General features: G+C 42.2%; 37 protein-coding genes and 1 tRNA gene. 11 read left to right on the forward strand and 27 right to left on the reverse strand.

The features are described from left to right. Positions 1–179: 179 nt before the first annotated feature. The 5 genes from HC733_RS09820 to HC733_RS09840 all read right to left on the reverse strand — a co-directional run bounded on the left by HC733_RS09820 (position 180) and on the right by HC733_RS09840 (position 12,986). Positions 180–815 (reverse strand): hypothetical protein, encoded by a 636-nt coding sequence (locus HC733_RS09820; protein WP_190364871.1) that lies wholly within the window; start codon positions 813–815, stop codon positions 180–182. Beyond that, positions 812–10,819 (reverse strand): tandem-95 repeat protein, encoded by a 10,008-nt coding sequence (locus HC733_RS09825; protein ID WP_190364872.1) that lies wholly within the window; start codon positions 10,817–10,819, stop codon positions 812–814. Before HC733_RS09825 ends, HC733_RS09820 begins: the two co-directional genes overlap by 4 nt. Before the next feature lie 27 nt (positions 10,820–10,846). Next, positions 10,847–11,569: a hypothetical protein gene (locus HC733_RS09830; RefSeq protein WP_190364873.1), complete on the reverse strand. Its 723-nt coding sequence runs from the start codon at positions 11,567–11,569 to the stop codon at positions 10,847–10,849. Between the two features lie 124 nt (positions 11,570–11,693). Then, on the reverse strand, positions 11,694–12,491 hold the full coding sequence (locus HC733_RS09835) for a hypothetical protein (RefSeq protein ID WP_190364874.1): 798 nt from the start codon (positions 12,489–12,491) through the stop codon (positions 11,694–11,696). A 162-nt stretch (positions 12,492–12,653) separates the two neighbouring features. Next, positions 12,654–12,986 carry a hypothetical protein gene (locus HC733_RS09840; protein WP_190364875.1) on the reverse strand — a complete coding sequence of 111 codons (333 nt, stop codon included), beginning with the start codon at positions 12,984–12,986 and terminating at the stop codon, positions 12,654–12,656. Between the two features lie 299 nt (positions 12,987–13,285). Between HC733_RS09840 and HC733_RS09845 the strand changes: the two genes are divergently transcribed. Further along, complete coding sequence (locus HC733_RS09845; RefSeq protein ID WP_190364927.1) at positions 13,286–13,582, forward strand: helix-turn-helix domain-containing protein; 297 nt, start codon at positions 13,286–13,288, stop codon at positions 13,580–13,582. Positions 13,583–13,632: 50 nt separating this feature from the next. Beyond that, positions 13,633–14,613 carry a permease gene (locus tag HC733_RS09850; protein WP_238937514.1) on the forward strand — a complete coding sequence of 327 codons (981 nt, stop codon included), beginning with the start codon at positions 13,633–13,635 and terminating at the stop codon, positions 14,611–14,613. A gap of 78 nt (positions 14,614–14,691) precedes the next feature. On the opposite strand, the gene HC733_RS09855 is transcribed toward HC733_RS09850, so the two are convergent. Further along, entirely contained in the window at positions 14,692–16,710 is a 2,019-nt protein-coding gene (locus HC733_RS09855; RefSeq protein WP_190364877.1) for a methyl-accepting chemotaxis protein, read from the reverse strand. A 184-nt stretch (positions 16,711–16,894) separates the two neighbouring features. On the opposite strand from HC733_RS09855, the gene HC733_RS09860 reads away from it, so the two are divergent. Further along, positions 16,895–17,095: a hypothetical protein gene (locus HC733_RS09860; protein WP_190364878.1), complete on the forward strand. Its 201-nt coding sequence runs from the start codon at positions 16,895–16,897 to the stop codon at positions 17,093–17,095. A gap of 382 nt (positions 17,096–17,477) precedes the next feature. Here HC733_RS09860 and HC733_RS09865 read toward each other — a convergent pair whose 3' ends face one another. After that, complete coding sequence (locus HC733_RS09865) at positions 17,478–18,953, reverse strand: flavin monoamine oxidase family protein (RefSeq protein ID WP_190364879.1); 1,476 nt, start codon at positions 18,951–18,953, stop codon at positions 17,478–17,480. A gap of 268 nt (positions 18,954–19,221) precedes the next feature. On the opposite strand from HC733_RS09865, the gene HC733_RS09870 reads away from it, so the two are divergent. After that, positions 19,222–20,550 (forward strand): dicarboxylate/amino acid:cation symporter, encoded by a 1,329-nt coding sequence (locus tag HC733_RS09870; protein ID WP_190364880.1) that lies wholly within the window; start codon positions 19,222–19,224, stop codon positions 20,548–20,550. A gap of 16 nt (positions 20,551–20,566) precedes the next feature. Here the strand turns inward: HC733_RS09870 and HC733_RS09875 are convergent, their stop codons facing one another. Together HC733_RS09875 and HC733_RS09880 are read right to left on the reverse strand one after the other, a co-directional pair. Continuing rightward, positions 20,567–21,679, reverse strand: a complete 1,113-nt coding sequence (locus HC733_RS09875; protein ID WP_190364881.1) for a hypothetical protein — start codon at positions 21,677–21,679, stop codon at positions 20,567–20,569. A gap of 269 nt (positions 21,680–21,948) precedes the next feature. Beyond that, positions 21,949–25,290: a LamG domain-containing protein gene (locus HC733_RS09880; protein ID WP_190364882.1), complete on the reverse strand. Its 3,342-nt coding sequence runs from the start codon at positions 25,288–25,290 to the stop codon at positions 21,949–21,951. A 363-nt stretch (positions 25,291–25,653) separates the two neighbouring features. Between HC733_RS09880 and HC733_RS09885 the strand changes: the two genes are divergently transcribed. Together HC733_RS09885 and HC733_RS09890 are read left to right on the forward strand one after the other, a co-directional pair. Next, the gene (locus tag HC733_RS09885) at positions 25,654–26,466 is read left to right on the forward strand and encodes an alpha/beta hydrolase (protein ID WP_190364883.1); all 813 of its coding nucleotides are present in this window, start codon (positions 25,654–25,656) and stop codon (positions 26,464–26,466) included. 151 nt (positions 26,467–26,617) lie between these two features. Then, positions 26,618–27,148 (forward strand): hypothetical protein, encoded by a 531-nt coding sequence (locus tag HC733_RS09890; RefSeq protein WP_190364884.1) that lies wholly within the window; start codon positions 26,618–26,620, stop codon positions 27,146–27,148. A 116-nt stretch (positions 27,149–27,264) separates the two neighbouring features. Here the strand turns inward: HC733_RS09890 and HC733_RS09895 are convergent, their stop codons facing one another. The 3 genes from HC733_RS09895 to HC733_RS09905 are packed head-to-tail and all read right to left on the reverse strand — an operon-like array spanning position 27,265 to position 30,886. Next, complete coding sequence (locus HC733_RS09895; protein WP_190364885.1) at positions 27,265–28,455, reverse strand: anhydro-N-acetylmuramic acid kinase; 1,191 nt, start codon at positions 28,453–28,455, stop codon at positions 27,265–27,267. 22 nt (positions 28,456–28,477) lie between these two features. Beyond that, positions 28,478–28,882 carry a hypothetical protein gene (locus HC733_RS09900; RefSeq protein ID WP_190364886.1) on the reverse strand — a complete coding sequence of 135 codons (405 nt, stop codon included), beginning with the start codon at positions 28,880–28,882 and terminating at the stop codon, positions 28,478–28,480. Between the two features lie 48 nt (positions 28,883–28,930). Continuing rightward, positions 28,931–30,886: a RecQ family ATP-dependent DNA helicase gene (locus HC733_RS09905; RefSeq protein ID WP_190364887.1), complete on the reverse strand. Its 1,956-nt coding sequence runs from the start codon at positions 30,884–30,886 to the stop codon at positions 28,931–28,933. Between the two features lie 124 nt (positions 30,887–31,010). Between HC733_RS09905 and HC733_RS09910 the strand changes: the two genes are divergently transcribed. Then, positions 31,011–32,528, forward strand: a complete 1,518-nt coding sequence (locus HC733_RS09910) for a phospholipase effector Tle1 domain-containing protein (RefSeq protein WP_190364888.1) — start codon at positions 31,011–31,013, stop codon at positions 32,526–32,528. Here HC733_RS09910 and HC733_RS09915 read toward each other — a convergent pair. From HC733_RS09915 to HC733_RS09950, 8 genes are all read right to left on the reverse strand, one after another. After that, complete coding sequence (locus tag HC733_RS09915) at positions 32,505–33,281, reverse strand: substrate-binding periplasmic protein (RefSeq protein WP_446727637.1); 777 nt, start codon at positions 33,279–33,281, stop codon at positions 32,505–32,507. The two genes, HC733_RS09910 and HC733_RS09915, sit on opposite strands and share 24 nt — an antisense overlap. 154 nt (positions 33,282–33,435) lie before the next feature. Beyond that, positions 33,436–33,654: a DUF2798 domain-containing protein gene (locus HC733_RS09920; protein WP_190364889.1), complete on the reverse strand. Its 219-nt coding sequence runs from the start codon at positions 33,652–33,654 to the stop codon at positions 33,436–33,438. Positions 33,655–33,844: 190 nt separating this feature from the next. Beyond that, complete coding sequence (locus tag HC733_RS09925) at positions 33,845–36,304, reverse strand: glycosyl hydrolase family 18 protein (RefSeq protein WP_190364890.1); 2,460 nt, start codon at positions 36,302–36,304, stop codon at positions 33,845–33,847. 118 nt (positions 36,305–36,422) lie between these two features. Continuing rightward, the gene (locus tag HC733_RS09930) at positions 36,423–37,859 is read right to left on the reverse strand and encodes a lytic polysaccharide monooxygenase (RefSeq protein WP_190364891.1); all 1,437 of its coding nucleotides are present in this window, start codon (positions 37,857–37,859) and stop codon (positions 36,423–36,425) included. Between the two features lie 43 nt (positions 37,860–37,902). After that, a complete protein-coding gene (locus HC733_RS09935) occupies positions 37,903–41,025 on the reverse strand; it encodes a glycosyl hydrolase family 18 protein (protein WP_190364892.1) in 3,123 nt (1,040 codons plus the stop codon). A gap of 555 nt (positions 41,026–41,580) precedes the next feature. Next, the gene (locus HC733_RS09940) at positions 41,581–42,540 is read right to left on the reverse strand and encodes a sensor histidine kinase (RefSeq protein ID WP_190364893.1); all 960 of its coding nucleotides are present in this window, start codon (positions 42,538–42,540) and stop codon (positions 41,581–41,583) included. Then, on the reverse strand, positions 42,541–43,086 hold the full coding sequence (locus HC733_RS09945; RefSeq protein ID WP_190364894.1) for a heme NO-binding domain-containing protein: 546 nt from the start codon (positions 43,084–43,086) through the stop codon (positions 42,541–42,543). Positions 43,087–43,103: 17 nt separating this feature from the next. After that, a complete protein-coding gene (locus tag HC733_RS09950) occupies positions 43,104–44,216 on the reverse strand; it encodes an HDOD domain-containing protein (RefSeq protein WP_190364895.1) in 1,113 nt (370 codons plus the stop codon). A gap of 87 nt (positions 44,217–44,303) precedes the next feature. Here HC733_RS09950 and HC733_RS09955 point away from each other — a divergent pair, with 87 nt between their 5' ends. Beyond that, positions 44,304–45,644, forward strand: a complete 1,341-nt coding sequence (locus HC733_RS09955; protein WP_190364896.1) for an HD domain-containing phosphohydrolase — start codon at positions 44,304–44,306, stop codon at positions 45,642–45,644. Here the strand turns inward: HC733_RS09955 and HC733_RS09960 are convergent. The 4 genes from HC733_RS09960 to HC733_RS09975 form a co-directional block, all read right to left on the reverse strand. Then, positions 45,607–48,759 carry an efflux RND transporter permease subunit gene (locus HC733_RS09960; RefSeq protein ID WP_190364897.1) on the reverse strand — a complete coding sequence of 1,051 codons (3,153 nt, stop codon included), beginning with the start codon at positions 48,757–48,759 and terminating at the stop codon, positions 45,607–45,609. The genes HC733_RS09955 and HC733_RS09960 overlap by 38 nt on opposite strands. Then, on the reverse strand, positions 48,756–50,093 hold the full coding sequence (locus tag HC733_RS09965; RefSeq protein WP_190364898.1) for an efflux RND transporter periplasmic adaptor subunit: 1,338 nt from the start codon (positions 50,091–50,093) through the stop codon (positions 48,756–48,758). The genes HC733_RS09960 and HC733_RS09965 overlap by 4 nt, the downstream gene beginning before the upstream one ends. A 1-nt stretch (position 50,094) precedes the next feature. Continuing rightward, positions 50,095–50,745, reverse strand: a complete 651-nt coding sequence (locus tag HC733_RS09970) for a TetR/AcrR family transcriptional regulator (protein ID WP_190364899.1) — start codon at positions 50,743–50,745, stop codon at positions 50,095–50,097. Positions 50,746–50,855: 110 nt separating this feature from the next. Further along, entirely contained in the window at positions 50,856–52,406 is a 1,551-nt protein-coding gene (locus HC733_RS09975; protein ID WP_190364900.1) for a methyl-accepting chemotaxis protein, read from the reverse strand. A gap of 350 nt (positions 52,407–52,756) precedes the next feature. Here HC733_RS09975 and hemH point away from each other — a divergent pair, with 350 nt between their 5' ends. Next, the gene (gene hemH / locus HC733_RS09980; RefSeq protein WP_190364901.1) at positions 52,757–53,779 is read left to right on the forward strand and encodes a ferrochelatase; all 1,023 of its coding nucleotides are present in this window, start codon (positions 52,757–52,759) and stop codon (positions 53,777–53,779) included. A 53-nt stretch (positions 53,780–53,832) separates the two neighbouring features. Here the strand turns inward: hemH and HC733_RS09985 are convergent, their stop codons facing one another. Beyond that, complete coding sequence (locus HC733_RS09985) at positions 53,833–54,573, reverse strand: hypothetical protein (protein ID WP_190364902.1); 741 nt, start codon at positions 54,571–54,573, stop codon at positions 53,833–53,835. Positions 54,574–54,767: 194 nt separating this feature from the next. On the opposite strand from HC733_RS09985, the gene HC733_RS23525 reads away from it, so the two are divergent. Beyond that, the gene (locus HC733_RS23525; protein ID WP_190364903.1) at positions 54,768–55,847 is read left to right on the forward strand and encodes a histidine kinase; all 1,080 of its coding nucleotides are present in this window, start codon (positions 54,768–54,770) and stop codon (positions 55,845–55,847) included. Next, positions 55,840–56,481: a response regulator gene (locus HC733_RS09995; RefSeq protein WP_190364904.1), complete on the forward strand. Its 642-nt coding sequence runs from the start codon at positions 55,840–55,842 to the stop codon at positions 56,479–56,481. The genes HC733_RS23525 and HC733_RS09995 overlap by 8 nt, the downstream gene beginning before the upstream one ends. A gap of 230 nt (positions 56,482–56,711) precedes the next feature. Here HC733_RS09995 and HC733_RS10000 read toward each other — a convergent pair whose 3' ends face one another. Then, positions 56,712–57,515, reverse strand: coding sequence for a hypothetical protein (locus HC733_RS10000; RefSeq protein ID WP_190364905.1), 804 nt, complete (start codon positions 57,513–57,515; stop codon positions 56,712–56,714). Between the two features lie 13 nt (positions 57,516–57,528). After that, positions 57,529–57,618: transfer RNA gene (locus HC733_RS10005), tRNA-OTHER, on the reverse strand. Positions 57,619–57,671: the final 53 nt, after the last annotated feature.

A 57,671-nucleotide genomic window follows, 5' to 3' on the forward strand; every position in this document is an offset into this window, starting at 1 on the left:
TCCATTTTGCAAGGTTTTGAGGGGTGAGAAAACAAACGTTGCAAAATGAGGATAGTAAGATCGTTTAGATCATCAAGAAGATCAATGCATTAAGTGATTTTCAGTGTCGACTAATTACTCCTTTTAATTCATTACTCTAAGTTTCAAGTTTGAGTGACTGTCCTTTTAATATTTTACTCTTAAAATTCAATCAAAGGCTTTATATCCTTTGATTCGTTTTTAAGACAATGCATAGGGTGCACTTTACTATCTGGTGTTATAGCTACAGCCCAATTAGGATAACCAGATATCACTTGATAAAACGAATAACCTTGCTCGTTCAGTGCTCTAGTTTTTGTATCTAAGAATGTATCAGTTGGCCGGCCATCTGTTTCAAAAATAGACTTTATTCCAGAGAAATCATTATTAACTACCGCAACTATCGTTTTGCCACTTTTAGAGTCTTCAGAAATTACATAGATTTGCTTACTAAAAGAAAATAATTTGACAAAGTCACCTTTTATTAAAGGGTTTTTATCATACTTTCCTGTAAATAAGCCCGATTTAACTAAATTGTGCGTCCTTGTAAAACCAACCCAATAGTACGAATCATCAACAAAGTGCTCTTCAAAAACAAAATATTCAGTGCCATCAACTGTGAAGTTATTTGAACTGGGTATATTGTCAGTTAGAACTATATGAAGTTTTCCGTTGAGTTCAAATTTTGTAGCGACTTCACCATTTGAAAAACGTACTGAACTGCCTAAACATTGGTATTCAGCGGCTACTATATTTGTGGAGATTAATATTAGCGAAAATAATGTTAAAAAAATCATTGCTTAAATATCCCATTAGATTTTATTCCATCAAGTCCATTGCGCTCTATACCCCAATATGTATCGGACCCATGTGTAGCCCTAATACCACCGAATTTAACTGACATGCCAAGATTAATCAAGCGCTGCCTTATAATTATATTTGTAGTTTTCATCGTAGCTCTTTCGTCAACAGTACCTCGAGCTGTTATGTGGCTCACTTCATGCGTAAACTCTCTAAAGCCATTCAAATCAATAAATGAGCCATCATGCCCTATACTGAAAGGCGTTCTACCTCTAGTAAGATTAATATAAGCCTTACCGCCAGATACCGCACTTTCAGATCCACCATTTTGTAATATTACCTCTAGCTTCCACTTTGTAGCGGATAAATGCTGATTCCCTTCATCTGTTAAAGCATAGTCTTCAGCATAAACAGTGTATTCTTCGAACACTTTGCTACATTCTTTGCTCGATAGACCTGTACATGAGAAATTAAACTTGGAGCGACCCAATGCCTTTCTTTCATTTATTTCATCTTGCGATAGCGTCGATTGAGTCACTTGATCCATATAACTATGATCGGTAATAATATCTTTGCCACCACTAATGTTAGCATCCTTCGCAATCCCTCCTTGCCCACCAAGGTCAGTTATCTGCGCATTACCAGTCGTATAGTTAACACTAAAGTTTTTCTGAGTACCATTCGCCATGTTTATGGTACCAGATGCGCTAAGCACTTGTTTTTGAGCAATCGCTGAACCTGTCGAAAAGCTCGACCTTGTTTTTTGAGATTTGATCTCTACACTCGCCACCCCCGAACTCGGGCTACAACCACTTCCATTCGGATCATCACAATCGCTGCCGTTGATTTTATACCCCGTCGGATCAGTCCCCGCCAGCGGGTTATTCATGATATACGAATACGGGTTAATACCTTGGCTATTGCCAACACCCTGAATTAGCGGATCAACACTCATAAACCGACCAAGGTTATAATCGTACACCCGACCGTTCATATGAATAAGCTCTAATTCATCCAGATGCTCATGATCGGTAAATCCACGATTAGTCTTGGTTAATGCTTTATCACCCAATTGCGCTGGTAGTTTTAAATCACCACTACTTTCTCTTGGCTTACCAAATGGGTCGAAGTTGCGCTCGGCAATCACTTTACCGTTATGGTCGGTAAATAGTCGAGCACTGCCTAGTCGGTCTCTATGGGTATAACGTATCGTGGCCACTTCCCCTGTACCTTGGCTAACAACCGCTATATCCCCAATGTAGGCGCGCCATGTGGTTTTGGTGCCTTCAACCTCTTCTTCATATGCGCCTGCGTAGTAAGTGGTGATATTGCCTTTTACTTGCTTAAAGCGCATATGGTCAGGACCATACACAAAGGTGCTGGTAATACCGTTTTTGGTAATCGATGTTGGTTTGTCCATGGCGTTGTAAATGGCGCTACTTAAGCCATCGCCTTCGGTCATGTTACCGCGTGCATCGTAGCTAAAGCCGACCCATGTGCCGTTTTTATTGGCCTTTTTAACCGCATTAGCGCCACCGCCTGAGTAGCCACTTAAGTGGTCTGCATAATTATACTCTGACGCATAGTCTGACTTTTTAGTTAAGTTACCAATGGCATCGTAGTCGTAACTGATGGTGGTAATACCATCAATTTTGTTGCTGGTTAAACGGTGTAAGCCATCATATTCATAGCTTTCGCTAAAACTGTGTTGATTATCAAAGCTCCCTGTAGTTACCCTCATGGCTTTTAAATTACCAAAGCCATCGTATTGGTTGTAATTCAGCGACATCAGTTGGCCACCGTGTTCCGTCGCAGTATGGCTGCCCGTCATTTGCCCCGACGCTAAAGAGTAAAACTGCTTTTGGGTTAAGCCATTACCCAGTTTACTTTCGATGATATTACCTAAGATATCCTGGGTGTTTACTGCTTGATATACATAGTCGTTTGCCGCGTTTTTAACTGACTCTTGGTAGCCTAAATCGTTATAGGTGTACTCTAACGTTAAATCATTCGGGTAGCGTACGCCTTTTACTCGGCCATAGTTGCCATCATAGAAGGTGGTGGTGGTGTAGCTTTTACCACTGCCTGTTACGGTATGGCTGCTTGGGCGACCGAGTGCGTCAAAGTTGTACGTGTGGCTTACACCATTACCGCTAGCGCTGGTCATTTGCCCGTAGCCGTTAGTACCATCGTAGCTGTAACTGAGCGTTTGCTCTCCTGTTGCGCTGCGCTGAGATACGCGACCTAATGCATCAGTCAAGTACTTGACCGTGGTGCCATTAGCACGCACTTCTTGTTGTAACTCACCAAAGCCGTTGTAAGCAAAGGTAGTCACACCTTGGTTCGGGTCATCCACCTTGGTTTTACGACCCAGTGCATTGTAAGTGGCTTTAATTTGATTGCCTGCAGCATCTTGTATGACTGCCGGTAAGCCTAGACTGTTATAGCCATAGTAAGTATCGCCATTGTGAGCATCTTGGGTGTGCACTAATTGCTTTAAGCTATTATAAGTGCGAGACATTTGACCAAGGGTGATGCCATAACAGCTCTCGCTCACGTTAATGGTGGTTTCTAAGCCACTGTAGCCATAGTTCACCGTCATCAATCCAGTGCCAGATTCACCACATTCTTGGTCAACCGCCTTAGACGAAGGTCGGTCTAGCTCATCAAACCCGCTGTAGGCTGTGCCGTATGATGCACCACCGGCTTTATAAGGCATTGACTCAAAAGTGGTGCGACCTAGCGCATCAAAGTTCACATCTTGATAAACCCAGCTCCCATCAAACGCTTGGCTGGCAGTACGAATGGTTCTGCCTAGTTTATCTTTATACACCCGCACTTCTGGCGTACCAGCACTTACCTGCTTAACCACCATCACCGCGTGTGCAGGTTTGTGCTCATCACCAGTCACTAACTGTTGTATGGCCGAGTACTGGATTAGCATGCCATCCACTTTTTGGCTAAATGGACGATAAAAATCGTCGTAGCCAAATTGCGCAGACACCCACGTATTTTTAGACACTTCCCGCTTTTGGATATTAGGTTGCCCTGTGGCTGGGTTGGTGTAGGTTTTTACAAAGTGGCCTTTCGCATTTTTAACCGTATATGGAAAGTAGCCGTCTTCAGTAGGCTCTGTATCGCCACCTGTGTTATAGGTTATGCTTGTTTCACGTGCACTATCTCCCCACTGACCATCGCTATTTAGTACCTGCGCAGTTTCAGTTATCGAAGATGGTAGGCCATAAAGATTATACAACGTTGTGGTGGTTTTCCCTTTACCTGAGGCATTTTCACCTACCTTACCAGATACCGTGACGGTTTTAGGTTTGCGGTTTGGTTGATACTCACTAAATTGAGTAACTACACTGACCGTGCTATCCAAATCCGTGTTACCTGTATCATTGACAGGGTCTTCACTGTGACGTTTGGTAATGCTTGATTTAGTCACCGTTGAACTTGTTACTTGGCTTGGCCACCATACTGCATCTGCATTGGCACACTGGGTTGTGACCACCTGCTCTTTAATCGTTGTATATTCACCCCACTCATCCTTGAGAGTGTGCGTGGCTTTGGTTACGTTACCGCATTCGTCGATGGTATCAACCTGCATGGTGCTTGTTGTAACACTGCTTTTAGTCAATAAATCGCGGGTGACACTGGTACTTTGTGATTGATAAATGTGACTAACACTCAGCACATCGTGTGCGGCGTTTTCATCCCAATTCAGCTCGGTATACTTAATCGCTTGAGTTTCACCATCGAGCGAATTGAGCGCTTCTTGTGTACGAGACGCGTAATCTGAGCTTAAAAAAGTCGCTTGACGATAAAGTTTGCCATGCTTAGGGAACACTTGCTCAAAATCAGATTGCGTAACGGTGCCTCTTGATACTTGCGCTTCAATAATGCGCTCAAAGCCCATAAAGCCGCGACCTTGGGTATTGTATACTGCCCCTCTGTAAGCATATTTATGTTCAAGTACCCCACCTGTGCCACTGTCTTGCGTAAAGTCAGTAACCACATACATGCTTGACGCAAAGTTTTGATAGCCTGCTAGGTAGTTTGTGCCTTTTTCATACAAGTTTTGCGCACCCGCAATCCCAGTTTGAATACTTGATGATAATGGACGATACTGCCAGCTGCTGCTAAAGCCAACACCATTGGTGACAGATTTCAGCATATCCACAGGTGCATAGTCTGCACCTGTTTGGCCAGAGCCCGAACCATAGTTACGGCTGATGTTAACACGATCCTTTTCAAACCCCGCAGGCCCGTTGCTGTTAAACGTACAATTTGAGGACGTACCATCATCACTCAATTCACATCCAAAGTTGAATACCATATCGAGTAGGCCATCACCTTGCGCATCAACAAGTTGTGAGTGTGTGCTGGCTCCATGCATGCCTGTTTCCACCCTAGCAAAACTACCATCACTGAGCAGCTTAATGGCTTTGTATTCATAGATGTTATGGTCGTGACGTTCTGGAATTGAATTTATTATCTTTACATTCTTGCTTCCAACCATGACCGACTCTTCTAATTCTCCGCCAAGGGCTTTACCACATATCGGTGTAGATGAACTTGAAATACTGACAGATACACACGCTTCAACAACAAGCTTTGCAGGATATAACACTTCTTCTTTGCCATCATTATCGATATCAGCTATGCGATAAGAATTCGCAGAATCATTCACATAGTAAATGCTGCCAGAAAGTTTCCCATCTTCCGTTCTATTGTAGTGTGAATAATAAATTCGACTCCCAGTAGATAGCCCCGTTGTTACGGGTGATGTAAAGCCATTACCTTTGTTATAGCGGATGAATAGATTAGTGTCATTAACTTTAGGGTTATACCAGCCTAACCAGTCTTTAAGACCATCACCATTGACATCAGCAAAGTAATAAAAGCGCGTCCAATCCGGCTCTGCTTCATTAGCTATCGAGTTAGTGTAATCCATGTCATCGCCGCTGTTAAAGTACACCGTGTCAAACACTTTCGTATCTTTTACCGTATGCGGACGGGTATAGTAGATAATTGAAATCTTCCCTTGACCGTATGTCAATCCACCATGCGCCGCCGAAAGGTCGGTAGAATAAAAGTCAGGTAAGCCATTACCATCTAGGTCGCCTGCATATAAAAAATCGTACTGTCTTGTAGTACCTTTTTTATAAATATCGAATATCACTTTGGAGTTTGACGCACTGTAAGGTGCAGCCATATTTTTTGTGTGGTAATAAACAGTAACCTCATCTGCTTCTTCACGATTGACGTTGCTTTCTACCAACACTACATCGGGATAAGAATCTCCGTTAATGTCACCAGCGAACAACAGCTCTGTCGAGAGTGGATAACTTACATCGCTGATTATATTCGCGGTGCTACCATCTTTATTGTTCAATTTAATTGCTAATTTTGCGAACGCTAGATTTGTGCCAGAACGGTAGATGTCATCTGTGTAACCATCAAGGTTAAAGTCTAAGGTATGACGGAAACAATTAATCGCATTACCGCTTGAACCAATATCTGTACAGGCTGTTTGAGGGTGCGTATTTACTTCCATACCCCCTTCTGCATTTATGTAGTAACCTGGCCAATCTCTCGCGCCGTCACCATTTCTATCGCCGTTTGGCGTTATGCTGTTTATGCTGGTCGTTGAGTTTAACTCTTCAATATATTCATTCTTAATCGTAATAGCAGCGTCTTGCCAATTAAACTGTGTTGCAGGCAAACAGGTGATACCTTGTGCATCAGCGCATTGCTGTATCGAATTTAATAGGTCTCTACCCGTTGCTGCACTCGTTTTGTAGTTAAGTAGCGTGTTACTAACTAAGGTGTTACCTGTATAGCTTAATACTTTGTGTAATCGTTTGGTCGACTCGTAATACCCACCGGCCATATAACCTGAGCGCTTGTCAGCTCTGTCTTGATATACAAACTGCACTCGCTGCATCCCCCGTAGCGCTTCACTGGTGCCCCCTCCTGTGTAATATATATCGCTGAGCAAACGTTCACCAGCACCATACTGTGTATAAACATAGTTGATATAGTTTTTAATGGTAGCATCATGCTGGTAACTGATCAGCCAAGCATTGGTTTCTGTCTTATTGCTGCTGTCAGTAACACTGATGTTGTGATGACTACGAGCACTGGCATCGTGTCCAAAGTAGGCAACGGTGCCATCGGCATACTCAGCCATAAATGAAACAAGGCCTAAATTGAGCTCCCCTGTTTGAGTAACGCGTACAAAGCTTTCTATTTCAGTGCGGTATATCGTGTTATCTTCGCCATAATTGCCCGATACAGCTATCAATCGCTGGCCGTCTAAACACAGGCGGTCGTTGTCGTTATATTGCGGGTTTTGAGTAAAGCCATCTTGCGCATAAGTGGCGCTGCAACGACTGATCTGCGACCCTGCCGATAGGTTAAAGCCAACACCGGCAATGCCATTACCCGAACGAGATGAATAACTCAGCGACACTTGAGGCTGCACGCCATTGCGACCCGGTGCAATTTGAATCGGTAAGCTATAACTTGCTGTACCACCGCTTACACCTGCTTGGCCGCCAAGGGTGCCGACGGCATCTGTGGTTGGGAGTAGGATATCTGAAAAATTAGCATCTTGAAGTACTTGAACGGATGTATCTGCATAACCAAACTTGGTTTGATCCCTGTCGACGCTAATCCAAAACGTACAAGTATCATCCGCAATACACACTTTAATGCGGTAAACCTTGCCTTCTGAGTTGCTCAAACCATAGCTGGTTTCACCATTTGTAAGTGTTTTCAACGGATCCCAATCAAGCGAGGCCATGTCACAGCGGCTTGCATCGGCACACGATGCGCTTTCAATGGTAACTTTGCTGCCAGAAGGTAAGCTTGGCCACGTCAGTTCATTGCCTTTATTCTCGGGCACAAACTCTTGGTTCACGACTTCTACACGCTGCTCTGTCTGCCAACGTTCACTGCATGCAACATTCGACGCATCCACCGCGCCACAGGCTTGGGCAAAGAATCGATAAGTACCGGCTTGCTCAAACTTGTACTCATAGGAGCCCGGTTGATTATTGGCACGAGAGCCAAGTTGGATCATGTTTAACTGATTTGGAGGCAGCACAAAAAGAGTCGATGTCAAATCCTGTTTTGGCGTGCTAACAAACGACCAAGTGATCTTCTCTGATTTGTTAATAAAGGTAAGTGTTGGCAGTGACACTGCCAACGCAGGTGTATCACTTGGTATGCTAATCGTTTCATACTTTGCTGTTTCTACTGACCAAGCAGAGCAAGTGGACAAACCAACTTCTCCAGTACAAGAGCGAATTTTGTATGAGCGAATACCACCGTCCATGTTGTTCCATGTCACGCTATTATTATCGGATATATCACCCGCAGCTACCGTGAACCTATCTGGTACTGTCCAATCGTTGTTATTAAACTTAATTGAGATATCATAATAGTCTGCACCTTTAACTGGGCCCCATGTCAAAGTGGTATTACTCCCCTCAACTTTCACCTCATGGATCCAAGTTGGTATTAATACAGTATTGGACTGTGCTGACCACTGAGTACAACGGCTTAAATCGCTATTACAGCCTCTTACTCTATAGGTTAGTTCTCCTGATGGAAGATTCGGGTGTGTTACCAACTTTTTGTCTTTGTTGTAAGTAAAGCGACTCGGAACAGTCCAATCGTTGTCGTTATATTTTATTTGTAGATCAAATACACTTTCTACTGCACCACCCAGACTCAACTCAATGCTATTCGTGCCAACCAAAGTCGCCTTAGGTGTGGTTACCAAGCTTTTTGAAGGTAATGAAAACTCCGAGAATTCTGAGCAGTCCACTTCGTTACACGCTTTAACTCGATATTTTGAGTATTCGTTTTCAACTTCTTGTGAGTTAAAGGTATGCTCGGTTACCCGATGCTCTGTCGATGACGAAGAAAAGTCTATTTTTTGCTTAAACTCTTCAACTACGTAATAGGTCGCAAAGTCAACTTCATTCCACGTAACCTGTATACTACTTCCATCAACTATTAAGTCAGGTCTATTTGGCACATCAGGCTTAGGTGGGCTTATCACAACCGTGCCCATTTTTGATTGAACACCCTGCTCATCTGTTACCCAAAATCCAAAAGTGTCTTTTTCAAATGGCATGTTGGGTATGTACTTAAACACCCCATGTGGTTTACCCGGTACTCTCACCAATTGGCCTCTGGCGGTTTTATTATCTTCACTGCCCTGTTGTGTCACAAATTGATACGTAAACTTATCTAACAAGTAAGAGGCATTGTTATTGGCTTCTGGGTCGCTCATCAGCGTACTTCTAAAATCAAGCTCGATTTCAGTAGCCTCTGATAGTGTTTTTTCAACATCATAAACAACAGGAGCTTCATTTACGGCAATAAGAGGCACTTTAACCCTAAACTTATTGGAGGTTGTCACGCCATCGGTTACTTGTACAAACACATTTAAGACGGCCTCTTCATAGAGGGGATCTATGGTGACGGTGCCTGATTTGTCATCATATGAATAATAACCAGGTTCATTATTCACTATGAGGCGTAACGCACCATTGTTACTGTCTGACCCTTTGTATCGAATGTATAAGTCACTCGTCGAGAGTGTAAAGGTTGAGTTTTCGTGCACTGGCCCTATGTTATTGTGCCTGACAATCACAGGGGAATCTTTTTGCTCTTTTACATCAATCGTAATATCACCACGTCCTGATGGTGCGCCTTGATCGTCGTACACAAAGAAAAATACATAATCTCGCCCCACAAATCCGCTTGGTGGAGTGTATTCAAATACATCATCTCGCGCTCCCGGCACATGTACAAAGCGACCACCTTTATCTGTCCAGCCACCATGGTCTTCACGAACCGCATTTTTTGAGAAGATATACTTAAACTCTTTCAATCTTGGATCATTCCTACCTAGGGGCCAAAAATCGAAATCAGGATCATGCATCATTCCGCGCATATAAATGGTAAATTTCTCATCCTTAACAGACTCCCAGATAATTTGCCCCGCTTGAGGGAAGTCATTCACTTCATTTACGATTAACTTCAAATCAAAAATTTCTGAACGATGCTTACCATCAAATAGCGTAATAGGCACGATTAACTCGCCATTAAAGTTGGCAATAGGCGTAATGGTAAGTCCGTCGACTGTGTAGTTCTGGCCTTGAGCGACTTCGAGCACAATGTCTGCAGGTAACGAGTCTCTATCAATATATGTGATGTGCTCAATATTAAGCGTCAATGCGGTGTCTTCGTCCATCACCAATGGTTGCTGCGCTGTGATCTCAGGGGCTGTTTTATTTTCCTTTAACACCGTGATGAACACTTTGGCACTTGCGGTTGCCCCTGCCGAGTCCTTAATTACGTAGTCGATCACATCGCTACCATCAAAATCAAAGTAAGGCTGGTACTCAATTGCGTTACTTTTCACAAGCACTTGACCATGTTTTGCGCTAACTTGCGTAATGATTAATGCATCGCCATCCACATCGCTGTCGTTCTCTAGGACCTTTACTAACGCTGTAGTATTTGCAATAAGCGTAACAGCATCATTTTGCGCAACAGGGGCGTCATTAATGGAGTGAACCGTAATATAAGCACGGCCCGCAACAGGGTTAGAGCGACCATCGTAGAGCATATAGGTGATTTCATCTTGCCCAGCAAAATTGGCGGGCGGAATATACTTTACTTGCCCGTTTGGTAACAGAATGACCTCACCCAATTTCGCACTGACAGAGACTATTTTAAGCGTGTCTTTATCTGCATCTATATCGTTGCCGAGCAAATCTAATAGCGAAGCTTGATCTTCACTCAAAGTAATATGGTCTTCGGTAACAGTGGGGGCGCTATTATCCTGTGCGTTTTCACGCAGGTTTTTAAGCATAAACTGTAAATGGGTGGGAAAATCGAACCCAGCCGACAGCGCAGGTTTAGCCATTGCACATAGCAATATAAGTGCAAAGCTTAAAATAACTCTACTCATGGTCATCCCTTAAAAGTCCTTTTATTGTTATTTAATCCAACAAGGGGTTTTGCCACACAAAGGGTGTTCGGTTTTTTCTAATTTTATAGCCCGATTTTCTTGGTAGGCCAGATAGCTTTCTTTTACGCACCCATTTGTACCACCCCATTGTTTATAAACTGGGGCATTACCATGATCTGATAAACGGTTGCCTTGTATGTTGGGATCCGAAAAATGGAAGTAAGACTTTACATTTTGATAAAAAACAGCCTCATTACGTGAATTATAAGTTTGATAAGGCTCACTTTTGCACTCTGCATCGAGAAAATAATGAGACTGAAAATCTTTACCAATTGACGGTTTGTATACATGATACTTTTGAGTGCCCTCAATAGGAGAGTAATAATATACATTCGGTTCAAATGAGATCACCTTGCCAACTTTGGTCACCCCATCCCCTTTATATAACCATGCACCACCAGAGCCAGCAGATTGTTTATTAACACTCAATGACAGACTTTGAACCTGTTCAACATCAACAACTGACTCACATCGCTGCGCTGATTGTACTGTTACCAACTGCTCTTTAGATACCGCCGTTACCAACAAGCTATACATGGCTTGTCCTTGTAGGGAATTTAAATTAATTGCCCATTTATTTTGATTGTCGCTGCTCACACAACTCGGGATGGTATGTGTTTTCGGCTCGGATAGGGTAAATGTAGCAGTATCACCCAGTACATTGAGTTCGGCTACGGTAGATGCTGCCATCACAGCGCTTGGAGTTAATAAAGTAAAAAGAGTAGCTTTAAGGTATCGCATAAAATAGAGTTCTTGTTATTGGTTAGTTGAGTAGTTATTTAATATGAGTGTTAATCTTTCTAAGTGACTTGCACTATTTGATAATGCAGGCACTTTCACCACATAAATAATGAGGGCTCGGCACTACTTTACTTGCCGTGATTGGGTACTCGGAGGCGACTTTTCCAGTGTCAGTACATTCATATTGATAGCCATCATTAACCCATGTACCTTTAAGCTCATATACCTTTGCTTGTCCGTGTATATTTAGCTTATTGTCATCAACTAAATAATTGGTCTGCCAAACAAATAAATCGATAGCTTGTGAATAAGCGGGAGGATTCCCTGGAAAATGACTATTAATATAGGGCTGGCCGCTGCATTGCGCATCAAGAAAAAAAAGGGGGTTATTAGCTGAACTTGCCAGATAATACTTTGGTATTTTCGCACCTTCGATAGGAACATAATAGTAATAATGGTGCGCTGGCGAGCCCACTATATTCCCTAATTTAGTCACCCCATCACTTTTATATAACGCGGGTATTTGCGACTTTTGTACTTGCTGATTTACACTCAGCGCCACATAAGCCGCCTGCTCGACATTGGGCAATGCTTCACAACGGTTTGCAGATGTTACATCTACTTCCATCCCTTTCGATACCGCCGTCACCAGCAAGCTATACATGGCTTGCCCTTGTAGGGAGTTTAAGTTAATCGCCCATTTGTTTTGGTTATCGTTACTGACACAGCTAGGTATAGTGTGGGTTTTAGGAGCTGATAGCGTAAAGGTGGCTGTTTCTCCTTGAACTTCTAATTGCTTGATTTGAGATGTAGCATTAGATAAAAAAGGGGAAAATAAAATAGTTAATAAAATAGTCTGACGATAGGTCATTACTTAAACTCTCAATAATTTAAATAAGGATAAATCAACTTAAGTTAATTTACTTTATGTTTTTATAATCTTTGGTAGCTGATGGTTTATGTGTAGTTTTTACTTACAACAAGGTGTATATAACTGTTAAAAAGTACACATCAATTTATTTTTATTAAAAAGCTAACCGTTAGAAATGGTTATTGTGTTAACTAACTCAATATTGGTATCAGCAAAACAACGGTTTGTGCCTTCAATTATCACAGGCGTGCCACTGTCGAATGCTCCTAACAGAATGCTGAATATATTTGCACTGCCCTTAGCATGTAAATCAACTAGCCACTGCTCTAGTTGCTCTGCACCAACACATGCAGCAGTGGCACCATCACGCTTTGGGTGTGTTTTAAATAGCACTGTGTCGTTTTTAATTTGTACATCGGTCACTATGTACTGCTGTTGCGCACTCAAGCATGCACAGCTCATTAGTGCGACCAATACGAGTAATAAATTTTTCATTTTTTTAATCGCTATTCAATGATAGTTTCAGTTACATGGGGTTGTTAGATAACACCACTTAGTTGAGAAAATGGATGAGTCAGCAGGTAATTTATTGTTTTATTTAAATAAACCAGCCTACCGTTTAACAACAGTAAAGCAAAAATAGAAACACTTGTGGGCAATGGTACCATTTTGGGTAAATTACACAACACTCGGTAAACGTTGCCTGCACATTGCCAAAGTTGCTACAGTTGCTACAGATATATTTAAAAACCCACTACATTTCCACAACTATAGAAATATCTTGCTTTTTTAAAATTCAGCCAAAAATTGAACAAGCAGCCACACAGTTGGCTAAGCTGGGGTATGTTACTCGGCTCGAAATATATCGTATTTTGGTTCGTGCAGGTCACAATGGCTTGGCGGTGTCGGCTATCCAGCAGCAACTGGATATTCCGGGCTCTACCCTGTCTCACCATATCTCACGCTTGGTTAAAGTGGGCTTAGTGAGTCAAACCCGCGAAGGCCGTGTGCTGCGTTGCCAAGCACAATATCAACAGCTTGAAGGGCTGATGGCCTTTTTGTCTGAAGAGTGCTGCGCTAATAGCTGCTAAAAAATTTAATCCACATTTCGATAATTCTAGAAATATAAAAACAGGAGAAGATGATGTTTACCTCAACACAATGGCAAAGTGCCATCGAATTTTTTATTGGTGCCTTTATCGAGCTGGGCATCCTATTTGTGCTGATCAGTTTTATTGTCAGTGTCGTTAATCATTACCTACCGATGAAAAAGGTACGTGCCATGCTTTCGGGTAACAAGGGCTATGGCATTGCTATGAGCTTGGGGGCCATTACCCCGTTTTGCAGTTGCTCAACTTTGCCGATGATGGTGGGGTTACTCAAAGCCAGAGCGGCATTTGGCCCAGTGATGGCGTTTTTGTTTACGTCACCACTGCTTAACCCATTTATTGTGGCGTTATTTTGGGCCACATTTGGGGCAAGCCTAACCTTCACCTATACGTTTTTTGTAATTTTAATGGCGTTCTCGTCGGGGTTTTTACTGCAATATTTAGGTTTTGAACGTTATATTCGCCCAGAGTTATTTGCCGAGCAGTCAAATACCAATACGCAGTGTGCCACAGGCTCATCTACACCTTCGTGCGCCGAGACGAGTTCAACATGCGCGCCTACTGTGTGCTGCGAGCAACCAAAACAGTCCAAGCTTTCACTGGGAGTTACGCTGTTTAAAGGGGCGCTTTCACAACTCAAAAGCATGCTGCCTTATATGGTGTTAGGCATTGCTATTGGTGCTGTGTTACATGGCTTTGTGCCGAGTGAGTTGTTTGCCTCCCTCAGTGGCGTGCACACGGTTTTTCTCATTCCACTTTGCGCACTGGTTGGTACCTTTTTATACGTCAGAGCGTCAACAATGATCCCCATTGCGGCCTCTTTGGTTGCTAAAGGTTTGAGTATGGGGGTGGTGATGTCTTTAACCATTGCAGGGGCTGGAGCAAGTTTGCCGGAAATGATCATGCTTAAAAAACTGTTCCACTGGCCACTTTTGCTCGCATTTATCGCGCTTATTTTTATCACCGCTTGCCTTACGGGTATCAGCATCGAACTACTTAATTTGCAACCTTAAGGGATGAGTTTCTATAACAAAGCGCACTTCCGCAATTAGAAGATAATTGATGTAGTGCGCTGTTGCTTTGTCTGTAAATTACTGCGTTTTAAAGTGTTGCAAACTTTGTAGTAGCGCTTCGCTTTCTTCTTGCAGTTGGCCACCGGCCGTATTGGCTGTTTGCATCAATTGTGAAGTGTTATGCGACAAGTCTTTGGTGGTCACGATGTTTTTTGATACCTCTTCAAGCACCGTTGATTGCTGATGTGTGGCGGTCGCAATTTCCACCGATTGCATTTGAATTCGCTCTACTTGGGCGGTTAACTCTGTCAGCTTTTGGTGGATTGCTTGCGCGTGCTGCACGCTCTCTTCTGCTTGTGAGCGGTTTACAACCATCGCCTCTAGCACACGCTTGGTGTTTTCACGCAGTGAGTCAATAATCGTTTGAATATTATGGGTTGATTGTTGTGTTTGCTTAGCTAAGGTTCTTACTTCGTCCGCTACAACCGCAAAACCTCGGCCATGCTCGCCTGCTCGCGCCGCCTCTATTGCAGCATTCAGCGCCAATAAGTTGGTTTGGTCGGCAATACTGCCGATTACATCAAGCACTTCACCAATTCTGTCACTACTTGCATGCAGTTCACTCACCAACGCTTCATTGTCTCTAAAGCTTGAGGCCATTTGGTTGATCTGCTGATCTGCGAGTGTCGCAAGGTTCATACCGTGCTCTACTTGTTTTTTAACTTCCACCGTTGCATCACTTGAGCTTTGCGAACTGCGGCTTATTTCACTGACGGCATGAGATAGCTCAGTGGTTGCGGTGGCCACCATGTCCAACTGAGCATCTTGCTCTTTAACAGCTTGTTCGGCTTTGACCATCATCTGCTGCATATTGGCACTCGATGCCGAAACAGAGTTTGATACCCGCAAACTGTTGCAAACAATGTCGTTAATGTTATCTACAAAGCCGTTAAATAAACTGGCCACTTTGCCAATTTCATCATCGCTTTTTATTTCCAAGCGCTGCGTCAAGTCACCATCTCCGTTAACTATACGCGCCATGGCACTGGTTACTTCTTGTAATGGCTTTAAGCCAAGTTTGATTGACCAAGTTAACACTATTGCAATCACTATCAGTAACACCAGTGTCATCAACACCAGCTGCCAAATGGCTTTATTAATTGGTTCGTCAATTTTTGCTTGTGGATAAAGTAGCACCAAACGCCAATTCATCATTGGCTCATCCATCGCCACTTTAACAACTGCGGCTAGATACGCATTGTTCTGCCACTGAACAGGCACATAGGATAAATCCTCTGACAAATCATTTAACGCCGCAAATCCTGAGTTACCCGCTAATGAGTCGAGCTTTATTAGATTACGGTTTTGTGGTTTTAAGTTTGTATCGGGTAATAAGGTGATCAAACGGCCATCATCTTGAAATAAAAATGCATGACCTACACCTTGATACTTGGTGTTATTAGCAATTTGCTTTTGAATGGCCTCAAGTTTTAAATCTATGCCTGCAATGGCAATTCTGCGTCCATGCTGATCAAACACAGGTTTAGAAATAGCCGCCGACACTACTTTCGTTCGGCTATCTTCAAAAGGCTCGTTAACCACACCCGTGCCATGAGATTCTGTAAGCTGCCACCAAGGAATATCGGTGATGGGTCGAGTCATCAATTTTTGCGGTATACGGCCGCTTTCATCCCAGTATTCACGACTGTGCTGGGGGCTGTAAAACACACTGATGATCTCAGGTTCACTATTAACTATACGAGTAAGAAACTGATTAACATTGGCATAATCAGGCTGCGCATCTAATGGTGCCCACGCTTGAGTGCGACTGCTCAACCAGTTTTGCATGATGGGTGAGTCAAATGCAGTTTGTAATACCTTATAACGGCTTAAAAATAACTCCTCAACATTACCAGCCTCGGTTTCTATCGCTCTGGCCAAACCTGACTTTACCCGAGAGGTACTTTCCTCGGTTATACGATTAACCGCGACAATAGACAATACAATAAAAATGGCTGAAACAATGGCGCACACACGCAGTACCAAACGCCATGTGAGAGAGAGTTTTTGCAACGGTTCTCGTTGAGAGTTTTTCATAAAAGTTACCTAATACTACGTAGATAGTTTGAGCGTTATTAACCTAAACACTGTATTTACGCTTTCGCCAGTTGGGTTTCGAAAAATACAGCGACAGGACATCAAAGTAACCAATAAAGGTACTTGATTGTTGCATTCAATTGTTTAAATAAAAAGAATTTTTGTGTAACAGCAGGTGTTTTTTATGATTATTACTAGTGCTGAATGTTCGGCAGTTTTGGCGCTACCGTTTTTATGTAACCTTGTATCTGAGCTTATGCAGCTAACGCACGTAATGACGCTCTACTTGGAGCATCGCTCTGCCTTGGTAGAGCTGTTATATCGACATACAGACGAAGCTCCACTCAAAAATGCGGCGCGAGTATATCAAGTGGCAAAATACTAGAGAAGGTACAAGAATAAATATTTACAACGCAATTAAAGAGAAAAGTTCAACAAACTGTTTTTAAATGAAAAATTAGACGCAAAGGCAACCTAACTGAATTTCCATGCAGGTTAACTGACCAAAACAGCACGCGTTATCAGAATGCATTGTAATCATAGACTTAAAACTATATGGTTAATCTTACCCTTCATATATGACGCAAAAAGTTAGACTAACTACCAAATTAAAGTCGTATTAAACTTTCAAGCTAAAGCAAAGCCCTAATCAGGTGGCAAAATTTATTGTGCCACTACACGCGTTAATTTACCCAACAATAAATACTGCATGCCTATACCAAAAAATTACTGCCTTTGACAAAATGCACCAAAGGCAGTTGTACTATCTATTTCTGCAAGCCAAGTTCTTTAATTTGCTGTGCTACACGGACACCACTTCTAACAGCACCTTCCATATAGCCAAGATACATTGTATCGGTGTGCTCTCCAGCAAAATAGATACGCCCAACCGGGTTGTAAAACAACTTCCAATACTCACTTACTTGCCCTGGACCATAAGCTAAATAGCCACCTTTAGTCCATTGATCGTTGAGCCAACTTTGTGCTTTGGCTTCAATAAAGTATTCGGAAGAACCTGGGTACATTTGCTCTATTTCATCCAGTCGAGCATTGATAATTTGCTGATCTGTCCAATGCTTTTGCATTTTACTAAAATCGCCCGAGGTATAGGCAATGAGGATCCCACCTTCACCGCCTTGTCGCTCTGTGGTTTCCCATGTCCAGCCCGTTGGTAAACTCGCAACAACGGTATCTCCGCCTAATTTTTTATCTAGCCAAAAACGTTTGCTGTAACGCAACAATACTTTAGAGTGTGTACCATAATTGATATTATCGGCGGCTTGCGTTAACGCCTCTGGCAATGCGGGTGAAAATGTAATTTTGCTTAATACTTTCAAAGGCACAGTAACGACTATAACGTCCGATTGGTAACTTTTATTTGTTACAGTTGTCACCGTTATTTTGTTTTCAACTTGCTGTATATTAGCAACGGCTTGATTAAGTATAATCTCACCATTGATATTATCTGCATACGCCTGTGTCATGGCCCGTCCGCCTTTTAAAAATCGCGTAGACTCAACATCGTCATCAGAGACGTTTTCATATACTTTGGCATATTGAGCTAAATGTAATAATGATAGAGTGCTTGGTTCATCAAACTCGCCACGAACAAATTGTTCGGCCATTTGTTTGGCGATTGGGTGTAACTGCAAGGTATCTAGCCAACTTTGTACTGTGACTTGATCGTATTCTTTAGCTTGGGGTAATTGCGCGGGGGTTTCTGGGTCTGGCACAGCGACAGCTAACTGTTTCATACTGTCTTTAAAACGGCGATAGTCATTTACAACGGCTTTATTGTAATTAGTATCAAACTCTTTATAGCTAACTAGCTGGCCGTCAATATAGTAGGCCCCTTCGTCGATATCACCGTCGTAGCCAACATCTGCTAGCTCAACATTAAATAATGTTGCATAGCGATGTAACTCTTTGTGGACTGTTGCACCATCAATAAGCTCTCCGCCAATTTCACCAGTTTGAGTGCCCATTTCTATCGTTGCAACTCGCCCACCACTCCTATCTCTTGCTTCGAGTATTACCACACTAAAACCTTGTTGCTCTAACTCGTATGCCGCTGTCAATCCGGCAAAACCAGCACCCACAACGATAGCGTCTTTGCTTGCAACAGCCGGCTTGTCTATCTGCTTTGACTGCGTTGTTTTATTGCTCCCACAAGCAGTCAATACCATAGAGAATATAACTGTCATTACAACATGACGGAAAATATCCTTTTTCCAAAAATTCATTTTATAAACCTCTCACACTTAAAATTAAATTAAAATCAATAATGCATTTATCGCTTTTAAAATCTCTCGCAAATAAAACCACAAAATGATATACAAGAAGTTAAAATAAATAAAACAAATAAAATATTATTTTTACTCGCCATTATAATCATCATTTATATTTTTTTTGCTTACACTATACGAGCAAATAAACTTGGCTTGATGCGTATCAAGCTATAACCGTACATACATTGCTAATGTTAAGTTTCAGTCTCAACAAGGAAAGAACATGACATCTCATTTCTCAATAGAGCATTTATTAAATCGCAAGCGTTTGTGGTTACAGATCATTATTGCACTGGTGCTTGGCGTAAGCCTTGGTTTGCTGCTTTCCCCAAAAGGTGCAGCCCTTGTGAGTGCCCCAGTTGCTGAGCAAATTGCCCAATGGGTTGCGCTGCCAGGTAAAGTGTTTTTGGCACTTATTCAAATGGTGGTGATCCCCTTGGTGCTCTCTTCGATAATACTGGGGGTAGCGGGTAATAAAGATACCAGCTTTTTAAAAAAGGTCGGGATCAGAATCTTCCCTTATTTTGTACTGACCACTTTTGTTGCTGTCCTTATTGGCTTAATGGTCGTGACGATTATGGAACCTGGTAATTATGTCGACAACCAGTTACTTACCAATATAAGCACTCAAACTGATAACGTTCAGATAAGTCAACTAGAGACTAAAACGCTGCCAGATAGAGTCGTTTCTATCATTCCAGAGAACATCACGCGTTCAACGCTAGATAGAGATATGTTCGCGGTAGTAATGTACGCTTGTTTTATTGGTATTGCTTTGACTACGTTATCGCTCAAACAAAAAACATTGCTACTTGAGATAACACAGGCTGCACAATCTCTGTCACTGCGAATTGTAAACTGGGCTATGTTTTTAGCCCCATTTGCAGTATTTGGTTTACTGTGTGACATTACAATTAGAATTGGCATTGACGCGCTCATTGGCGTATCGGCTTATGTTGGCACCGTGCTTGTTGGCCTACTGATATTGCTGCTCGCCTACCTTGTGATAGCAAAAGTGGTGGGCAGAATCTCACCGTTAAAATTTTTAAGTGCAATAAGAAGTGCTCAGCTGTTGGCATTTTCAACCTCAAGCTCTGCCGCGGTTATGCCTCTTTCTATGCGAACGGCCGAAATAGAACTGGGTGTTAAAAAACCCATCTCGCAATTTATTATACCTTTGGGCGCCACCATCAATATGGATGGGACAGCCTTATATCAAGTCGTTGCCGCGATTTTTCTAACCCAAGTATTTGGTGTTCAGTTGTCAGATAACCAAATTATCTTACTGATATTAACAACGGTTGGGGCTTCAATCGGCTCTCCCAGTACACCTGGGGTTGGTATTGTTATTTTAGCTTCTGTGCTAGCTAACTTTGGGATCCCAGCCGCTGGTATTGCGCTTATTCTGGGTGTAGACCGTATTTTGGATATGTGTAGGACTGTGCTCAATGTCACGGGCGACTTAACAGCCTGCGTTGTCATGAATCGCTTATTGGGTGAAGACATTGATATGCACGCTCACCCAGTTACACCCACATCAACACAAGCTTAAGGCCAAACTCAGATATTTAGGGGCTGTTAGCCTCTAAATATCTGATAAAACCAGGTGATTCAATATAATATTTGTCTGCGTATTGCGAGATAATTTCCATTCCTTTTAGCTTTTTTACGCTGGTTTGAATTGCTGAAGTCGTCACCTCCGTGGCCACTTTTGTAGACAGATACTCCACCATCTGAGCGCTATATAATGCCGTTTTTTCTTGTCTGATCAATCGCAGTATTTCGATATCTAAATCTCTTAAACGTTTTTTAAGTCCTTCGAAGTCGCCGTCTTGGATCATCAACGCTTTGATATAGTCTGTTCCCTCGGTTAAAGACGCTTTATGCGCCATTAAATAGGTCATCAGCTTCATCATCCAAAATGGCGATTTATCTATTTCTTCGTAAAACTCATTCACTGCAAGTGCGTCATAGTTTAAATCAAAATGCGTTCTTAACGTGTCACAACAATGCTTTACAAACTCTTCGCCCAAGCGAGGAAAGTCAATCATAAATGCAGAGTCATAAAAGGGCTTGTCTTTATCAGAAAACATGGCATTAACGCCCGAGCGACTAGAGCCCGCAAACACCACACAAATATCACTATAAGTATCAAGTGCGGTGCGCAGTGCATGCTGCACGCTTAAAAACTTATCTGAAGAAGCAAGGTGTTGAATTTCATCAATGATGATCAGCGCCTTATCGCCACATTTATTGAACAACGCTTCGACTAGTTGGCCTATTTTGAATAGCTCAGATTCACTGGGCTTATGGGCATTTTTGTCACTAAATTCAATGGTTGCTTTACCAAATACATTGTTACCCACCTCAAGCTTTTTGATCTCACTATTAGCAAGTTCGCTGAGCTTTCCTTTAACAGTCTCATTGAGTGCATTAAGGGTATTATGCAGAGCCTGAGTAATCGCAAGCGTTGGGCTATCGGGCTCTCCCCAAAGATTGATATAAACGGGGATAAAACCATTTTCCAAGGCAATTGGATATAGATCTTTAAGTAAAAACGTTGTTTTGCCTGTGCGCCTTACGTCTAATAGTGCAATGCGGCTCATCGCACCTTGATACACAGTTTGTAAATAAGACTCGGCTAAAGCTTTGCGCTGAAAATGCCAATTTACCTTTTTCATAATTTTTCACCCAGCTGGTTATGACTGTTTATGCACTATTATGGTTAGTATACATAACAAGACATAAATGAACATAAACGTAGGTGAACAATTTTATTCAAAAGTATGTTTAGTGAGTAGACATTACTACAACTCAATGAAATATATTGCTTTTATGAGATAAAATAGAAGGCTTTAATTTAAACGCAAGTCGCAAGCCCTATGACCAAGGGCTCGCGTGGCAGGTAAGAAAGACAAAGCCAGAGCAACTCCGGCTTTGTCTGTTTCGATTAGTTACCCGTGAAAAGCGCTTGAACTTCTTCGTTTGTTAGCGCCTTTTTATAAAAGCCGACATTGTCGATATCACCATCGAAGTGATTACTCGTGCTCTGATTATCACCATCGCGCCTTGCTCCAATCAAGATATCCATACCATTACTTGGCATCAAGCCTGATAACTTAGAGCCTAATTTTTGACCATCAAGATATAACGTAAACTCGTTCTTGGTGTGATCATTTACCAAAGCAGCAAAGTGCCATTGGCCATCATCAATGGTATCTTTATCGCTACGAATGGTTCGATAAGTATTTCCCTCAACGCCAACCCGGCTATACAGCGCTCCATTGCTTCCTGCAAAAAGATAAAACTGGATTTCTGAGGTAGAGTTTTTAACTTTAGAGATCAAGGCACCACTTGTTGTGGTTCTAAACCATAATGTAGCCGTAAAGCTATGCTGTGCAGGGTCTACATCCATCAGCTCATGGCTACCTAAGTTGACATAGTCATCACCATCAAAGTGTAAAGCGCCTTGTTGATAACCATCAGCAGTCCAAGTTGCTCCTTCGACTATGCCATTCACGCTAGTTAATGCACCGCTATTTACTGCTACATTACCCGCCATTTCATCCAGCTGTAATGACACCAAGTGCGCATAACTTTGGTCAAAACCAAAACGCGCTTCAATGACGTGATGCGCTGTTAAGTTATCAAAAGTATATTGCTGTACTGGCTCGACTGGTTCACCATCAACACTTAATGACACTACTTTGTGTAAAGGAGCTGGCACCATAGTAACCACTTGCTGTGCTCCACGAGCAACAGAGATTGGGCCATTTGGAGTAATATCACCATTTTCATCAGCAAAAGTACTGATCCTGACAAATTTAGGGGCAAAATTAGCAGTCACTATCTTATGTCCTGTGACTTCACAACGACCGTCGACAACCTGATCGCACCCATCCCAGCCCAAGAAGTCGTGATCGCTGTCTGCAATCGCAAATAAAGTGATCAATTGATCCTCAGCAAAAGCATGTCCACACGTTGTCGGACATTCAATACCATTAGGGTTACTTACGACACGCCCACCACTATTGGCTAACACCCTTAACGTTACATACTCAAGTGCACCGATATCATAGGCACCTTGTAGAGGTCTGGTAACATTAACCAAGTCTTTCGTAAGTCTAGTGCCGTCAATACCAAAATCATTGGCCATATCGGTGCCAGTATTTACAGCAGCTGTGCCACTGGCAAGGGCGTAAGGTAGGCTGGTACCTACTTCAAGTACAGTCGATGAAGTATTAAGGTTACTCACAACCACTACATCCCCCGCTACATACATTGGCGTATCAGCTGGGATAATTAAGTTATTAGCTATCGAGTGTGTTTCTCGGTACATTCTAAAATCAACACTCTCTTTAACGGCATCTATGATGGTGTTGTTGATCACATTATGAGATTTGCCCGCGTAAATCTGTTGCCATGGAATATGCTGATCGCGCTCATCATACATTTTATGATGGTCATCTTCAGTATTAAAACGCACTTGAATAGCCGCTTCTTTACCATATCGACCGCCTTTACCCGCGCCTTTGATAACATTGTTGGCAATAACACCGCCAATCGTTGGCGCATGTATTCCTAAGCCATATCCCCCCTCATCACCACCTTCGAGCGTATTGCGATAGACATCACAATAGGTGTTGGTTTGCAGGCTAATCGCGCCTATTTGGTCACGATCATAGTTTTTAGTAGAGAAATTAGTAACATGGTTGTCGAATATCTCACACGATACGGCACTCGATTTTACATTGATCGAATCCCAACCGGTTCTATCCACCTGATTACTGTATATTTTTACGCCAACCAACTGACCTGCCATTGGTTCGTTATAATCACCAAATGCAACTTGCTGTTGTTTATCAGGTGCTTGGTAATATTGGCAGATCCTTCTTTCATTATCTCCCATACCTGAACCCGGTAAATGAAAAGGGTCTGGGTGCTGTGTGGCTTTATACAATCGGTAGCTACCATTGGAGCCTATGTACATACCCTCAGTACCCGTATTATGAATATAATTGTGATGGATACTCGCATTGTAAAAAGCCATCTCATTGCGACCGCTTGCGTCAAGCTGATCTATCGCACCATCATTGTTGTAATCGTGCATATGCTCTTTTTGATATTGCTCAGGCGTATCGTGCAACACTAGCGGCTCATTGTACGCATCATAGAACTGCGGCGTTTCATTTTGTTCTGCATACCTTGCGGGGACAGAGCCATCAGAACAATTGCTAAAGGTTTTTAAATTAACGCCTGATTGGGTTGTATATCCAACCTCAAAATGATCCATTTCTATGTCGCTGCTGCGTTTATAATAACTCACGCCCTTGCGAACTGTGCCAACTCGGCCATCGACTGTAAAACCATATTGATAAGCCTGATTACCAGAGCCCGTGATCCGTAAATGCTGACTATTTAACACCTCAAGTGCGGTATCGATATAACCACTATTATCACGGTTTTTGAAAACAACCTGACCGCCCGTGTTGATAAGCGTAATTGGCGCATCGGCACTGCCAGCTACGTTTTCAATTCTTAACTCATTACTTGCACCACTAGGTGCACCTTTAACACACAAGACCGCACCAGGAGTCAGTAATTCTGACGGGTTAAGCTGCTCATTGCCTTTACCATTTACGCTGGCGAGGCGACCATCAACAGTAATTCTCTCACTATCGCTCAATGTCACAGTGTTCAACGCTGTACACAGTGGCTCTGTTTTTAAAGCTGTGAGCACCCCATCAATGCGTGTATTGTTTATCTCACTGCCAGGGACTGACTGATCAAATAAGCGCAAATAAAAGTTATGCGACAACCATTGCTCAAACGTCGGTTCAAGTAATGTACTGCCGACCGGATTGTTATTGGCTTCAAACTCCATATACAAATCATTTGCGCGCACAGAGAGCTGGTTATTCGCCGTAATATTATCGGGCATAATTAGATATGAGCCGGCATGCTCAGGTTCAATTACAACTCTAAGTGATGGACTGTGTTTATCCATGCTTAGACTCAAACCATCAACTGAGGCTTGATAACGAATACCAGCAGAAGTTGATTGCGCTGTGTAATTTGGATTTGCGCTCAAATCATGCATTTGGTCGTCATACCAATATTCACCTGAGATGACGCCACCTTGTTTAATCGTATTCGTAACGAGCTGATGTGGATCATTCACTTCGCTGACGTGACCGCTAAAAGTTACTCGGTACATCTGAGCGACACTTGTCAACGGCGCACAAACAAGGCCTGCTGCTAAAAATGCTAGTTGATATTTAGATAAAGCCATTTTCAATCCTTTTGTATTAAAGTTGCTTTATTGGTAAACAACTCATCATTTTTAGATTTTTTATTCCTTAAATTGTACTTATCTGAATAATCTTAACAAAGCGCGTGACATACACCTACATTTTATATGGATATAAATTGTAAGATAACATTAATAAAACCAAAGACAAGCGAAATAAATATGATTTTATTAATAACAACATTTAATTAGTAACTGTCAAAAAATACGCCAAATTATTGCCAATACAAAAATACGAAGTAAGGATGAGAAAACTAGTTTCACTGTTACTATACAAATCGGTACGCTTTTTTTATCATCATCAAGTGGAACAAAATTCAACCATTGCCTGCGCAAGGAGCAAACATGGTCAAAACAATAATTAAGCTTATAAGCCTCGTTATGGCTTTTTCTGTCACTGCAAATGACGACGTAATAATTAAGCCCTTTGAGTTTGCACACTCAATGGCATTTGAATCAAAGATGTTAAATCAATCTCGTTTAATCAACGTCTATTTACCGGATGGTTACGATGAGGATAAAAGTACAACATACCCAGTTATCTACTTACTTGATGGCTCTAAGGATGAAGACTTTATTCATATTGCCGGGTTAGTACAGTTTACCAATTTTCCCTGGTTAAATATTTTGCCCAAGAGTATTGTTGTGGGGATAAGTAACATAGATAGAAAACATGACTTCACTACCCCAAGTAATAATGCGCTAGATAAAAAAGAGCTGCCCACACATGGTGGTGCCAAAAACTTTATTCGATTCTTAGATGAAGAACTCCGTCCTTTAGTTAATAAACAATACCGCACCAATTCAACGTCTACCCTCATAGGGCAATCTTTAGGGGGATTGTTAGCGAGCGAGATTTTATTTAACCACACACAGATGTTTGATCATTATGTGATCATAAGCCCAAGTCTTTGGTGGGATGATGAGTCTTTACTTGCCAGCAAGTTTGAACCAAAGCACTTTCCGCAGTCAGTGTATATTGGTGTAGGTAAAGAGGGTGACGTTATGGAGCGTGTTGCAAAAGCGCTTTATCAAAAAATATCACCTAAGCTAAAAGATAAAACACAGCTCAAATTTAATCAGTTTTCACAGCTTAGTCATGGTGATACGTTACATTTGGCAGTGTACGACGCGTTTAACACTATCAATTATCAGTAGTCAATGTGCTCACAGCAAGCCGGTGTGAGCATTATGCTTAGAGTATAAACTCTATCAAGTCCCTATAAAATTAACAAGACAGTGAAAAATCGCTACATTTTTGTTTATTGTTGCAAACAAAGTCATAAAACTGTCATTTAATTGCGCAATAATGCGCCCCACTTTAAATCAACCATTATTTTTGACCATGACACAACCACCAGTACTGCTGAGTTTTTCTGCTCGTGCCTTAGATGAACATGCTGAAGATCAAGCGTGTCAGCATGCATTGCAGTACGATACGCTAAAGCTTGATTACCACTCCTTAGGATTGTCATTTTTATGTGAGCTACCTTTTGATGCTCAACTAGGAGATGTGATTGCCTTATATGCAACGCCTGTGCAAGCGCGTTATGCAAGCTTTAGCGCCGAATCCCCATTAACTAAACAAGCGCTCGAAACAGGTCACCAAAGTTTACTGCTTAAAGGTCATGGTGAGTCAGGCGAGTATATTGTGCAGCTAAGCTTGATCGGGCGTCATGGTATGGTAAAAAACTCGGTTGAATATAACGCATATATTAACAGCTCGGTGCAAAGTGATGAGTTACCTACGCACAAGGTACCGCTGATATCAAGCTCTATGGCTTCGGCATTAAAACGCCATACCAGCAATCTAATGGCGTCGTTACTTGCTATTTTTTAAGCACTCGTTAGTTAACTTAGACTTGGGATAAGTGACATTCTAGAGCACTGGCATAGCCTATTCTGGTAATGGATTGATATAATTTGCTGGTTCATTTGCATTATCCCAAGTTCAGGTTAATCTGCAAAGCTGACTTTACCCATTGTCACACTGGGTGTAGAAGTGAGTGGTCGTTTTGTTTGCTCTCCAGCTAAACATTCATTGGCGAGCATCGCAAACAACACTGCTTCCTTCGCATCTGGATGAATGCCTAAAACATCACTCCCTTTAAAGCTAATATGTGCGCCCAGTTGCTGTTGTATTTGGGTCATTAACCAAGGATTATGTACGCCCCCACCACTGCAATATACCGTTGTTTCTGTGCTCGCTAACTCATTAATATGCTGTGCAATTATATGTGCGGATAAAGCACTGAGTGTAGCCATGACGTCTTGATGAGACAGGTTTTGTGTTTGGCTTTGTGCTTGGGCTTGAGTTAATAAATCTAGGTTAAAAACTTCCGGACCCGTGGTTTTTGGCAAATCGAGTTTAAAAAATGCTTCACTTAATAGCTCATTAAGAAGCGGTTTATTTACTTTGCCTTGCAGTGCGACGGTTGCTTTATCATCAAAGGGCTTAGCAAAATGCATACGCATGTATGCGTCCATAAGCGTATTGCCAGGGCCTAAGTCACTGCATACAACATCATTAATCTGCGCAGCTTTTGGCAAGTAGGTTAGATTTGCTATGCCACCCATATTTAACAAAATACGATTTTCATCATCACTGGCAAAATAATAATAATCACCATATTGCGCAAGCGGCGCACCTTCTCCTCCTGCTGCAATGTGTTTTTGTCTAAAGTCTGAGACCGTTGTTATACCCGTTGTAACAGCAATATGATCAGCATCAGCTATTTGCAAGGTAGCATTACCAAACTCATGGTAACCATGTTGATGCTTTGGACAGTGAAATATCGTTTGTCCATGACTAGCTATCACATCTATGTCTTGAGGGTTCACTTGCCAATTTGCTAAACATTGATTGATAAGCTGACCATGATATTGTCCAAGCCAGGGATTTAACAAGGTGAGGTACTCAAGGCTTACCGTTTGTTTTGCAAACACACGGGTTATTTTGTCTTTCACGCTTTGTGGATAATCACAGGTTGTAAATGCCTCAACGGTCACATGGGTATGACGGCCATGGCCGCTGATACGGCATAAGGCCACATCCAACCCATCTAAAGACGTGCCGCTCATTAACCCTATGATCAAGCGTTCAGCTTTGCCGGCACTTTGATAAAGTTTTTTAATATGTGGATGCATGACTTGTTATTTACTCATGTTGTTAATCGTTTGAAGTGTACAGGCTCACAATGGGGTAATTGTGACGACCAAACTCTAATGTCAACGTTAAGGTTTCGTTACCACCTAGCGTGTATTTATCGGCATTCATTAGCGGTGTAATGCGCTGACCATCGGCCAATAGCGCCATTACATGGGTGTTTTCAAAAAAGCGTTTACCACTGCTGATATTTTTAATGGTGACTAAGGCCGCTCTGTCACCTTGTTCAGTGCTCATAGGAAAAAAAGCGTGCACCATAAAATCCCCCTCTTTAGGATATTTACGTGCCTCATTGCTAAATGCATTGCTGGGCAACTTTGCAACGCTATTATCAAACATATACACCGAGTCTTGCGCTTGTATCTGATAACTGATTAACAATAAAACGAATAATAGTATAGACTTCATAGTGTTCTCCAAAAACTCAATGATGATGAATGCTCCCTGAGCTAAATACTAATTTGTATCGTGGACCAGCGCTAACTGTGTAACCTTACTGGATATTTCTAAGAAACGTAGCCCTTCACAGCATGCAAAACCCGGCAATTGCTTAAGCTTGTATTGACTAATAAATGGCGTGGTCACCCCGGCTAAAAAGCGGATAATGGTGTCTTTACTAGCCACAATACCACCTTGGCGTAAATGTTTTTGCAGTGCAAACACATAGTTACGCAATACTTCATCAACAGGCAAGTTAATGACTTGGCTGCGCGTTAACGAAGCCACCCGCCCTTTACATACACTGCAGTGCCCACAATGAGTTGGCACATCGTGGTCATCAAAATAATACGCTAAATTGGCACTCAAACAGCGATCAAGTTCGAAAAAACGTAACATTGCCGCAATGCGTTTTAGTTCTGCTTGCTCTTTGTCTTTAAAGTAGGAATATAAAGTATCTACAAGATTGGGCTCGCTGAGTGTTTGTAGATTGACTTGATAAACCTGTACCATACGCTTGCTCTCAAGCTCAATTAGGCCTTGTTGATGTAGATAATCGAGGGCTGTGACTGCTCTTTGCCTATCAACACCTGAGCCAACAAGGGCCTGCATATCAACAGTTCCCCATACTTTTTTAAACTGCGTATGAGCAAAAATTTGTCGCAAAAATACCTGTCTTGCAGAATCAAATTTGGAGAGTAATTTTGCCTGATTGGTAATAAACTTGAATCTAAAATCTGCATAATAAGAATATTTAGCGTTGATAGCGCCCAATAGCTCCAGCTGAACCAACAAGGTTTTCAAAGCCAGTATACGGATGTTGCTGGCTTTAGAAAGCGGTAGTTCTTGTAGCTCCCATTTGCCGTTCACCTGCTCTTCTAAGCATCTTGAAATTACCGTTTCAATGCCACTTCGCTCTGGCGTGTCGCCATACACAAAGTTTTCAACCGTTGCTACTCCATCTAAATTGGCTAGCACCGTACAATATGCTTGTGCACCATCTCTACCAGCGCGACCAATTTCTTGGCTATAGTTTTCAATTGATTTGGGTAAGTCATGATGTATCACAAAACGGATGTCTGACTTATCCACGCCCATCCCAAAAGCAATTGTGGCAACAACAACTTGAATTTCATTGGCCATAAACTGCTGTTGCACGCTCATGCGCAGTTCATCCTTTAACCCAGCATGGTAAGGTGCCGCTTTCAAACCCGCGGCTTGCAGTTGCTTTGCAACCTGCTCTGCTTGTTGCTGCAATGTCACATACACAATGCCAGCACCTTGATAGCGTCGCACCAATTGCAATAAAGTTGGCAGCTTATCGCACTCTTTAACACTGAGCACCGATAAGTCTAAATTCGGTCGATAGAAGCCCGTCTGTACAATGTGCTCAGGCAAAATATCAAAGCGTTTAGCCATATCAAACTTAACTTTTTTGGTTGCTGTTGCCGTTAACAAAAGCACCAAGGGGATATTCAGTTCACGCCGATAATCTGGCAGCTTTAAATAGTCTGGCCTAAAGTTGTGTCCCCACTCTGAAATACAGTGGGCTTCATCCACCACCATCATTGATACTTTGATTTGTTTGATAAACTCACGAAAACGTTCATTTTTAAAACGCTCTACCGACACCATCAAAATTTTTATCTCTCCACAGCTAACTCCCTGCATAACCGCTTGGCTTTGCTCACTGGACTGGCTGGAGTCTAATGTTGCCGCGCTGATATTTTTGCTGTTCAAAAACATCACCTGATCGTGCATCAATGCTAGCAAAGGCGACACCACCAGCGTTAGGTGGGGCAAATGTAGGGCACTTAATTGATAACACAAAGACTTACCTGAACCCGTTGGAAAAATAGCAAGCGATGAGTGACCTGCTAATAACTGAGAAATAGTTTGCGATTGTCCTGGTCGAAAACTGGCAAAACCAAAATGTTGCGATAAGCTTTCTAGCAACTGCTGTCCGTGCTCCATGGGGAGGCCTCGATTGGTGTAATTACTTGACTTAAAAGTATCATATTTTGTGTTTAGCATTAACGCTAATGCGCCAATATTGTGCGATTTAGCAAATCATCACTGTGTATAAGAGGATAAAACCATGTCTAATCCTTCCACCCCTTCCCTATTGGTTTTCAGTTTTGACGGTACAGGTAGCGAGCCTCGTGATGCACAGCAGTATAGTGCGGAACAATTTAAAGAAGATTGTGAAATAAGTAATGTACTGAAATTACATTTATTACTTGGCGGGCGAATACATCCTGATGCACAAAGTCACTTTGCAAATCAAAAGTGCTTTTACTATAGCGGTGTAGGCAATCAAGGTAGCGCCGTTAAAAAAATATTAAATCAAATACTTGCACCACAAAGCAGTGACGTTGCCAGTATTTTATCTCAAGCAATGAAAGATTTTGAAAATCATTATGAAAATGGCGCTCAAGTTTTACTCATTGGTTTTAGTCGCGGAGCCGCATTGGCAAGGCGATTTGCTAAATGCCTTGAAAAACATATCAGCAGCAATGTATTCTTATGTGTTTTTGATACCATCGCATCCATTGGCTTTAGTAAAATCACCAAAGCGGCCTGTGGTACCGAGCATGTAATATTTACTGATCATGATGTCGCCAATAATGTCTCAGCAGCGCTGCATTGTGTAAGCCTGGACGACAAACGAAGGGCGTTTGAAGCGACCTTATTTAATCATGCGCCACACGTTCACGAACTTTGGTTTGCCGGTAGTCATTCAGACATCGGTGGTGGCTTTTACCGCAGTGGCCTTTCAGATATCTGCTTGCGATACACCCTTGAGTGGTTGCTCGTACAACCTCTCAAGGTCAATTTACTCACTCGAGAACAAGTTAACTACGCAGACTTATTACCACATGACGGAGAATTGCTAATTGATGCAGATGACTTAGCAATTAAGCCCGATGCCCTTGCGCCAAGCCATCAGCACGACTACTTCTGGGGTAATATAAACTTCAAAGCAACCAATAGACTGTGCGTTGTAATGCAAAATAACCAAGTCAGCGATATCCCGCCTATCATTCACCATAGCGTCGCAAAGCGTATTTACAGCAGCAGTAGCTATCGCCCTGAGTCACTCAAAGGGCTGCTACACCGTTTAGAATATGCCAATGGTGAACTACTAAAATGTAAGGGAATTAATCCACATATTGAACTTCCTAATCAGCAACTTAATATTCTGCAAGTCGGTGAGAAGATGCGTGTTAAAGTGTTTGCTTGTGAACCTTACAACCACACCGGACTTTGGTTAGAAAAAGGCGCAACATATCGTATTAACCCAATCGATGAGCAATTTTGGTTTGATAGAGATATGAAAGTTACGGCTAGCGGTTGGCAACGAGGCAACCGAACCGTCGGCGTTAAACAGCTGCCAATGGAACTTATGGAGCCATATAAACGCTTACCAGGACGCCCGTGGTTTTCATTAGTTGGCTGCATTAATGCCAATGATAGTTTAGCTTTTTCTCTTAATGGTGGTGGCGATATTAAAGTCAACCAACATGGTGAGTTTACGCCCTTTGCCAACGATATATGCTGTGATTATGGACTAAACCTTGGAGCAATAGAATTAGAAGTGGTGCGCTTGGGATAGCGGTTCTAACTGCGTTAGGTACTTCTGTTCAATCATTTTTAGTTGTTTGTCTGCAGCAACAATTGCCCTGTTTATCAGGGCAATTTGCTCTGGATTAAACGCATCTTTGTTAAGCATAAAGTAAATGCCATTGTCGTGCACAATATAAGGGTGAATACGCAGTTGTTGATACCCCAACAAATACTTGTAATACACTCCACTTGCTTCATCTTCTATAAGAAAATCTACTCGGCCTCGGCGCACTAGTTCCATGCGCTGCGATAAACTTGCCACTTCAAAATAGTTATCTTTGAAGCGTTCAACTCGTAATATATCGGCCAATTCTTCGCCATAATACGCACCAGGATTGGCGGTAAACAAATACCCTTTCGTAAACAATTGCGATAAATTTTCCACTTCATCCATTGTTGTCAGTGTAAACAGCCGCATTTTTTCACGCCTATATTCAGCACTAAAATAGGCTATTTTTGCTCTTTGCTCGTTGTAACTAGCAGAAGGAAGGATATCAATAAAACCTTTTTCAAGCTCCGTTATGCCACGCGCAGAGGATGGTAACCTAACAAAGTTAATACACAAGCCAGCTTGATTGAAGATTGATTGAGTGGCTTCTATATCCATACCATAATATCGCTCCCCGTCATACATCACGTAGGGAGGCCATGAAGTACCTACGCCAACTTTAAATGTTCGCTCACAGCCAAAACATTGAAGAGAAACAAAAATCAGTAAGATGAAACAGGATTTGTAATACAACTTAATATATCAACCGTAACCAAGAACGCTCAATTTAGTATGGAGTAATACTAAAATATTACCAACGAAGAGAGCAGAAACCAGACATTTTGGCGTCTGTATTACGTGGAAATAGACTATCAAAAAAGCAATATGAAGGCGAACAACTTTATATCTAAGATATTAATTTAGTTGTTAATTTTTGTGCTATAGGCGCGCTAAAAAATGAGATTACAGCAGCCGCTGGCCAAGCTAATATAAATGCTTTTCCCCAATCAAGTAAAAAGTGTGAACTTACTCCTAGATTGATATAGGTAACCCAAAGGGTCATCAAAACGGATAAGAAAAAAGACAGTAAAAGTGTAAAAATAATACGGTGTGTTAAAGTAGGCATAAAACGCTCTATCGAATGAACATAATCACATATAACGTAACAATCGCCGATGATTATAAGCCTATCGCTTGAGCACAGGCAATCCTTTACCATTAAACAAAAAAACGCCAATCATTCGATTGGCGTCGTGTTAGCTTTAATTGGCCATGCTCATCCTTGAGTCAACCGTTTCAGGTATACAGCCTTGATATTACAATGCTTGCCATACTAGTGCTTTGCCTGGTTCTTCACCACGCGTCCACCATTTAGCACGGTAGTTTTTACCACCATATACTACCGTATCACCACCGACATAAACCTTGTTACGATCCCATGTATCTACTGGACCAGATTTATCTGTTACGGTCACTTGGAACGACTTTGACACGCTTGCAGTACCATCTGATACCGACACTGACACTGTGTAGGTTGTATCTTGCGATACTTCACCCGCACTTAGACTTACGCTTGCGCCTGAACCAGATACTGAAAGGCCAGCTGGTACATTCCACGTATAGGTTAATGTATCGTTATCTGCGTCAGTTGCCACAGCATTAACATTCACCGACATATTTTCTTCTACACTCACATCGGCAATAGGTGCAAGTACTGGCGCACTATTTGGTGATGTGCTTACTGTCACAGTGACATCTTTTGAAACAGAAACCGTGCCATCAGATACCGTGACCGTTAATGTGTAGTTTGCATCAGAAGTCAGTGTAGGAGCCGTTACAACGACACTTGCAGTATTTGCATTTGCTAAGCTTAGCGCTGCATCTGCACTCCAAGAGTATGTGAGTGGATCGCGATCTGCATCTGTTGCACTAGCAGTCACAGTTGCAGTACCACCATTAGCGATAGTTACTTGGCTATTAACAGATACAACTGGCGCACGGTTAGGCGGCACAGACCCTGCAAGTCCATCGTGAATTGCATTTAAGATATCACCATTATCAGCATCAATTTCCCATGCAAATAGACCACCTAAGTCATTTACTTTTACGTAGCCGCCTTTCGCCTTAACAGAGCGCGGGCTATCAAAGGTTAGTAACTTGCCATTACTGCGGTTCCACACATAAGCGGCTTCAGCTTGCTCATCATAACCGGCTTCAAAACCATTGATACCAGTACCATTTGGACCAAGTAGGTTTGCAACAATCCCTTTGTAATCCATGATACCTGGCTCCCAAACACCTTCTGTTGTAGAACCTTTAAACTTACCGTTACCTGGTGCAGTCATAGGATTGCCTGGAATCGTGGCGTTGGCTTCCATTACACCTTCCCAACCACGGCCATACATCGCCGCACCCACTACGAGTTTTTTAGAGTTAACACCTTGAGCTAATAGTAGTTTAATTGCATTGTCAGCAGTATATGAAGGGCCTTTACGTGGCTCGCCATTATCGTCAACGCCTGTGCCGTTACATTCATCAGTGCTGATGTGTGAGCCACAGTACAATGCTGTTTGGTGACCCGTCACATTATTCCAACCACCGTAGAAGTCATACGTCATGGCGAAGATGTAATCCATATACTGTGAAGCTGCTTGATAGTCCACATCTTCAATCTTGTCGTAACCAGTACCAATAGCCGATGTTAATTGATACTGACGGCCCGTTTCTGCTTCAAGCTCATCAAGCATTGCACGCAACTCTTGCATCAGTGCTACGTATGCAGGACCATCGTTAACTGGGTCACCTAAGTTACCATTTGGACCGCCACCACCTGGGAATTCCCAGTCGATATCAACACCATCGTAGAACTTCCAAGTTTTTAGGAACTTTTTCATTGATGCGACGAACGTATCGCGGTTCGCTTTATTGGTAAAGCCGTGGAATGGATCTGATAGAGTCCAACCACCCACTGAAGGTAGAATTTTAAGATCTGGATAACGCTGCTTCAGCGCCATTAACTGCGCATAAGTACCTCTTATAGGGTCTTTAGAATCAACACCAGGTAACGCTTTTTGAACAGCCGCCCAAGGGTCGTGGATAACCACTTCATAGTCTGCAGAGCCCGCACACGCCTTTTGCAATGCACGCCAGCTATTACCGTTTTCTATCTCTTTAAGAGACTCGTTCGCACCACAAATTGGAATAAAGCCATAAAGTAAGTGTGATAAGTTTTGAGCAGGGATCTTTGTAACATCAAAGTTACGACCATAAATGCCCCATTCAACAAAGTATGCACCCGTTACATAACTTGGGTTAATACCATAGTTTTTATTATTCGGATTAACATTCATTGGCAGTGGATTTAAATGACCACCATCTGTATCTGCAATCACAATCGGCTTGCCAGCACTGCGAGCACACGCACTTCCTTCACATAGTTCAACATACAAAGTGTGACGGCCAGAGCTGGTGTAAGGGAACTCGATTACACCGCTTTTAGTACCTGCATGTAAAGAACCTTCATTAACGAGTTTATCGTCAAAAAACACTTTGTAGCCATCACCACCATCACCACTCCACGCATTCCATTTGATGCTGATGTTAACTTGGTCTTTGGCCTTAACTAAATCTTTGTAAGAGCCTTGTCCATCAAGGTTAACCTCAACAAATGAATATTGCTGTGCTTCCCAACTTAAACTTGGTGTTGAAGGTGCTGCAATTACAACTCCCGACGTCATCGCTAAGGCCACTGCGGCCGTTAAATGTTTTATTTTCATTACTTTCTCAACCTTATTTACATGTTGTATCCAACCCATTCAGGCGGATGATTGTTGTACCAATAACTTACTACTAACACTGGCACCGATACTTATTAAAAGTACCGGTGCATCATACTTACAAAGCTAACCAAACCAATGCTGAACCCGGTTCTTCGCCACGAGTCCACCATTTAGCTTGGTAGTTTTTTCCTTTATGAGACACTTTATCGCCACCGACATAGGTTTTACTTTGGCTCCACGCAGGGTATTGCGACTGATCACTGTCTTTTACCGTTACAGACACTTGTGCTGTGGCGCTTAACTGTCCATCAGAGACAGTTACAGTGATGCTGTATTGAGAATCTGCTGAAACTTCAGGAGCGGTGATTTCAATGGTTGCGCCAGAGCCAGTCCAAGACAACTCACTAGGCACTTGCCATTGATAAGTTAAATCTTGCTGCTCATCATCAAACGCATGGACATGTAAAGTAGCTTTTGACAACTCATCCATAACGAGTGGATCTGTTGGATGAATTTTTGGCGGCGTATTATCTGGTGCAGCTTGAATAGTCAGGTTGTAAGTGTAATTTTCATTACTCACAAACACTTCGTTTGATAGCAAATTCTGCGGGTCAAAAACTATCTTGCTGTCAGTTTGTTTTACCCCGACTTGCATAACGCTGGCATGATCAAGGTTGAGCATTTGTGCAAGTTGTTCTGCCCAATTGCCATGATTGAAGTCAGTTACCTTCAACGACGTACTCACCAACTCTTTACCAGTACCATCAAAGACACGAGCCCAAACTGTATCGCCAACTTGTGCTTGTTGACCTTGAGATACAAAATATCCTGCACTCGTCCAGTTAACAGGACCGGTATCACGCATTATGGTGATATCGCTGCAGTTGTAAAAACCTTCGCCTACTACGTCAATACGCTGCCAACGAGTGTATAAAATGGCATCCCCAACTCTATTTTGAGGAATAGACACTTTCATTTCGTAAAAACGTTTACCATCAGGGTCTTTCACAAACTCCACATTGCCAAGTTCCGTAACAAGCTCTAAGTCTTCCCAGCGCAGTGTATCTGTTGCTCTGTTAAACTCTGGTTTTGTGATGTAAAACTTCCAAAAGCTTGGGTTGTGTGGCGTCGTTGCTCTAAAGCGTACCGCTACCTCACCATTGGCATTGGGTGTTATTTCTGTACTTTGCCAATGCGCCGAAGGCAAATTCATACCGCGCTTTGCGTTATCTCCACCGGCACATAGCGAGCCATCTGGCACATTCGCTTCAACCGCTGCTTGGTCGTTATAGTTGCCGGTATTAACCGAAAACTCATGCTCTTGGATAAACTGCACATAACCTGATTCTAAAAATGCAGCTCTACATGCTTGGTTAGGAATATTTGAGCCATCTTCTGGCCACCAATAGCCACCTTGAGCCTCACAAATTGATTGACGTGCTTTAGGAAAGTCCATAAAACCGTGCGCACTCACATTAAAACTTAAGGTACTTAATAATGTTGTGCTAACCGTCGCCAATAATAATGGGGTTTTAACTAACATCTTGTTCATCGCTGTTTTCTCCTTAAGTGGGCAGCCAAGGCTGCCCAATTTTTTACAGGCTACATACCTTTTGGTAATCACTGCTGCCCTCAGGCGCTTGGTTAGTCCACCACTTGGCTTTATAAATCGCTTGGCCTTGGCGTACTAAATCACCTCCCGACGCATGAGTACCTCTTGGTAGCGTTGGATATACAACGATGTCTTCAATAGGTGTGCCTTCACATGTTTTCACAGGGTCCCCACCACCATCGCCTGGTTTTGCTTCAGGTAGTTTTGGATACTCAGACTTAAAGGCATACTGCTTACCATCCTTTTCTACTACAAAGTTAATTGGACCAGAGATAGGCATGTAGTACATTACCTGTGCATTGACCGTTTCGCCCGGCGCAAATGACTTAGGTACACTTCCCCACTCATTCACGAGCGTGATTGAGAAGCGATGGAACTCGTTTTCAAACCCACCGATGTTATTACCCGCTGCATTTGAGCCATTTGCATCCACCGCCATTTTCAATTTCTCTGTAGCATTCCAATTTGATTTGAAAATTGCAGAGGTCGAAACTGGCACATCAAACGAAATCTTTGCACCGGTTAAGTCAATCTCAGAATTATTCTTAAATGAGAAAGTTGGACTAATTGGATAGTTAGCATCTCCCAGAGGGAACCCTTTTGCTGTAAAGCTGACATCTACTGACTTTTCAGGCAGCTGGAAGTTAACATTCCCCTGATGCACATTATATTTAGAGCCATTTTGATTGAATTTGTTATAGGCAAGCGAAGTCAAACTTGAGCCCATAAAGTACTCGCCCTTCGCAGCATCATAGTCAAAATCCCCAGCAAGCTCCCAGAACATGATGCCACCTAGACCATTATTAATGACATAATCTACTTTTTTTGCCATCGACTCTTCATCTTCAATTGAGATGAATACTTTTTTCTGGTCATTCCAAAGCCAAGGCGCAACAGCAACAGAATCATAATGACGTGTATAGGTACCTGTTAGTTGATCAGTTGGGTCGTTTTCTGGGTCAAGACCATAATCTGCAGCATAACTAGGCATTACCCCTTTTTGCAGGTTTTTAGCATGCCAAAGTGGGTTAGAACCAGCTGGTACTTCTAGACCTACATCATTTTTGTCATGCCATAAGTTGTCGATACCAATAGCACCATTACCGCACTTATTCTTATCGCCTTTACCGGTTCCTGGAGGACAGCTAGTTTGGTCTGGGAATGCCGCTTGTCCCCAAAGACCATTTGTGCCACCTTGCACGTTTTGGAAACCACGGGTGTAGTAGGGAATACCAATGTTGATACGACCTGCTGAGACTGAACCCCTGAAATAGCGCACTGCCCAATCCGTATTCAAGTAGCCGATACCTTCAAATTCTTTGGTACCGTATACATTCCACTGCTTCAGCTCTGAATCTTGCCCCGTATCAAATAACGACGCGTTGTGGCCCACATGTGAGTTCCACGCACCGTGTAAGTCGTAAGACATGATGTTGACATAATCTAGATATTTTACCGCTTGGAATGTTTCCATACCACGTAGCAAGTAACCTGAAGATGGAGACGCAATAGTTAGCATATAGTGCTGACCGTCCGCTTCACCTGCTTTATCTAACTCTTCACGTAAACGTTTCATCAACACTTGGTAAGACGCATTTAACCCTGCGCGACGTGCATTTGAAATTGGGAAGTCATCAGGGTGACCCGAATCATCCATTGAAGAAGGATATTCGTAGTCGATGTCTACGCCATCAAAACCATATTTTTTGATAAATTCAACGGCGCTTTTTGCAAATGCATCAATACCAGCATGGTTAACTGAGCCATCGGCATTGGTCGTCATAGTGTAAAAACCACCGCTTTTAACACGTGTGCCATCAGAGCCAAAGTAACCACCAGTTTCGGCCCAACCGCCTACGGAGATCAGCGTTTTAACATCTGGGTATTGCTTTTTGTATTTGTTAAGTAAGTTAAAGTGACCTTTGTAAGGCAGGCTTGGATCTAGCTCTGCACCTGCAACACCAGGCCATTCCATGTTAGTGGCCGGGTTACCCGCAGCATTGGGATCGCCAATCGATACTTTGTTATTTGCATCAACATGGGCAAACGCATAATTGATGTGTGTGATCTTATCCCACGGAATGTCCTTAACCAGATAGCTTGGCTGACCATTCGCGCCGTTTCTCCAGCTTGTAAAGTAGCCAATCACACGACGAGGATGATCAGGGCCCATAAGTTCACGACCATTTTGGTCATAGATAGTACAGTAAGGCGTATTCACGCCAGGTGTTTGATATAGCCCTTCAGGTCTACATGCATCTGCATCTGCACCTGGGTCAATAACATTCACTGATTTACTGAGCTGGCCTGTTGCGCCTTCATTGTCGGTTACTGTAAGCGTGAACGTAACTTGACCAAGCTCAGTTGCTTGCCATGTATGCTCCGTTGCACTGCCATTTGTGGCAACAACTTCAGTACCGTTGACGGCAAAGCTCAGTTTACTCACTGAACCATCTTCATCCGTACCAGACAACGCAAATTTAACACTTGAACCAATCACAAGCTCAGGCGGCATGTTCACAATATCAAGTACAGCAACAGGAGCTTTGTTTACTGGTGTATCAGTTTTAACGATAACTTGATGACTCAGCATGCTTGATACGGCGCCTTCATTATCGGTCGCCTTTACAGAGATGGTATGTGTACCTTCAACAGCCTGCCAAGTCGCTTCAAAATTATCGTTTGTTCCTGACGTGTCCGTTAAGATCAGCGAACCATTTACGTAAAAGTCAACCTTAGCCACACTACCATCTTCATCAGTTGCATTAGCAACAATGGCAACGCTGTCATTTACTTTAAATTCAGAGCCATCTAGTGGATTCAACTGGTTGATTTTAGGATCTTTATTTATGACAACGCTGTCACAAGCACCCAAATTTAACCACTCTTGCCATGGTCCAGAATGCGTCTCAGGCTCTGTTCTGTTCCACCATTTTGCTTTGTACGCAACGTTATTTTGCTGGACAACAGTATCTGCTGTTGACGTCATACCTGCATTCCATTCAGGAACACCCGTACAGTCGTACGCATACGACTGCGCCCCCATTAACCCCAAAGTTAAGGCGCTCAACTTGAGCGCCGACTTGAGTATTTTTTGTGAACTCATGATTATCTCCAACCTTTACATGTAACTTTTGTTTAACAAATTAACATTAAAGCTAACACATAAATAAAGGCCGTCAATCACGTTTTGTTCAGTTTTCAACCTAAGCTGAGGTTATGAGCCCATAAAATTAGTAATATTTTCGTATAAAATTATTTATATGCCTAGTTCTTATTCATCCCGTTCTTTTCAGTAATTACATGAACTGAATTCATGTAACCGCTAACAAAAAATATAAAATAGTTTCTAAAAACATACAGTTGTGACATTAATTTGTCATATAGATAAATTTAATTTTTAGCTGGCAGTAAAAAAACTAATCGAAAATCGGTGGATTTTAGATATTCCAAAAAAGAATAAGACAGCAATTTTTGCTATAAATAATTATAGATTTTTATAACTTTACGTTAACGTAAACGTTATATGAAAAGCGTTTTTATAGATTTTTTGATTATTAAAAATACAAGACCATGTAAGTTTGGATATAAAACGGTTACAGCCTGTTACAAACAGCATGACAATTATATTGGAGTTGCGAATGCAAAACGTCGCTAAAAGTTACAAATCAGGCAAGCTTAAAATTGGTAGTTCACAGGTTATTTTACTGCCAATGCCAAGTGAGCTTTCAATTAAAACTCGCCCTTGATGCTCCTGTATAATTGAATACACAATAGACATCCCCATACCAGTTCCCTGCCCAACAGGTTTAGTCGTATAAAAGGGATCAAATATATGCTTTTTTGTCTCTTCATTCATTCCACAGCCATTATCTGAGACGCTCAAGTAGATAAACTTTTGTTTACTATAAAGTTCTACAATGATTTCCGCTTGTTGCGGCTGTTCATCGCAGGCCTGCTTTGCATTCATGAGCAAGTTAACAATCACTTGGTTTAAGGTAGCCAAATTACAATAGCTCAAAGGAATAGGTTGGACGTGACAAATTAAGTGGTTGTTTTTTAATTGATTATGCAGTAGCTTCAGTGCGCTATCTAACGCTTGAGAAATATCACTCATAGCCAACAAGTTGTTCTTTGGTCGGGCAAAACTCAAGAGGTTTTTTACAATTGCACCTATCCTTCGCAACCCTTCTTGCGCATCGTCCAAAAGCTCATCCATATCGGTAATTAAAAAACTAAATGTTTGTTGCTTGTTTAATCTTTTCAGTGCAGTCAAAGCATCTTCGCTGGTAATTTTTCCTGCTATATAATCGTTGCTAATACACAACAGTTCATTAAGTACAGGCTTTATATAGTTAAGACTTTCTAAGTTGCTCATCGCATAGGCAAGCGGGTTATTGATCTCATGCGCAACGCCTGCCGACAACGTTCCCAATGTGGCCATTTTTTCAGCCTGCATTAACACTGCTTGTTGGCTTTGCAATTGCTGTACTTTTTCTTCCAGCGCTTGATTGGATTCATAAAGCGCTCTGGTTTTTTCTTCTAACAACTGCTCCAGTTCATCGCGCGCTTGCCTTTCACGAAGAAATGCTTGGTAATAATCCTCAGGTGCGTTAGACATTTATCTCCCTCCAAATGTGAGTAGCAAGTGGCATTGCTCAAAACCGTCGTGCATACATTGCATATGCTCTATTTCAGCATGCACGCCATAATGAGCCCCTGCGCCATAGATCAATCCTTCAGCGCAAAAGCACAGTTTTCGGCTAGAACTGTAGTGCATTAAAATACGCCCATCTTCAAGCAATTCGCTACTAATAGTTGGTAGATTAGGCTCATGATAGAGCTTAGAAACTTCTGTATGTATCACAGAATCGATACCGAGTATCAGCGACTGAAAGTCGCTAAACTGCTGCAAAATCCCCGCATGTTTTTCGGTTAAATAGCCAAATAAATATTCACCAAATATTCGCAATATATCTTTTAGTGGTTTATCTAAAATTTCGGCCACTTCGTTGGCTAAAGCAAACAGCTCTTCATCGGGATAACTTTGAGCACTGATATACACTCTATTCTTCGGTGCGTGTTTATCCAATAAGGCTTCCCATGCCGCCATTCCTTGATTTTTTATCACTAACTCTTCAAGCCCTCTAAAAACAACACCTTTCATAATCTCTCTCTTTTGCGTTAAAAGTTGCTATACCATTGCTTTACATTATTATATTCGTCGCATGCGTATAATATTGAAGTCAACTCTGGCGAAATATCAAATGCCTTCTTAAGCGTTAGCTGTTCAACTAGAGCATGGATCACGACAATAGAAATAACCGGCTCGACAGGGATCTGCTCGACCAATTGGGCTCTAACAAGCTCTTGCTCATATCCCCATAACGCGAGTAGATAGGCGCCGATATCGTAGCAAGACACTTTGCTACATGAGCGCTCGTTGCCAAGTACACTCTCTTTTGTGAGTACACCGATTGCACTGAGCAAACAGCACGCAAATACGTTTTGCTGCTGATGCAAGTCTTGGCCTAAACAACGACTCAACGACTGCCCCATAACTGCTTTGGTAAAAGCAGCATCCATAATTGCTTCTATTTGCGATTGCTTTACCTGATTGATAAACATATTTGAAATTTCATAGCAAGTTACCACGGCAGTAAATGCGGTCAGTCCAATACGGGTGATAGCCTCTTTGACATCTTGCGTGCTACTTTGAAAGCCCATAAATGCAGAGTTTGCGATTTGTAAAAGCTTACTGACCAATATTGGGTCATGGTTAACCATCTGTGCTAGTTCACCGACATTGGCAGAGCCCTCATTGAGTAACTCCAGGAGCTCTGATACATTTGAATTTAAACATGGCAAACCGGAAAGTTGCCCTAGTTTGACTCGAATTGTCTCGTTTAGTGGCAAGCTTTTTAAGGTTAGAGCGCTATCAACTACTTTAGACAAATGTGTACGTGTAAACGGTTTAGCTAGGTGGAAGTGAATTGTGTTATCAATTTGCCATTTGCATTCTTGCTGCAAGCTATCGCTAAACAAACATCTAATTGCACGGGGACATATCATTCGAGCCGCTATTAAAACATCGTGCCCAAAAGCACCATGCAAGTGCTCCTCACAAAACAGAATATCAGGCTCACCTTGCTCTGAGACGCAAGTCTCAAAATCTTCTGGGTTTTCAAGACAAACAATGACGGTATTCTCATAAAAACGACTCAATGAACGTGATAATGCGCGTAGCAAAAGCTCATCATCATCTACTAGCAGTATATTGAGTACTTGTTCACCCATTCAGTTTAACCATCTGACAAAGTTGTATATATAGACAGCTTAGTCTAAATTTATTCATATACACATTTTTGTAATGCACTGTTTTTTATGCAAGATATTGAAGCTATCAAGGAACAATCTCAGCAACCTGCCAAAGTGCTTTGTGTTGACGATGAAGTTAGCGTTTTGCGCTCCCTATCCCGCCTTCTAAATCACTACAAAATGGAAGTGGTGACATTTACTTGCGCCGAAGAAGCACTTAACGAACTCAACAGCAAATCATTTGAAGTAGTTATCAGCGATATGCGCATGCCAAAAATGGACGGCATTGAATTTTTAAGCAAAGTCAAAGAGCTACACCCAGACACTCAACGTATTTTACTCACCGGATATGCCGATATCGACAGTACCATTGATGCCATCAATCAGGCTAAGATACACGCTTATTTAAATAAGCCATGGGAAAATGACCACTTGGTTCATGTTATAGCGCAAGCGGCGGAGAAGTATCGACTTAAAAAACATAACGAGCAATTGCAGGCCCAAATAATTGAGCAAAACAAACAGTTAAATGACCTAAACCATTCACTAGAACAGCTCGTGGAAAAACGGACCAAACAAATTCGCCAAGTACTGAAACAACTTGAAATTGCCCATAAGCACGAGCAAGGTGAACATAAAGCAACAGTTGAGCTACTTTATAACTTTATCAATGCTAACCCCTATATAGATGGCAAACTGGCTAGTAACATCGCAAGAACCTGTCGGTTAGTAGCAAAGCAGTTACAACTATCTAGTAAAGCTATTCAAACCGCCGGAATGGCAGGCTTTTTAGCGCAAGTAGGCTTGCTTGCGATGGACCCTGCTTTGTATAAAGTACCGACTAACCAACTGACAGATCAGCAAAAAAAGCTATTTTATACGCACCCAGCCACGGCACAACTTATGCTTATGCCAGCCCAGCACCTTAACGATGTCACTGAAGCGATTTACCATCAATTTGAGAAATACAATGGTGGAGGCATACCTAATGGGTTAAAAAAAGACCAAATTCCGATTTGCGCGCAAATATTAGCTGTTGCCCGAGATTATTGGCAGTATTTCACTAACAACCAAAAGAGTGAGGAAGAAAGGCAACTGGATGCACTGTCACACATCAAGGCTTTTAGCGAACACCTTTACCACCCAAAGGTAGTCAGTGCGTTAGAGAAATGTGCGAGCCAGTTGCATAAAAAGCAAGATAAAGCAGGTTCAATGCAAATAATCACCTGTGAACAGCTCAAACCCGGCATGACCTTAGGTTTGGCAGTGCATAATCACCAAGGTATTATGTTACTGCCTAAAGGCCATGTATTTAGTGCAACTTCGATAGCCAAACTCAAACAACTAGAGCAACAAAAACCAACGCCATTTAGACTGATGGTGAATCATGCTGCAAATGGTGCTTAGCCGTTAGGTTAAAGTCTTCTAACAGTACATAAACTGCAGGCAATACAAACACAATTAATAGGGTAGATAAGGCCATACCAAACACCATACTCACCACCAGTGGCTGCACTACTTGCGCCTGCAAACTGGTTTCAAGTAATAAAGGTAAAGTGCCCGCAATGGTGGTTGCTGATGTGATGAAGATAGCTCTAAACCTGGCTTTTGCCGCCAAAACAGCCGCTTGTTCTAAGTCTATACCATCACTTTCATGCTCCTTAATAAATGCCACAAGTAAAATAGAATCGTTCACCACGATACCTGCAAGCGAAATAAACCCTATCATACTGGGCATCGACAGATCATAACCCAGCAAGAAGTGCCCCCAAACCACCCCAATTAAGGCAAGTGGTATTGCCAGCATCACCATAACTGGTTCAAAGTAGCTGCGAAATTGAAAGCTCAAAATGATAAACACACCGATAAGCCCTAACGCAAATTTACCTGCCATTGACTTACCTGTTTGTGAGCCTGTTTTTATCTCGCCTTCATAACTTACGCTTAAGCTTTGGTCGGCTTTGAGTAATGGCGCTATGCTTTGTTGTTGCAACTGAGCCATCACTTCGTTGGTATTAGTCAGCAAAGAGTCAACATCTGCTGTAATGGTTACCGTGCGCTGCCCATCCACACGATTAATCCGCGTTACATCTTGCTCTAGTGTTAATTGCGCGATACTCGCAAGCGGCACTTGAGCCCCTGAATTTAGCGTTATTGGGAAGTTAAGTAGGCTATCTATGCTGCTTTTATCTTGCTCTTGCAGGCTTACATACAACTCTATACTGCTATTGTCACGCTGTACTTCATCTGCAACTTGCCCAAACAGAGCGCTGCGAAGCTGGTTGGCGACTGATTGACCGTCAATACCTTGCGCCAAACTCCCTGGCTGTAACTTCACTTGCCAGCGCAGCTTGCCATAACGCAAATCATCCATAACATTCGAAACACCGGCATAGTTCGCTAAGTCACTTTTTAGTTTGGCTGACGCTTGCATTAAGGTATCTAGCTGCTCGCCATGGAGGCGAATTTCAATAGCTCGACCCGCAGGACCAAGTACGGGCTCTTTAAACGAAATCGCTTGAATACCCGCTATTTCTCCAGCTTCATTGCGCCAAAGCCTGATGAGCTCAGCTAAACGCGTGTTACGCTGCTGCGCCGTTAATAAATCGACTCTGACGGTAGCCAAATGTTCACCTTGCTCATATGCATCTGAATTGCGATTGTATTGCACGGTAATATGTTCAACTAACTCGCTATCTTCTTGTTCAGACAATTGCGCATTCACTAGAGCGAGCGCATCTACATATTTGTCTACAACCAGCATGGTTTGTCCAAGCGGTGTACTTGGCGGCATCAACAAACGCATCTCTAATGTGTCTCCTTCTAACTGCGGAAACGCTTTAAACTTCACGATGCCACCAGCCATCAAAGAAACTGACAGTAGAAAAAGCATCACCGTGGCACCTATAAAAGGATAGCGATGTTGCACGCACCAATGTACCGCATTCACTAGGGTGGTCTGTCTAAAATATTCAAATGAGGTAGTAAAACGCGTTTTTACTTTCCAAACAAAAGCCAACACGTGATTTGCTGCTTTTGGGCTGCTAGCGTTTTCATTGTCTTTACCCTTGTGTAAAGAATGAATGAGGTGATTTGGTAAAATAAAAAATGCTTCAATCACACTAACAAATATCGTCGCAATCAACACCAAAGGGATATCTTTTAGTACTTTTCCTATATCGCCACTGATAAACGCCAGACCAATAAACACCACTATGGTTGTTAAAAATGATGAGAAGACCCCTGCACCAACTTGTAATACACCTTTAATTGCATCAGCGTCTATATCATCCCCTTGCTCTACTTTTGCGGCTATGCTCTCGGCAATCACAATGGCATCATCCATCAAAATGCCGATAGACATTAGCAACGCAACCATCGAAATCATATTGATACTGACCCCCATCAGCATCATCAGCGCAAATGCACCTAGAAATGAGACGGGCAAGCCCATTGATACCCAAAAGGAGTAACGAAAAGAGAAAAACAAGTACATCACCAACAGCACCAAAACAAAACCTTGCCAACCGTTATTCAGCAGCATGGCTAGCCTGTCTTCGATAATTTGTGCTGTATTTTGCGTAAGTGTTAGCGTCACGCCTTCAGGCGCATGCTGTTTTTGTTGTTCAACAAACTCGCTAACCACTTCAACCAAGGTGATGGCATCTTGGCTTTTAGTTTTTTTGATATCCAACAAAGCAACGCGTTTACCATCAAATAGCACTCGCTCTTCATCCAGTTCAAAACCCTCTGATAATTGCGCAACATCTTTGAGGTAAATTTGCTCGCCATTTTTTAGGCTTTTAATCACTAAAGACTGCAAACTATGAGCCGTCACTTTTTGCTGATCAAAGCTCACTAACATGGTTTTACCATCGTTACTAATTTCGCCAGCTGGCAACTTTACATTTTGCCGTTGTAATAACGCCACAACATCCGTTGCTGAAAGACCATATTCTCGCAGTTTAAACAGCGATAAATCTATTTTGATTTGCTGATCTGAAAAGCCCTGAATATCAACAATATCAACGCCTGGCTGACGCTTGAGCTTATCTTTTAACTGCTGCGCATATAACTTCAACTGGTGAACAGGTAAATCAGCAGCAATCGCTAATGAGATCAGGTGTTGATCACGCCCAAGCTCGCGAACAATGGGCGACTCTATTTGCTTTGGGAAATTATCAATGGCATCAATTTGGGTTTTTACATCACTCAATAACATCGCAACATTCACACCATGCTGCGCCTCTACCGTGAGGTTAGCAATGCCCTCTCTTGATTCACAGCTGAGCGTTTTTATGCCATCTAAACCATCCACAGCCTCTTCCATCACAATACATAATGCTTGCTCAACCTCAGTAGAACTTGCGCCAGGATAGATAACACTCACTAACACCTTATCGCTACTAAACTCAGGAAACGTTTCGCGTTTTAATTGTGGCAATGAGCTTAAACCAGCAATACAAATGATCAGCATCAACAAGTTTGCTGCAGTTGGATGGCGAGCAAAAAACGCAATCATGGCAACACCTCAACAACGTTCACTTGCATGCCATCTAAAGTTGGCAGCAATTGTGTCAACAGCACCTTATCGCCTAAGCGCACTGTATCTGGCAACTGGCTGTCAAGTGCCGCAAACTGGTTGGTATCAAAAAGCACTTTTACAGGTTTTTTTATCAGTTTTTTATCTTCTACAACAAATACATAATTGTCATGTACTGACGATACAGGCACGCTTAAATACGGCGCCTCTGGGCTTGACATTTGTACCTCAAGAAACATGTTCTCAAGTAAAGGTGGACGATTGATCGGATCGAAATTAAGCCATTGATTTTCTGTTTCTAAGATCACTTGCAAACTATTGCTGTGTTCGGTGCTTTGCATCAACCGTGTTACTTTAGCGGGCCACTGCAAAGATGCCTCAGATGCATTGCCACTTGAATAATAGTTTAACGATGCTTGCAGCGGTAAGGTGGCAACATTAGGGAAATCAGGCGTTTGGCTATCTTTATTTTGCTCAAGCCACACCTGACTCAACATTTTGCGCGCCTGCGACATATTAAACTGCGCATTGACTTTCATCACGCCTAAGTGGCGCGCCTCTAATAAGGTAGAGCGAGCATTCACAACTTGTTGCAGTTCAACATTAACCTGCGTAATTTTGCTATCTTTCGGTAGAGTAAATACGGTTTTTTCAAGTAAGTTTTGCGCCTCTTGCATACGTGCGCTTTGTGCCGATACACTTGCTTTAGCAAGCGCTAAGTCAGACGGGATCAAATTCAAACTAGTTTGCAGCTCAAGCACTTTTTGCTGTTGTGAAAACAATTGACTTTGCTGTTGATCAACCGCAGATTGCGAAACCGAACCGCGCTTTAACAGCCCCCTAAGTCTGGTCAACTCTTGGCGTAAAATAGCCAAACGCTCCGACTCCAAAGCCAAAGACTGGGTAAGCTTTTGTTTATTAAACGCTATCATATCAAGCCGCTCTTGGGCGGCGTTTAAGTCATATTTAGCCTGAGCTAGCTTTAACTCATAATCGATTGGGTCGATTTTTAATAGCACCGTATCTGCGCTTAATATCGCGCCAACTTCTAAATCTGGGTGCTTATAGATCACGCGTCCTGACACTTCAGAGACAGCATGCCAAATTTGCTTAGCCTGCGCGCGTCCATAGCCTGTGATACTGTACTGCAACTTGCGCTGAGCAACTTCGCTGACCACAACATTGGGAATATTGAGCGCATTATCTATTTGCTTTGGCGCTGATTTTAGTTTTACAAACGTAATTAAAATCATCACGCCCAACAGTGGCAACACAAGCAACCAGTACTTTTGCTTTAACTTGAACAGACTCATGTTAGTGCCTCTCATCCATATTAAATAACCCAGATGTCATCAACATCGTGTTGTGTTGTATTAAAGATTCTAAAAAGGACTCGTCATATTCAATTCCTTCCATCTTGAACATCAGCTCTCTCATGTACCACGGATAAATCATTAGCCCCATCAATGAAATTCGAAATAACACTGGGTCGACACCTTCTTTGAGCAAACCTTTGCTTGCAAAATAGCTGTACACACCATCAATCACTTTTAGGTGTGAGCTGCCTATTTGCTCTAAGAAAAACTCTCGACATACCCCCTGATTTAAAATCACTTCTTTTAACATCAGCAGAGGAAACTCAGGCGAGCTGGCCATCACTTTGGTAAAACTGCGAAACACATCGCTAATCGAAGTAAATTCGTTACCCGCTAGGTGCATTTTTATATTGTTCATCACCTGACCAGTCACCTCCAAGATCATGGCTTTGTACAACCCTTGCTTGTTACCAAAGTAATATTTGATCAAGGCAGAATTAACCCCAGCGGCATCACTCAGCTCTCGAATACTGACTTTGTCATAAGGTTTTTTTGTGAATTTATGCCGAGCGGCTTGGATAAGCGCATCGCGAGCTTGCTCGTTATGCTTGATTGGTCTGCCAAGTTTTTTAACGGGAGAAGTGGTCATACTACACGGTCGCCATTATTTAATCACTTGGTTAAATAATAGCGACCCCGTATCAATAAGCGAGGTAAATAATTAATCAAAAAGCGGGTTTTGATTAACCATTAAAAGAATTAACGTCTAAAGCGAACAACCAGCTCGTACATATCACTGGCAACATCGGTTAACTGCGCGCTCACCTGTTTAACTGTATCGGCACTGTCTAAACTGTCATTCGCAAGACCAGCAATATTAACAATTTGCTGATTAATATCATCAGAGACAGCCGCTTGCTCTTCTACCGAGGTGGCAATTTGCATCGACATATCATGAATTTGACGTACCGCTTGCTGAATTTGCATAAGCATATCGGTACTTTGCGCTAACTGCTCTATGCCCGATACCGACTCTTGCTCACCTTGCTGGGCAATACTCACGGCATGTTGTGTGCTATCACTGAGTTCACTAATAATTGTGTGTATTTCTTTGGTTGATTGCTGAGTACGCTGTGCCAAATGACGCACTTCATCGGCTACAACCGCAAAGCCTCTACCTTGCTCGCCCGCTCTTGCTGCCTCAATTGCTGCATTTAAAGCAAGTAAATTGGTTTGCTCTGCTATCTGCTCGATAATTTGCGCGGCATCGGCAATACGTGTGGTTTGCTTTGATACTCCTAAAACCGAATCGCGAATTTGTAATACCGTTTCGCCCAGCGCTTCAATAGCGTGCTTGGTTAACTCAGCAATACGCGCATTTTCATCGGCCATCAACAGCGCACTTTGAGCATGCTCTGCACTCACTTGAACATTGCCCGACACATCATTAATTGTGGTGCTCATTTCGTTCATGGCAGTGGCCACTTGCTCGGTTTCAAGCTGTTGTTTTTGCAACTGCTTATAGCTATCGCCCGCTCGTTCTAGTGCTAGGCGAGCACCTGAGGTTACGTCTTTGGCCGAGTGTTCAATACGCGTAATAATGGTATCTAAGTGTGCTTGCTCGCTTAACATACGAACATGGATACTCGCCATTTTACCATCCCAAGTTGAGTAGACTTGCTTTGCCATCTCATCACAAAAGCTATGCTCTAAGCTATGCTCTAGCCGTTTTAGCTGCTCACCATCTCGCCAAAAGTTATAGCCACAAATACTCATACTATTGAGTAATACCCAAAAGAACGCCGCATTTTCAGCGCCGCTGAGCCACAATATAGCACCCACGACAACCATTAATAGAGGCCATAACACTCTGAGTTTGGGCCATTTAAACTGCCTGTTTTTGTTATTAATTAAGCTGCTATATAAAGTCTGTGCTCTGGCTACAGTTTCTTGATCAGGGCAGCGACGAACCGACTCATAACCCACCACCTTGCCGTTTTCAGTGACGGGGGTGACGTAGGCATCTACCCAGTAAAAGTCGCCATTTTTGCAGCGGTTTTTAACAATCCCCATCCAAGGCTTACCGGCTTTTAGCTGAGCCCACATGGTTGCGAAGGCTTCGGGTGGCATATCTGGGTGGCGCACAATATTATGCGGCTGGCCAATTAGCTCTTCTCGCGAGAAGCCACTTATGGCAACAAAGTGATCGTTGCAATCAACAATTCTTCCTTGCAGATCGGTTACTGATACCAACTTTACATCTTTAGCAAACTGCTTTTGGCGCTGTGTTATGGGTTGATTGAGTCGCATACACCCTCTTTAAGTACTTTAAATTTATGCTATTTTTGCACGACTTTATAAAATGGGGGCCAAAGGTACTGCGACACCGACTGGCATGCAAATAGAATCGGTTAAAAATCGCAGAAAAAGAAAAAACAGCCGAATTTAACTCGTTATGGTCCATCATTCGTACAACTTGATAGCACTTTTATAAATTTATTCATTAATGAAGAGTATAGCGAGCTATAAATATAGATCGAGTTAATAGTTACGAACGTACTGATAATCTTGTAAAATTAACCGAATTGGTGCAAAGCGAATAGCACTCTAGTAAGTGAGCTATTCGATTTAGTACAACTCAATGTTCAAAGGAGCCGTGTGTGTCACGTTTTTCAGCCATTACCGATAACCCTCATGATGGGCGTTTTAATCAAAAAACAGGTATTTTAGTTACGAACTTAGGCAGCCCTGATGCCCCTACGCCAAAGGCTTTGAGAACCTATTTAGCAGAGTTTTTATCAGATCCAAGAATTGTTGAGATCCCAAGATTAATTTGGTTAATGATTTTACACGGCATTATTTTGCGCGTCAGACCAAAAAAATCTGCCAAAGCCTACCAGAGTATTTGGACCGAACAAGGCTCGCCTTTGATCCACATATCGCAGCAGCAAACAGATAAACTTGCTGCTTTAATTAAACAGCAAGGCTTGAATAATACCGAAGTTGTCATGGCCATGCGCTATGGCAACCCTTCAATTGAAGCAGGACTTGAAGCACTACGCGACAAAGGCCTAACCCGCATAATTGTATTGCCACTTTATCCGCAGTATTCAAGCCCAACAACAGGCTCTACCTTTGACGCTGTAGCGAACGTATTAAAAAAATGGCGTTGGGTGCCTGAGCTGCACTTTATTAATGGTTATCACAAAAACCCGCTGTACATTGAATCATTGGCAAACTCCATTGCCGAAGACCTACAAGCTAATGGCACACCGCAAAAACTGGTTTTTTCATACCATGGAATGCCAAAACAATTTTTAGATCATGGCGACCCATACCACTGCTTATGCCAGCAAACAACGCGGCTCGTAGTTGAACAGCTTGGCCTTGATAAATCTTTGGTTGAGACCACCTTTCAAAGTCGCTTTGGTAAGGCCGAATGGTTAAAACCTTACACTGACGCTATGCTTGCCAGTTACCCACAACAAGGTATTAAAGATGTTGCCATTGTGAGCCCGGCTTTTAGCGCAGACTGTTTAGAAACCCTTGAGGAGCTTGAAGAAGAAAACCGCGAGATTTTTGAACATGCAGGTGGTGAAAAGTATCGCTATATCGCTGCGCTTAACGACAGAGACGACCATATCGAAGCGCTATATAACGTGATAAAACCGTTGTTGTTGTAACTTAGAAAATAGCAACATCGAGGACAGGCACGGTATGCACCGTGCCAACGTTGTTATTTTGCAACTCCAAACTTTTTCTCAAAATAACGTCTTGACCAACTGATTGAAACCGTTCCAATTACTGAAGGCACTATCCAGCTCAAAAATGCCGCCTGATCACCCAATAAATAACTGAATATATGACGCCCACCAAATGCCGAAAACGCTGTGTATACCCCAATACCCGAGCCCAGCATGGCAACTAAATGTTCGATAACCCAAGCGCGTGGTTGTACTTTTGCTTTAAACACGTAACGAATGTAACTGCTCACCACCAGCAACGATACAACCGCAAATACAATCAATAACGTTTGCGAATGCATGATACCCAAAGTCATTGAAATCAAAGCAGCTATCACCAATGCACAGAACAAACCCAAGTGTAGTGGCGTGCGCAACAGCGCATTATTGGCTTTGGCTTTAAGAACTCGCTCGCCATGATAAATCGACACTAAAACCAGCAGTGATAACATCAGTAAAAAAAGCGAAAAGATACGAGTATTACTGATGTACTGTGCTTGCTCGGCCAGATCCAAAAACGTTTTAGGTTTCACGCTCATCGGGTCGAACAGTACTAGTATGCAAGCGATAACCCCTAGAACAGATGTGCCATACATCGACCAGTTGTAATATTGCCCAAATCGATTGTGTGTTCTACTGCCTTTTGTGGCAAAAATTGGCACCCAAAACAACACTAACGCAAAACTGCCTAAAAAAATATGTAAGTAAACCGCAAACTTATGAATGTATTCCATTGCTTTATCCTCAACTAAAGTTCATACGGCTAAGATATCCAAAGTACTCACACTTACACAGTCACGGATGTCATATCATCACCGTGACAAATGTCATGAACCGATATTTAGGACTAGCATGCTTTGCCTAAGCGGATTAAAATAAGGCTAAAAAAGGCCAAAGATCAGTGTTTAAGTATCCAATAAGTTCATTAGTGACTGTCCTTTTAACTTGGGCCGCAGTGGCTATCCCAAGCATACTTGATGCGTCTAGACATTCGATTAGCCCAGCAGAATACCTACTACATACCTGTGTATTGGCGTTGACCCTACTCGTTGTTAACGAGTCAACGAGCTATGGCTATAAAACTCGCTATTACTTGCTATTTTTACTATTTTCATCAATTGCTTATTTAATGTTCTTTGTGCCATTGAGCATTGTTTTGATCTACAGCGTGATGTATTGCTCTATCCTCGCGTTTTACGCACCAATTCGGTTTTGCTACATTTACATATTTGCCAGTCACGGACTTTTTTTGATAGCACACGCACTTTATTGGCAATCTGGCTGGCAATGGGCCAGTGCTGGCATGTTTATGGCGTTTCACTTTTTTGCCTTAGTCATGACGCAGCGCATGATCAGTGAACGTAGCGCCAAAGAAGAATTAGCACTTATAAACGCTAAACTTGAGGCAACTCAGCACCTACTGAGCAATGCTGCTGCACAAAGCGAGCGATTAAGCTTAGCGCGAGATTTACATGATGAAGTTGGGCACTCATTAACGTCACTGATTATCAACTTAGATATTGCCAGAAGAACCTGCACACCAGAGCAACTGTCACAATTACAAGCCTGTTACGAACAGGCCAAACAAGCGCTGGCCACAACACGCACCATTGTGAGTGACAAACGCAATGATATCGGCTTTGACTTAGCGCAGAGCTTAACTCAGCTGAGCAAGCAAACACCCAGAGTCGCAGTACATTTAGAAATCTGCCCCGCGGTTAAGCATGTGCAACTTAACACCGCGCAATGCCTATTGAAATGTGTTCAAGAAGCCATTACTAATACGCTCAAACACGCCCCTACTGCGACTGATATGGATATCACTTTGCAAGAACAAAACGGCTACCTTGAGTTGTTTATTAAAGATAACGGCCTATTAAAAGGCGCGGTTTTGCTTGGTAACGGGCTCACAGGCATGCAAGAGAGAGTGGCACAGCTTAAAGGCCAACTTGATATCGACACCTCGAAACACGGGCTAAGCCTAACCATACGAGTACCTTATGAATAAAATAAAAATACACTTAGTGGATGACCAACCTCTGATACGACAAGGTATGCGCTCGCTATTACAACTCACGGATACCCTTGACGTAACGGGTGAATCAAGCAGCGGTAACGCGTTTTTAGCCCAGCTGTCAGATAACAAAATTGACGCCGATGTGGTGCTATTAGATATGCGTATGAACGACGGCAGCGGCTTAGAGGTGCTCAACGCCCCTATCGCGCAGCAAAGCCCTCTTAAATTTTTAATATTAACCACCTTTAACGAAAACGACTTTTTGCTCGGCGGCATGGAAGCAGGCGCCAGCGGTTATTTACTTAAAGATGTATCACTCGAAGAGCTAGTGGATGCCATTGAGCGAGTGCACGCCGGTGAAATTGTGCTGCAAAATGAACTCACGCAACAGCTTTTAAAAGCTAAACGCCAACCACAGCAACAACTTAACGAAGCACTCACAGAAAAAGAGCAGCAAATTTTAGCGCTGATGGTATCAGGCTTATCAAATAAAGAAATCGCCGCACAAATATTCAAAGCCGAAGGCACCGTACGCAACCATGTATCGAATATTTTAGCCAAACTACAAGTGCGTGATAGAACCCAAGCGATACTAAAAACGCTGGAATTGGGGTTGTTGGGTTAGAGTGACCGAGGTATTAGTTGCAGCCTCGCAACATATCATTGTATTGACGTAATCAACGCTCATGGGCGGTGAGATAACTGCTGCAAAGGAAAGCTTTTAACAGGTGGCCAAAAAATGTTGACCACTACAAATCGGCAATAAAATAGCTTGCTAAAATTAGCGAGGAACGAGCAAAAGCCAGCTGTTTTTTGTCCGTTTAAGCAACTTGTTAACTGCCTATGACTCATAAACTATTTGTTTTCTAATATATCAAACCTACTTTCAAATAGAGTGTCACTTTGCGCACCAATTAGTGATGGAAAATTAGATTTAATAAAGCTATCAAATTTCTTTTTTTGTTTATCAATACCATTTACACCAATAACATTTTTATAATCGGAAACCAAATCTCTACTTATTATTTGGTTACGTAAGAATTCTGTAGATTTTATGTTTGGTGATAGTTCGGCATCTAACTGACGTACGTACCTAATAGTTACCGCAATCATTGTTGTAAAATCTTTCAGAGTTATTTTTCTGGAATCAAAGTTGGATAATGTTTGAGAGATATCTATTGCCGCGTGACGTTGACCAATAATACCAGAGTTATCAATTAATATTTTCCGAAATGCTGGTGACAAAGATGTATTACTATTATGAACAACTTTATTCCTCCATCGTACCAGCAAAGTGACAATAGGTGCCCAATAAGGTTCAAGGTTCGATACTTGTGAAGAAAGCTTTTCTACTTTTTTAGCTGCGCCATCTGCTGTAACTGCTGATAAAATTTTAGCAGGTTGGTCTGGGCAATTGCTTATGTATTTGAAATATTCTAACAATGCTTCTTCGACAAAAACTAAAGCAGATCTGACCGCAAAGCTTCTCGCACTGATAGCGGATTGCTTATAGTCATTACTTTCCCATGAAATAGTTAAATCATCTGGTTTCTCTACATTACCTTTTGACACCGCGTCTAACCCAACACATATAGTGTTTAACGAGTATACTGCGTCGCCTACAGATTTAAGGAAAACCTTTAAACCTTCACTTTCCATAATTATCCTTAGTTGGTGGTGCCGTGAGGACTCGAACCTCAACCTCCTGCTTTAATATAAAAAAGTAATCGACAGGTATCTTAACCAATTAGACCACAGCACCAATTTTAAAAAGGCAGTTAACAACTTATTCTCTCCCAAAATGTCGGAACAAAT

It is taken from the genome of Pseudoalteromonas sp. S16_S37 (assembly GCF_014694405.1).
Classification (GTDB): domain Bacteria; phylum Pseudomonadota; class Gammaproteobacteria; order Enterobacterales; family Alteromonadaceae; genus Pseudoalteromonas.

Bases quoted from the DNA above. Each gene is read 5' to 3' on its own strand.
- HC733_RS09900 (WP_190364886.1), bottom strand. From the start codon at position 28,882: ATGAAGTCTATACTATTATTCGTTTTATTGTTAATCAGTTATCAGATA.
- HC733_RS10000 (WP_190364905.1), bottom strand. From the start codon at position 57,515: ATGGAAAGTGAAGGTTTAAAGGTTTTCCTTAAATCTGTAGGCGACGCA.
- HC733_RS09995 (WP_190364904.1), top strand. From the start codon at position 55,840: ATGAATAAAATAAAAATACACTTAGTGGATGACCAACCTCTGATACGA.
- HC733_RS09935 (WP_190364892.1), bottom strand. From the start codon at position 41,025: ATGAGTTCACAAAAAATACTCAAGTCGGCGCTCAAGTTGAGCGCCTTA.
- HC733_RS09955 (WP_190364896.1), top strand. From the start codon at position 44,304: ATGCAAGATATTGAAGCTATCAAGGAACAATCTCAGCAACCTGCCAAA.
- HC733_RS09950 (WP_190364895.1), bottom strand. From the start codon at position 44,216: ATGGGTGAACAAGTACTCAATATACTGCTAGTAGATGATGATGAGCTT.
- HC733_RS09825 (WP_190364872.1), bottom strand. From the start codon at position 10,819: ATGAGTAGAGTTATTTTAAGCTTTGCACTTATATTGCTATGTGCAATG.
- HC733_RS09905 (WP_190364887.1), bottom strand. From the start codon at position 30,886: ATGGAGCACGGACAGCAGTTGCTAGAAAGCTTATCGCAACATTTTGGT.
- HC733_RS09830 (WP_190364873.1), bottom strand. From the start codon at position 11,569: ATGGCAGCATCTACCGTAGCCGAACTCAATGTACTGGGTGATACTGCT.
- HC733_RS09840 (WP_190364875.1), bottom strand. From the start codon at position 12,986: ATGAAAAATTTATTACTCGTATTGGTCGCACTAATGAGCTGTGCATGC.
- HC733_RS09925 (WP_190364890.1), bottom strand. From the start codon at position 36,304: ATGAAAATAAAACATTTAACGGCCGCAGTGGCCTTAGCGATGACGTCG.
- HC733_RS09945 (WP_190364894.1), bottom strand. From the start codon at position 43,086: ATGAAAGGTGTTGTTTTTAGAGGGCTTGAAGAGTTAGTGATAAAAAAT.
- HC733_RS09985 (WP_190364902.1), bottom strand. From the start codon at position 54,573: ATGGAATACATTCATAAGTTTGCGGTTTACTTACATATTTTTTTAGGC.
- HC733_RS09870 (WP_190364880.1), top strand. From the start codon at position 19,222: ATGACATCTCATTTCTCAATAGAGCATTTATTAAATCGCAAGCGTTTG.
- HC733_RS09860 (WP_190364878.1), top strand. From the start codon at position 16,895: ATGATTATTACTAGTGCTGAATGTTCGGCAGTTTTGGCGCTACCGTTT.
- HC733_RS09930 (WP_190364891.1), bottom strand. From the start codon at position 37,859: ATGAACAAGATGTTAGTTAAAACCCCATTATTATTGGCGACGGTTAGC.
- HC733_RS09970 (WP_190364899.1), bottom strand. From the start codon at position 50,745: ATGACCACTTCTCCCGTTAAAAAACTTGGCAGACCAATCAAGCATAAC.
- HC733_RS09875 (WP_190364881.1), bottom strand. From the start codon at position 21,679: ATGAAAAAGGTAAATTGGCATTTTCAGCGCAAAGCTTTAGCCGAGTCT.
- HC733_RS09880 (WP_190364882.1), bottom strand. From the start codon at position 25,290: ATGGCTTTATCTAAATATCAACTAGCATTTTTAGCAGCAGGCCTTGTT.
- HC733_RS09835 (WP_190364874.1), bottom strand. From the start codon at position 12,491: ATGACCTATCGTCAGACTATTTTATTAACTATTTTATTTTCCCCTTTT.
- HC733_RS09855 (WP_190364877.1), bottom strand. From the start codon at position 16,710: ATGAAAAACTCTCAACGAGAACCGTTGCAAAAACTCTCTCTCACATGG.
- HC733_RS09820 (WP_190364871.1), bottom strand. From the start codon at position 815: ATGATTTTTTTAACATTATTTTCGCTAATATTAATCTCCACAAATATA.
- HC733_RS09920 (WP_190364889.1), bottom strand. From the start codon at position 33,654: ATGCCTACTTTAACACACCGTATTATTTTTACACTTTTACTGTCTTTT.
- HC733_RS09975 (WP_190364900.1), bottom strand. From the start codon at position 52,406: ATGCGACTCAATCAACCCATAACACAGCGCCAAAAGCAGTTTGCTAAA.
- HC733_RS09960 (WP_190364897.1), bottom strand. From the start codon at position 48,759: ATGATTGCGTTTTTTGCTCGCCATCCAACTGCAGCAAACTTGTTGATG.
- HC733_RS09910 (WP_190364888.1), top strand. From the start codon at position 31,011: ATGTCTAATCCTTCCACCCCTTCCCTATTGGTTTTCAGTTTTGACGGT.
- HC733_RS09965 (WP_190364898.1), bottom strand. From the start codon at position 50,093: ATGAGTCTGTTCAAGTTAAAGCAAAAGTACTGGTTGCTTGTGTTGCCA.
- HC733_RS09895 (WP_190364885.1), bottom strand. From the start codon at position 28,455: ATGCATCCACATATTAAAAAACTTTATCAAAGTGCCGGCAAAGCTGAA.
- HC733_RS09890 (WP_190364884.1), top strand. From the start codon at position 26,618: ATGCGCCCCACTTTAAATCAACCATTATTTTTGACCATGACACAACCA.
- HC733_RS09865 (WP_190364879.1), bottom strand. From the start codon at position 18,953: ATGAATTTTTGGAAAAAGGATATTTTCCGTCATGTTGTAATGACAGTT.
- HC733_RS09850 (WP_238937514.1), top strand. From the start codon at position 13,633: ATGATGTTTACCTCAACACAATGGCAAAGTGCCATCGAATTTTTTATT.
- HC733_RS09940 (WP_190364893.1), bottom strand. From the start codon at position 42,540: ATGTCTAACGCACCTGAGGATTATTACCAAGCATTTCTTCGTGAAAGG.
- HC733_RS09885 (WP_190364883.1), top strand. From the start codon at position 25,654: ATGGTCAAAACAATAATTAAGCTTATAAGCCTCGTTATGGCTTTTTCT.